55 protein-coding genes, 1 tRNA gene and 3 pseudogenes (1 of these 59 only partly in view) are annotated in these 56,739 nt (G+C 60.0%); 35 read left to right on the forward strand and 24 right to left on the reverse strand.

The window, feature by feature from the left end; translation table 11 throughout:
• Window positions 1-695: 695 nt before the first annotated feature.
• From ABIE62_RS13135 to ABIE62_RS13155, 5 genes are read right to left on the reverse strand one after another with little or no spacing between them, the layout of a single operon-like run.
• Entirely contained in the window at window positions 696-1,373 is a 678-nt protein-coding gene (locus ABIE62_RS13135; protein WP_354326709.1) for a FadR/GntR family transcriptional regulator, read from the reverse strand.
• 43 nt (window positions 1,374-1,416) lie between these two features.
• A complete protein-coding gene (locus ABIE62_RS13140; protein ID WP_354326712.1) occupies window positions 1,417-2,307 on the reverse strand; it encodes an SMP-30/gluconolactonase/LRE family protein in 891 nt (296 codons plus the stop codon).
• On the reverse strand, window positions 2,304-2,927 hold the full coding sequence (locus ABIE62_RS13145; RefSeq protein WP_354326713.1) for a 2-dehydro-3-deoxy-6-phosphogalactonate aldolase: 624 nt from the start codon (window positions 2,925-2,927) through the stop codon (window positions 2,304-2,306). Before ABIE62_RS13145 ends, ABIE62_RS13140 begins: the two co-directional genes overlap by 4 nt.
• Window positions 2,927-3,883 (reverse strand): 2-dehydro-3-deoxygalactonokinase, encoded by a 957-nt coding sequence (locus ABIE62_RS13150; protein ID WP_354326715.1) that lies wholly within the window; start codon window positions 3,881-3,883, stop codon window positions 2,927-2,929. Before ABIE62_RS13150 ends, ABIE62_RS13145 begins: the two co-directional genes overlap by 1 nt.
• Window positions 3,883-5,619 carry an IlvD/Edd family dehydratase gene (locus ABIE62_RS13155; protein ID WP_354326717.1) on the reverse strand — a complete coding sequence of 579 codons (1,737 nt, stop codon included), beginning with the start codon at window positions 5,617-5,619 and terminating at the stop codon, window positions 3,883-3,885. Before ABIE62_RS13155 ends, ABIE62_RS13150 begins: the two co-directional genes overlap by 1 nt.
• Before the next feature lie 141 nt (window positions 5,620-5,760).
• Between ABIE62_RS13155 and ABIE62_RS13160 the strand changes: the two genes are divergently transcribed.
• On the forward strand, window positions 5,761-6,579 hold the full coding sequence (locus tag ABIE62_RS13160; protein ID WP_354326718.1) for an SDR family NAD(P)-dependent oxidoreductase: 819 nt from the start codon (window positions 5,761-5,763) through the stop codon (window positions 6,577-6,579).
• 136 nt (window positions 6,580-6,715) lie between these two features.
• Here ABIE62_RS13160 and ABIE62_RS13165 read toward each other — a convergent pair whose 3' ends face one another.
• The 5 genes from ABIE62_RS13165 to ABIE62_RS13185 all read right to left on the reverse strand — a co-directional run bounded on the left by ABIE62_RS13165 (window position 6,716) and on the right by ABIE62_RS13185 (window position 13,890).
• Window positions 6,716-8,188, reverse strand: coding sequence for an SLC5 family protein (locus ABIE62_RS13165; protein ID WP_354326719.1), 1,473 nt, complete (start codon window positions 8,186-8,188; stop codon window positions 6,716-6,718).
• On the reverse strand, window positions 8,188-9,519 hold the full coding sequence (locus tag ABIE62_RS13170; protein ID WP_354326721.1) for an alpha/beta hydrolase family protein: 1,332 nt from the start codon (window positions 9,517-9,519) through the stop codon (window positions 8,188-8,190). Before ABIE62_RS13170 ends, ABIE62_RS13165 begins: the two co-directional genes overlap by 1 nt.
• Window positions 9,516-11,474, reverse strand: coding sequence for a beta-galactosidase (locus ABIE62_RS13175; RefSeq protein ID WP_354326722.1), 1,959 nt, complete (start codon window positions 11,472-11,474; stop codon window positions 9,516-9,518). The genes ABIE62_RS13170 and ABIE62_RS13175 overlap by 4 nt, the downstream gene beginning before the upstream one ends.
• A 129-nt stretch (window positions 11,475-11,603) precedes the next feature.
• A complete protein-coding gene (locus ABIE62_RS13180; protein ID WP_354326724.1) occupies window positions 11,604-12,323 on the reverse strand; it encodes a SapC family protein in 720 nt (239 codons plus the stop codon).
• 10 nt (window positions 12,324-12,333) lie between these two features.
• A complete protein-coding gene (locus ABIE62_RS13185) occupies window positions 12,334-13,890 on the reverse strand; it encodes a tryptophan halogenase family protein (RefSeq protein ID WP_354326725.1) in 1,557 nt (518 codons plus the stop codon).
• Window positions 13,891-14,204: 314 nt separating this feature from the next.
• Between ABIE62_RS13185 and ABIE62_RS13190 the strand changes: the two genes are divergently transcribed.
• Entirely contained in the window at window positions 14,205-16,934 is a 2,730-nt protein-coding gene (locus tag ABIE62_RS13190; protein ID WP_354326726.1) for a TonB-dependent receptor, read from the forward strand.
• 112 nt (window positions 16,935-17,046) lie between these two features.
• On the opposite strand, the gene ABIE62_RS13195 is transcribed toward ABIE62_RS13190, so the two are convergent.
• Complete coding sequence (locus ABIE62_RS13195) at window positions 17,047-17,985, reverse strand: aldose epimerase family protein (RefSeq protein WP_354326787.1); 939 nt, start codon at window positions 17,983-17,985, stop codon at window positions 17,047-17,049.
• Window positions 17,986-18,210: 225 nt separating this feature from the next.
• On the opposite strand from ABIE62_RS13195, the gene ABIE62_RS13200 reads away from it, so the two are divergent.
• Window positions 18,211-20,331: an alpha-galactosidase gene (locus tag ABIE62_RS13200; protein WP_354326727.1), complete on the forward strand. Its 2,121-nt coding sequence runs from the start codon at window positions 18,211-18,213 to the stop codon at window positions 20,329-20,331.
• Window positions 20,332-20,407: 76 nt separating this feature from the next.
• Here the strand turns inward: ABIE62_RS13200 and ABIE62_RS13205 are convergent, their stop codons facing one another.
• Window positions 20,408-21,304 carry a hydrogen peroxide-inducible genes activator gene (locus ABIE62_RS13205; RefSeq protein WP_354326729.1) on the reverse strand — a complete coding sequence of 299 codons (897 nt, stop codon included), beginning with the start codon at window positions 21,302-21,304 and terminating at the stop codon, window positions 20,408-20,410.
• A 10-nt stretch (window positions 21,305-21,314) separates the two neighbouring features.
• Complete coding sequence (rnd, locus tag ABIE62_RS13210; protein WP_354326730.1) at window positions 21,315-22,526, reverse strand: ribonuclease D; 1,212 nt, start codon at window positions 22,524-22,526, stop codon at window positions 21,315-21,317.
• Window positions 22,527-22,719: 193 nt separating this feature from the next.
• On the opposite strand from rnd, the gene aspS reads away from it, so the two are divergent.
• The 6 genes from aspS (at window position 22,720) to ABIE62_RS13240 (ending at window position 28,085) form a co-directional block, all read left to right on the forward strand.
• The gene (gene aspS / locus ABIE62_RS13215; RefSeq protein ID WP_354326732.1) at window positions 22,720-24,510 is read left to right on the forward strand and encodes an aspartate--tRNA ligase; all 1,791 of its coding nucleotides are present in this window, start codon (window positions 22,720-22,722) and stop codon (window positions 24,508-24,510) included.
• 89 nt (window positions 24,511-24,599) lie between these two features.
• Window positions 24,600-24,836: an acyl carrier protein gene (locus ABIE62_RS13220; protein ID WP_068351714.1), complete on the forward strand. Its 237-nt coding sequence runs from the start codon at window positions 24,600-24,602 to the stop codon at window positions 24,834-24,836.
• Window positions 24,837-24,974: 138 nt separating this feature from the next.
• Entirely contained in the window at window positions 24,975-26,234 is a 1,260-nt protein-coding gene (gene fabF, locus ABIE62_RS13225) for a beta-ketoacyl-ACP synthase II (protein ID WP_354326734.1), read from the forward strand.
• Window positions 26,235-26,238: 4 nt separating this feature from the next.
• Window positions 26,239-27,204, forward strand: a complete 966-nt coding sequence (gene mltG, locus ABIE62_RS13230; RefSeq protein WP_354326735.1) for an endolytic transglycosylase MltG — start codon at window positions 26,239-26,241, stop codon at window positions 27,202-27,204.
• 148 nt (window positions 27,205-27,352) lie between these two features.
• The gene (locus tag ABIE62_RS13235; protein ID WP_354326736.1) at window positions 27,353-27,883 is read left to right on the forward strand and encodes a 2'-5' RNA ligase family protein; all 531 of its coding nucleotides are present in this window, start codon (window positions 27,353-27,355) and stop codon (window positions 27,881-27,883) included.
• 125 nt (window positions 27,884-28,008) lie between these two features.
• A tRNA-Met gene (locus tag ABIE62_RS13240) sits at window positions 28,009-28,085 on the forward strand.
• A 550-nt stretch (window positions 28,086-28,635) separates the two neighbouring features.
• Here ABIE62_RS13240 and ABIE62_RS13245 read toward each other — a convergent pair.
• A complete protein-coding gene (locus ABIE62_RS13245) occupies window positions 28,636-28,974 on the reverse strand; it encodes an ArsR/SmtB family transcription factor (RefSeq protein WP_170004108.1) in 339 nt (112 codons plus the stop codon).
• Window positions 28,971-29,639 (reverse strand): peroxiredoxin, encoded by a 669-nt coding sequence (locus tag ABIE62_RS13250; protein WP_265557477.1) that lies wholly within the window; start codon window positions 29,637-29,639, stop codon window positions 28,971-28,973. The genes ABIE62_RS13245 and ABIE62_RS13250 overlap by 4 nt, the downstream gene beginning before the upstream one ends.
• 74 nt (window positions 29,640-29,713) lie before the next feature.
• Between ABIE62_RS13250 and ABIE62_RS13255 the strand changes: the two genes are divergently transcribed.
• From ABIE62_RS13255 to ABIE62_RS13320, 14 genes and pseudogenes are all read left to right on the forward strand, one after another.
• Entirely contained in the window at window positions 29,714-30,643 is a 930-nt protein-coding gene (locus ABIE62_RS13255; protein WP_222828210.1) for an MBL fold metallo-hydrolase, read from the forward strand.
• A complete protein-coding gene (locus ABIE62_RS13260) occupies window positions 30,640-31,086 on the forward strand; it encodes a YeeE/YedE family protein (RefSeq protein ID WP_222828211.1) in 447 nt (148 codons plus the stop codon). The genes ABIE62_RS13255 and ABIE62_RS13260 overlap by 4 nt, the downstream gene beginning before the upstream one ends.
• A complete protein-coding gene (locus ABIE62_RS13265) occupies window positions 31,086-31,502 on the forward strand; it encodes a DUF6691 family protein (protein WP_170004114.1) in 417 nt (138 codons plus the stop codon). Before ABIE62_RS13260 ends, ABIE62_RS13265 begins: the two co-directional genes overlap by 1 nt.
• Entirely contained in the window at window positions 31,499-31,915 is a 417-nt protein-coding gene (locus ABIE62_RS13270) for a protein tyrosine phosphatase family protein (RefSeq protein ID WP_170004117.1), read from the forward strand. Before ABIE62_RS13265 ends, ABIE62_RS13270 begins: the two co-directional genes overlap by 4 nt.
• 24 nt (window positions 31,916-31,939) lie before the next feature.
• The gene (locus tag ABIE62_RS13275; protein WP_119083562.1) at window positions 31,940-33,172 is read left to right on the forward strand and encodes an NAD(P)/FAD-dependent oxidoreductase; all 1,233 of its coding nucleotides are present in this window, start codon (window positions 31,940-31,942) and stop codon (window positions 33,170-33,172) included.
• 2 nt (window positions 33,173-33,174) lie between these two features.
• Entirely contained in the window at window positions 33,175-34,995 is a 1,821-nt protein-coding gene (locus ABIE62_RS13280) for a SulP family inorganic anion transporter (RefSeq protein ID WP_231958710.1), read from the forward strand.
• Window positions 34,995-35,150 carry a helix-turn-helix domain-containing protein gene (locus ABIE62_RS13285; protein ID WP_119083560.1) on the forward strand — a complete coding sequence of 52 codons (156 nt, stop codon included), beginning with the start codon at window positions 34,995-34,997 and terminating at the stop codon, window positions 35,148-35,150. The genes ABIE62_RS13280 and ABIE62_RS13285 overlap by 1 nt, the downstream gene beginning before the upstream one ends.
• 4 nt (window positions 35,151-35,154) lie before the next feature.
• Window positions 35,155-36,609 carry a cytochrome ubiquinol oxidase subunit I gene (locus ABIE62_RS13290; protein ID WP_170004121.1) on the forward strand — a complete coding sequence of 485 codons (1,455 nt, stop codon included), beginning with the start codon at window positions 35,155-35,157 and terminating at the stop codon, window positions 36,607-36,609.
• Window positions 36,599-37,606 carry a cytochrome d ubiquinol oxidase subunit II gene (gene cydB, locus ABIE62_RS13295; RefSeq protein WP_119083558.1) on the forward strand — a complete coding sequence of 336 codons (1,008 nt, stop codon included), beginning with the start codon at window positions 36,599-36,601 and terminating at the stop codon, window positions 37,604-37,606. The genes ABIE62_RS13290 and cydB overlap by 11 nt, the downstream gene beginning before the upstream one ends.
• Window positions 37,606-37,728: a DUF2474 domain-containing protein gene (locus tag ABIE62_RS13300; protein WP_354326740.1), complete on the forward strand. Its 123-nt coding sequence runs from the start codon at window positions 37,606-37,608 to the stop codon at window positions 37,726-37,728. The genes cydB and ABIE62_RS13300 overlap by 1 nt, the downstream gene beginning before the upstream one ends.
• Window positions 37,729-37,925: 197 nt before the next feature.
• Window positions 37,926-38,555, forward strand: coding sequence for a peroxiredoxin (locus tag ABIE62_RS13305; RefSeq protein WP_119083556.1), 630 nt, complete (start codon window positions 37,926-37,928; stop codon window positions 38,553-38,555).
• Window positions 38,556-38,632: 77 nt separating this feature from the next.
• Entirely contained in the window at window positions 38,633-39,985 is a 1,353-nt protein-coding gene (locus tag ABIE62_RS13310; protein WP_119083555.1) for an MBL fold metallo-hydrolase, read from the forward strand.
• Window positions 39,986-40,323: 338 nt separating this feature from the next.
• Window positions 40,324-41,103 (forward strand): annotated as a pseudogene (gene istA / locus ABIE62_RS13315) (IS21 family transposase); the annotation flags it as partial.
• A 10-nt stretch (window positions 41,104-41,113) separates the two neighbouring features.
• On the forward strand, window positions 41,114-41,491 hold the full coding sequence (locus ABIE62_RS13320; RefSeq protein ID WP_502930319.1) for an ATP-binding cassette domain-containing protein: 378 nt from the start codon (window positions 41,114-41,116) through the stop codon (window positions 41,489-41,491).
• Between the two features lie 2 nt (window positions 41,492-41,493).
• On the opposite strand, the gene ABIE62_RS13325 is transcribed toward ABIE62_RS13320, so the two are convergent.
• Both ABIE62_RS13325 and ABIE62_RS13330 read right to left on the reverse strand, forming a co-directional pair.
• Complete coding sequence (locus ABIE62_RS13325) at window positions 41,494-44,307, reverse strand: cation-translocating P-type ATPase (RefSeq protein ID WP_119083553.1); 2,814 nt, start codon at window positions 44,305-44,307, stop codon at window positions 41,494-41,496.
• A gap of 31 nt (window positions 44,308-44,338) precedes the next feature.
• Window positions 44,339-44,542: pseudogene (locus ABIE62_RS13330) on the reverse strand (acetyl-CoA hydrolase/transferase C-terminal domain-containing protein); the annotation flags it as partial.
• A gap of 64 nt (window positions 44,543-44,606) precedes the next feature.
• Here ABIE62_RS13330 and ABIE62_RS13335 point away from each other — a divergent pair.
• The 3 genes and pseudogenes from ABIE62_RS13335 to ABIE62_RS13345 all read left to right on the forward strand — a co-directional run bounded on the left by ABIE62_RS13335 (window position 44,607) and on the right by ABIE62_RS13345 (window position 45,617).
• Window positions 44,607-44,873 (forward strand): hypothetical protein, encoded by a 267-nt coding sequence (locus tag ABIE62_RS13335; RefSeq protein WP_172593098.1) that lies wholly within the window; start codon window positions 44,607-44,609, stop codon window positions 44,871-44,873.
• Window positions 44,874-44,908: 35 nt separating this feature from the next.
• A pseudogene (locus ABIE62_RS13340) lies at window positions 44,909-45,073 on the forward strand (peroxidase family protein); the annotation flags it as partial.
• Window positions 45,074-45,215: 142 nt separating this feature from the next.
• Window positions 45,216-45,617, forward strand: a complete 402-nt coding sequence (locus ABIE62_RS13345) for a c-type cytochrome (RefSeq protein WP_172593097.1) — start codon at window positions 45,216-45,218, stop codon at window positions 45,615-45,617.
• A 135-nt stretch (window positions 45,618-45,752) separates the two neighbouring features.
• On the opposite strand, the gene ABIE62_RS13350 is transcribed toward ABIE62_RS13345, so the two are convergent.
• Window positions 45,753-45,995 carry an HP1242/YdcH family protein gene (locus tag ABIE62_RS13350; protein ID WP_088473117.1) on the reverse strand — a complete coding sequence of 81 codons (243 nt, stop codon included), beginning with the start codon at window positions 45,993-45,995 and terminating at the stop codon, window positions 45,753-45,755.
• A gap of 260 nt (window positions 45,996-46,255) precedes the next feature.
• On the opposite strand from ABIE62_RS13350, the gene ABIE62_RS13355 reads away from it, so the two are divergent.
• The 7 genes from ABIE62_RS13355 (at window position 46,256) to ABIE62_RS13385 (ending at window position 50,579) form a co-directional block, all read left to right on the forward strand.
• Complete coding sequence (locus ABIE62_RS13355) at window positions 46,256-46,582, forward strand: TraR/DksA family transcriptional regulator (RefSeq protein WP_119083551.1); 327 nt, start codon at window positions 46,256-46,258, stop codon at window positions 46,580-46,582.
• 20 nt (window positions 46,583-46,602) lie between these two features.
• On the forward strand, window positions 46,603-47,259 hold the full coding sequence (locus ABIE62_RS13360) for a DUF924 family protein (RefSeq protein WP_119083550.1): 657 nt from the start codon (window positions 46,603-46,605) through the stop codon (window positions 47,257-47,259).
• A gap of 124 nt (window positions 47,260-47,383) precedes the next feature.
• Entirely contained in the window at window positions 47,384-47,809 is a 426-nt protein-coding gene (locus tag ABIE62_RS13365; protein WP_119083549.1) for an OsmC family protein, read from the forward strand.
• A 121-nt stretch (window positions 47,810-47,930) separates the two neighbouring features.
• Complete coding sequence (locus ABIE62_RS13370) at window positions 47,931-48,242, forward strand: DUF302 domain-containing protein (protein ID WP_231958709.1); 312 nt, start codon at window positions 47,931-47,933, stop codon at window positions 48,240-48,242.
• A 27-nt stretch (window positions 48,243-48,269) separates the two neighbouring features.
• Window positions 48,270-48,509 (forward strand): hypothetical protein, encoded by a 240-nt coding sequence (locus tag ABIE62_RS13375; RefSeq protein ID WP_230281466.1) that lies wholly within the window; start codon window positions 48,270-48,272, stop codon window positions 48,507-48,509.
• 88 nt (window positions 48,510-48,597) lie between these two features.
• Window positions 48,598-50,103 (forward strand): succinyl-CoA:acetate CoA-transferase ScpC, encoded by a 1,506-nt coding sequence (scpC, locus tag ABIE62_RS13380; RefSeq protein ID WP_119083547.1) that lies wholly within the window; start codon window positions 48,598-48,600, stop codon window positions 50,101-50,103.
• Between the two features lie 17 nt (window positions 50,104-50,120).
• Entirely contained in the window at window positions 50,121-50,579 is a 459-nt protein-coding gene (locus ABIE62_RS13385) for a hypothetical protein (RefSeq protein ID WP_145985309.1), read from the forward strand.
• Between the two features lie 191 nt (window positions 50,580-50,770).
• Here ABIE62_RS13385 and ABIE62_RS13390 read toward each other — a convergent pair whose 3' ends face one another.
• The 3 genes from ABIE62_RS13390 to ABIE62_RS13400 all read right to left on the reverse strand — a co-directional run bounded on the left by ABIE62_RS13390 (window position 50,771) and on the right by ABIE62_RS13400 (window position 52,825).
• Window positions 50,771-51,400: a hypothetical protein gene (locus tag ABIE62_RS13390; protein WP_354326743.1), complete on the reverse strand. Its 630-nt coding sequence runs from the start codon at window positions 51,398-51,400 to the stop codon at window positions 50,771-50,773.
• Between the two features lie 44 nt (window positions 51,401-51,444).
• Window positions 51,445-52,147, reverse strand: a protein-coding gene (locus ABIE62_RS13395) for an IS5 family transposase (RefSeq protein ID WP_354326744.1) whose coding sequence is annotated in 2 segments (ribosomal slippage) — window positions 51,445-51,814 and window positions 51,813-52,147 — 705 coding nt in all. Because the reading frame shifts where the segments join, the coding sequence is not laid out codon by codon here.
• A gap of 129 nt (window positions 52,148-52,276) precedes the next feature.
• Entirely contained in the window at window positions 52,277-52,825 is a 549-nt protein-coding gene (locus tag ABIE62_RS13400) for an HdeD family acid-resistance protein (RefSeq protein WP_046902788.1), read from the reverse strand.
• 267 nt (window positions 52,826-53,092) lie between these two features.
• Between ABIE62_RS13400 and ABIE62_RS13405 the strand changes: the two genes are divergently transcribed.
• Both ABIE62_RS13405 and ABIE62_RS13410 read left to right on the forward strand, forming a co-directional pair.
• Window positions 53,093-53,248, forward strand: coding sequence for a hypothetical protein (locus tag ABIE62_RS13405; RefSeq protein WP_354326748.1), 156 nt, complete (start codon window positions 53,093-53,095; stop codon window positions 53,246-53,248).
• 248 nt (window positions 53,249-53,496) lie between these two features.
• Window positions 53,497-53,919 carry a DUF2147 domain-containing protein gene (locus ABIE62_RS13410; RefSeq protein WP_235980313.1) on the forward strand — a complete coding sequence of 141 codons (423 nt, stop codon included), beginning with the start codon at window positions 53,497-53,499 and terminating at the stop codon, window positions 53,917-53,919.
• A 98-nt stretch (window positions 53,920-54,017) separates the two neighbouring features.
• Here ABIE62_RS13410 and ABIE62_RS13415 read toward each other — a convergent pair whose 3' ends face one another.
• The 3 genes in view from ABIE62_RS13415 to ABIE62_RS13425 are tightly spaced (each overlapping or abutting the next) and all read right to left on the reverse strand, a layout consistent with a single transcriptional unit that may run on beyond the window.
• A complete protein-coding gene (locus ABIE62_RS13415) occupies window positions 54,018-55,226 on the reverse strand; it encodes a phospholipase A (protein WP_046902785.1) in 1,209 nt (402 codons plus the stop codon).
• Window positions 55,223-55,996, reverse strand: a complete 774-nt coding sequence (gene fabI, locus ABIE62_RS13420) for an enoyl-ACP reductase FabI (RefSeq protein ID WP_046902784.1) — start codon at window positions 55,994-55,996, stop codon at window positions 55,223-55,225. Before fabI ends, ABIE62_RS13415 begins: the two co-directional genes overlap by 4 nt.
• Window positions 55,993-56,739: the 3' portion of an acetate/propionate family kinase gene (locus tag ABIE62_RS13425; RefSeq protein WP_046902783.1), read on the reverse strand. It continues 444 nt past the right edge of the window; only the last 747 of its 1,191 coding nucleotides appear in the window; its start codon lies off the right edge, out of view — the gene reads right to left on this strand; it ends in the stop codon at window positions 55,993-55,995. Before ABIE62_RS13425 ends, fabI begins: the two co-directional genes overlap by 4 nt.

Below are 56,739 nucleotides of genomic sequence, written 5' to 3' on the forward strand. Positions count from 1 at the left end.
AGAAAGTGATACCATCGCGCATCCTCCCTGAATCGCACGTCGGCAAGCCTCTGGGAATCCCTAAATGGACTCTTTCGTTCCGGTCAATCCACTAGGTCATCGAGCGCCTCGCCGAAGTAATCTGTGACCCATCCTGCTTTACTGAGTTTGATCATGGATTTCCACCTCGCCGCATACTGAACTTCGGGGATGCACTACCACACGAGCAAGGCCCGATACATGCCTGCGAGGAAGTCAAATGCGCTCTTGCGCCCAAAGCACCTCAAGTGAGGTCTTGACGTTCTCATAATAAGCAGTGTGTGGCCGCCTATCGAACCGTAGTTCTAATCCTTGTCCAACAATCGAACCGGCCTTGCGGAAACCGACAAAACTGCTACACAACGGCCCACATTCGAAGAGAATAAACCGCAATAATTCAGAATATTAGGGGCAGCTTCCGGCAGTCCAGCCCTGCCACCACTTTCCAATAGTTGATATTTTTCCGGCACGACCGAAAAGCGTGGGTTCCTAAGGATAAATGGTCTGTGCGCACGCACTCGTTCATTGCTGGTCGCCACAATTCGCGGTAAAGTGCGGGTGAAAAATGTAAGGGCAGGAGGTTTTAACGGCCTTTTGCTGAGGGTGGATAATGCACCATCAAAAGCCGGGTCCAAACACCTAAGTGGTATCGACCCAATTTTGACCCCAACCAAGTTCTACAATTCGGGCGATCTCGCGGCAAATTTCCGCACCAGAACAAGAGCCTCGCTGATAAGGCTGTGCATTGCGGCGGCGGCGCCATCGGGATCACGGGCGGCAATTGCTTCCAGCACGTGCCTGTGTTCGGCAATGCTTGCCAGCCGAACGCCTTTTAGTTGGTTTGTCACTTTGATCGACGTATGCAGAGCCGCCACGATCAAATCTCTAAGGCGCGCGTAAAAACGGTTTCCCGAAGCCTCAAGCACAGCGACATGAAATGCGATATCCGATAGCAAAGGATCGTCATCGCCTTCCTCGGCTGCCTGCATTCGGTTTAACGCAGCCTCTATTTGCGCGATAGCTTCGGCAGACGCTGTTTCGGCTGCCAAGCGTGCGGCAACAGGTTCGATAGCCAGCCGCACCTGCAAAAATTCGATCAGCAATTCCGGTTCGAACTTGCGCGCCATGATCCAGCCAAGGACTTCGGCATCAAGAATGTTCCAGTTTGATTGTGGCTGGACCCATGTACCTTGGCGTGGACGCGATGCAATCAGCCCCTTGGCCGATAGCATCTTGATCGCTTCACGCAGGACACTGCGGCTTACCCCATATAATTTGCATAATTCGCTCTCGATTGGGAACGGATTGGCCGGGCCGTATGTCCCGGTCACTATGTCCTTGCCGAGCTGATGCATGATCTGATTGGTAAGATTGTGTCCCTGCCGTTGCACGCTATTATCAACCCCCTGAGCGATCTCGCCGGACAGTCTCCTGCGCCAATCCGGTCGCTCCAACCTGATAAACAAGAACATCTCCTGCCAAGGGTTCCAAGGCAAGCTGCTCTAGCGTCAACCCTACACGCGCGGTGGTGACAAACAACAGGTCAAGCGCATCACCGCCGAATGCGACGCAGCTTGGCTGGCTGACAGGTAATGCAATTTCGCTATCTATCGTGCCATCAGGCCGATAGCGAACCACGCGCGAAGCGCCCCAATGCGCGCTCCAAAGGCACCCTTCAGCATCAACTGTCGCCCCATCGGGATAAGCGCCGGGCGGCGTTTCGGCAAACAGGCGCGGGTTGCTGATTTCGCCGTTGAAGGGTTCAAAGTCGAACGCCAGAATCCGGCGTGCAGGACTGTCGGCGAAATACATGGTCAGGCCATCGGGGCTCCAGGCCAGTCCGTTGGCAATGGTGACACCTTCGTGGCAGCGCCGCGCTTGCGTGCCATCCAGACGATACAGCACGGCGCTGCGGGGCGGGGCGAGCGTTTCGTCCTCGATCATTGTGCCTGCCCAGAAGCGGCCCTGCCGATCCACCCGCCCATCATTGAAACGGCGACCACCGCCGCGCGGTTCCGGACGATCAATCCATTGAACTTCCCCGGTTGTCAGATCGAACCATCCAAACCCGGTTTCGAATGCGCACAGCAACGTGTCCGCTTCGCCTTCGACCAATGCGAATGATCCCACCCGTTCGGGCGCTGCTATCCGTTCGACAGTATCGGTGTCGATCGGCTGGTGCAGGATCAGCGATGCTTCGATATCGGTCCACCACAACCCGCTATCGCGGTGCCACTGGATGCCTTCGCCCAGTATGTTGCCCGCAGAAATTACATGATGCGGGGTCATGTGTGCAGCGCCGAATCATAGGCGGCCACAATCTGCGACGCACGTTCTGAAACGTCCGCCGCTGTCATGCCCGGCCGGTAAAGTTCAGTTCCGATGCCAAACCCGTCAGTTCCGGCGGCGAGCCATTGGCCCATGCTGCCTGACTGGATACCGCCCACCGCAAAAATCTGCACCTGCGGCGGCAAGACCGCCTTGAGCGCCGCAACATGGGCTGGCCCATAGGTCGATGCGGGGAACAGCTTGAGCGCCTGCGCCCCGGCATCCACTGCCGCAAAGGCATCGGTCGGGGTGGCTATGCCCGGCATGGAGGTAAGCCCCAGTTCCACCGAACGCGCGATCACTGCGGCATTTGTGCAAGGCGAGATCACCAATTGGCCGCCGCATTCATGAACCGCGTCGACCTGTGCAACGGACAGCACCGTACCCGCACCGCAGAGGCATTGATCGGCCAGCGCATCGGCCAGTTTCGCGATACTTTTGAACGGTTCAGGCGAATTCAGCGGCACCTCGATCATGGTGATGCCAGCATTATGTATCGCCTGCGCGATATCGACCACTTGATCGTGCGTAACCCCGCGCAAGATCGCCACGAGCGGCCTGCTTGTCGGTGCCTCAGCCATTATCTCGCCTCCGATGCGGCGCGGCGCACGGCCAACAGGCCGGCCAGTGCCGCTGCCCCCCCATCGATCGCGCGCGAGCGGCCATCGGCCAAGGCAAAGGCCCGCATGTAACGCTCGGTCATTCCGGGGTCTCCGATGAAAACGACTTCCCGATTGCGGGCATCACCGCCTAGGATGATGCCCTTCACCGCCTTGATTTCGGCACCAACCAGCACACCCGAAAGAAATTCGCGCGCGGCGGCTTTGGTCATTCCCTCGCGCAAGGTGCGGCTGCGCGCCTCGAACAACACAAATGGCATGGATGCGGGGTGGGAATGCAGGCTGCGTCGGGCACCGTGATCAAACGCCACTGGATCCACCGCAGTCTCGCTGGCTGCATGGGCCATAACGCTGCGTTCACCCAGCACGGCAAAAAACTCGCCCGTCGGGCTGGTCGAAAATTGCCGCACCACCCCATCTTGCAGATCAACCCATTTGCTATGGGTTCCGGGCAGGCACAATAGATGGCTTCCCTTTCGCAGCGACGGTTCAAGCTCAATCGCGCCGCGTATCTGTGTTTCCTCGCCGCGCATCACGTCGGGCGCACCCAGATGATTTTCACAGGTCATGCCGGGGATGATGGCAATGTTTGCCGACGGGGTTTCAAACCTCACACAGGCCGCCGTCAACCGGGACAGATCGGCGGGGCATTCGAGATAGGGCGCCTCGACCCAGCCGATGTTCGAACCCGCCATCCCGCACAGGGTCACGCCATTGCGGCCGAACTGATCGAGCCAATGGCCTGCCACATCGGCAAAGATGTCCCCGGGCTTCTGATTGGCGGCGGCGACCGCCGCGATCCCCGGCCCATCGCGCTGCGCGATCAGGCGCTCATCATTACACAGCATGATCCGCAGCCGGCTGGTTCCCCAGTCAGCTACAATCACGGTGTTTGCCGGGTTATCCACGTGCAACATCAATGCGATTCGCGATTGACCACATGGCCGCTCTTGCCAAGTAGAAAATCAAAGTCGCAGCCCTGATCTGCCTGCAGCACGTGATCGACATAGAGCTTGGCATAGCCGCGCGCAGCGCCATGATCGCATTTGGTGCGTCGCAACTGCTCCAGCCGTCTTTCGATTTCTTCCTGCGGCACCAGCAGATCAAGCGTGCGCGCATGGGCATCCACCGCGATTTCATCGCCATCTTCGACGATGGCGATCGGGCCATCGGCTGCGGATTCGGGCGCAACGTGCAGGATGACGGTGCCATAGGCCGTGCCGCTCATCCGTGCATCGGAAATGCGCACCATATCACGCACGCCCCGTGCCAGCAGCTTGGCCGGCAAGGGCATATTGCCGACCTCCGGCATCCCCGGATAGCCCTTGGGCCCGCAACCGCGCAAAACCATAATCGAATCTGGCTCGATATCGAGATCAGGATCATCAATGCGGGCTTTGAAATCCTCGATCGAATGGAACACCACAGCGCGCCCGCGGTGGCGAAGTAGGTGCGGCGATGCGGCCTGCGGCTTGATCGCCGCGCCTTTGGGGGCAAGGTTGCCGTGCAACGCCCATATCCCCGAAATCGGCTGCACCGGATTGTCGGCTTCGCGGATGACTTCGTTGTCGAAAACTTCGGTGCTGATCGCTTCGGACAGCGGAGCCCCGGTGACGGTTAGCGCATCGAGGTGCAGGCGATCGCGGATGCGTCCCATTACCGCCGGAATACCGCCCGCGTAATGGAACTCTTCCATCAGGAACCGGCCTGCGGGCATCAGGTCAACCAGCAAGGGAATATCTTGACCCAGCCTGTCGAAGTCGCTGGCCGTCAGTTCGATGCCAAGCCGGCCGGCAATTGCCAGCACATGCAGAACTGCATTGGTCGATCCGCCAATAACAGAATTGACCTTGATTGCATTTTCAAAAGCTTGCCGTGTGGCAATGCGCGAAAGGGGCGTGCCCTCACGCACCATTTCCACGATCCGCCTGCCGGTGCGATGGGCCAGCGTGCGGCGGCGGGAATCGACCGCCGGGATGGTGCCATTATATGGCAACGACAGTCCCATGGCTTCGACCAGGCAGGCCATCGTGGATGCGGTGCCCATTGTCATGCAAGTGCCCGGCGAACGCGACATGCCGCTTTCGGCCTGCATGAATTCATCAAGCGAAAGCTGGCCTGCGCGCACCTCTTCGGAAAAACGCCAGACGTCGGTTCCCGATCCGATATCTTTGCCCTTGAACTTGCCATTGAGCATCGGCCCGGACGATATCACCATGGTCGGCAGATCGACGCTCGCCGCGCCCATCAACTGGCCCGGTGTGGTCTTGTCGCACCCGCCGAGCAGCACCACCCCATCAATCGGATTGCCACGGATCGATTCTTCGACCTCCATCGCCAGCAGATTGCGGAACAGCATCGCCGTGGGACGCATCTGCGTTTCGCCCAGCGACATCGCCGGGAACTCGAGCGGCAAGCCCCCGGCTTCCCACACCCCGCGGCTGACGTGTTCAGCCAGATCGCGCAAGCCCATGTTGCACGGCGTCAGCTGCGACCAAGTGTTGCAGATGCCGATCACCGGTCGCCCGTCGAATACATCATCGGGCAGGCCTTCGCTTTTCATCCAGCTGCGATGAATGAAACCGTCACGATCAAGCTTGCCATAGCTCGCCTTGCTGCGCAGCTGGCGCTTGCCCTCGGGCGTGTCGGTCATTCCCAATTGCCTTTCCTGATGGCGACGCGCAACCCACGGCACCACTTGCATCTTGCTTGCATTTTATATGATAAATAGGCCAAGTGTAAAGAAAGACTGCCGCCTTCGTGGCAGAATAAATTGCGAAAGGTGCCACGGACAATGACCCCCGACCCAGATCAGCCTGCTACCGTATCCGCCGAAGGCGTTACCGATCACACCTATGTCGGCTATGATGACATCGCCGGGAAATCGGTATTTATCACCGGGGGCGGATCGGGGATCGGGGCCTATTTTGTCAATGCCTTTGCCGCGCAAGGGGCCAATGTGGGGTTTGTCTCGCTTGATGCGGGCACCGGTGAGCGGCTGGCCGATGCAGTCCATGCGCGCCATGGCAAGCGGCCCTTTTTCAGCCCGGTCGATATCCGTGACATTGCGGCGTTGCAATCGGCGCTGACCCGGTTTGCTTCAGAGGCAGGCGATCCCGGCGTCCTTATCAACAATGCGGCACGCGATACGCGCCATTCGCTGGGCGAATTGACTGTTGAAGCATGGGACGATTCGTTCGCCACCAACCTGCGCCCGTTCTTTTTCGCCGCTCAGGCTGTTGCCGAACGGATGGTGCCGGGCAGCACGATCATCAATATTGGCTCCAACTCGGCAATTCTGGGGCTGACTGGCTACCCGGCCTATGTCACCGCCAAAGCGGCGATTACCGGGTTCACCCGCGCGTTGGCCCGCGAACTCGGGGTGCGCGGCATCCGTGTTAATGGTCTGGTGCCGGGCTGGGTGATGACGGAGCGCCAGAAAGCACTGTGGGTGACGCCCGAAGCCTTGCAGGAATGCCTTGATCAGCAATCGCTCAAGGACACCATTACCGGCGAGGACATTGCCGAAGCGGCACTGTTCCTTGCCAGCCGCGCCGCGCGGATGATCACCGGGCAATCGCTGATCGTCGACGGCGGCAGGGTCATGCAATAATAGCAGCGCGCTGAGATGCTGACGCATCACGCGCTGGAAATGCTTAAGCGCCGCACGGGCTTAACCAAAGCCTGATGAGGCCGCACCCATCGCGCTTTGGTTTCATCGCCCTGACCCCGCCGTTTGTTCCCGCGCCTTACGCCTGAGCAGGCGCACCTTTTCGGCCAAATCCGGTGAACACGGCCGTTTGTTTGAAGATCACGCGGTTGATCGCCAAGGCGAATGCAATCGTGGTGATCAGGGTTACAAACATCAGATGGATGTAATGCAGCCCAAACGGCGCATGGACGAATGTGAAAAAGGCGTAGAGCGCGATCCCGAAACATACGCCCGCAATTGCCGCGCGGGCATCCACCCCGCGAAACAGCAGTCCGACGATGAACGCTGACAGGATCGGCATGCTCAACAGGCCGTTCAGTTCCTGCAACAGATTGATGATGCTCTCCGCGCCAGAATAGACCGGGATCATCGCGATCGCGACACCGATGAACACCGCCGAAACGGCCAGATTGAGATGTTTTACCGATACGTTCGGATTGACGTATTTCTGGTGGATATCGCAGACATAGAGTGCAGCCGCCGAATTGAGGATGGCGACAAAATGGGTGGCCACGCTGGTGATCAGAATCGCGGCAAAGGCACCTGACAGCCACGGTGGCAGAACCCCGCCGACAATCGTGCCAAACGCGGCATCGCCGATATCGCCATACAGTTTGAAGGCGATGATCCCCGGTAGCACCACGATCGTCGGCACGATCAAAAGCCGGATGATGGCAGCGGCGATCACGCCCTTTTGTGCTTCGCGAACCGTGGGAGAGGCCATCGCGCGCTGGGTGATCGCCTGATTGGTGGACCAGTAGAAAATCTGGATAAACACCATCCCGGTCAGCAGCGTGTGCCACGGGATCGGGGATTCGTCATCACCGATCAGGGTCAGCCGTTCGGCTGGGATGCCGCTGAAATCAAATCCGATGGCCTGCAGCGCGAGCCAGACGATGACCAGGCAGATGACCAGCAGGCTGGCACCGCTGAAAGTTTCGGAAATGGCCACCGCCCGCAGCCCGCCCATCACACCGTATATCGCGCCCAGAGCGGCAATCCCTACGCCCAAGGTTATATACCCCAGTTCGATCCCAAACACCGTGCGCATGAACAGCGCCCCGGTGTAAAGCGAAGATGGCATCGCGATGAACAGGTATCCGAACATGAACAGGGTGGAGATCATCGTGCGGATACGATCATCGCCATAGCGTCGTTCAAGCAGTTCGGTCGTGGTGGTGCAATTGTGGCGATAATAAATTGGCACGAACACGAAAGCGAGGATCAGCAGGCCGACCACCGCTGACAATTCCCACAGTGATAACAGCAACATCTGGTTGCCGTTCATCCCCACCAATTGTTCGGTGCCGAGGTTCGTGATGGTGATCGATCCGGCAACATAGACCCAGGTCAGACTGCCCCCGGCCAAGAAATATTCGCGGCTATCCTTGCTGCTGTGCTTATGCGGCGCGCGCGTTCGCCATAGGGTCAACAGGCCGACCGTGACGATGATTACCGCGAACACGAGCAATTGCCCGAAACCGGTGATCGCAATGTTCGATTCCAGCATTATTTGCCGCCTTGTTCTGGTTGAGTGCTTGAGGGCGTGCCCGGTCTGCCGGTACGCTGAGACATGCCGACGGCCCAGCGGCGCTGGAAACCGGGCCAGTAATCAGGCTGTTGCGCGGTGGCTCGGGTATCGCCAGCGACACTCCCCGGTTCGAGCGGCCAGCGGCCATCCTCTGCCCGCGCGCTTGGCAGGCGCAGATACGCGCCCGCCGCCGCATCGCCTTTCAGCCGGCTGTCGAGCAAAGCGGTGATGAAATGGGCGTTGATGGCGTTGAGCCGATCCTTGCGCCACACGGGTTCATCCAGCCGTTCGCGGTAATCGAAGGATGATGCCAGCGCATGGGGGACGGCGTTGGCGGCAATATTGTGGCGCGCGGCATCATAGACAATCATCAGCCGCTGCGCGCCCGTCATTGCATCGAAGATCCAGTCGACCCCGCCGGCATATGTTACGATGTCATCCTCTCGCCCGACCAGCACCAGGCTTGGCACCGTGATCCGCGCAAGGTCATCGGCTGACCATGCGCGCAACGGTGCCGCGCCGCCCCACGGGGCGAACAACACCAGCGCCTTCAGCCCTGCCGGTGCTGCGCCGGTCGCCGGAACATTGCCCTGCAAGGCTGCGTTGAGCGCGCCAGACCGATCGTAGGGTGCTCCCGCCGTCGCCAGCGCACCGAAACCGCCCATCGAATAGGCAATCAGTGCGATGTTTTGGGGGTCTGACAGATCGTTAAGCCATTGCGGCATCGCCCGCGCCGCCAGCGTTTCGATCACAAAGCGCTGATCGTCGCTGCGCGTCATGACGGTCGTGGCAAATGACAGCGCCTGCTGCGCGGGGGTGTTTGCTGGCAGATCACGATGATCGATCGCGATCACGACATAGCCCTTCGAAGCAAGGTTCTCTGCCAACCAGCTGAACCCCGTGGCCCATCCGCCATAGCCGTGAGAAATCACCACCACCGGATGGCCCGCGCCAACCGGCGGGGCTGCCGCCAGCGCAGTGCCGCATTCGCTGACCTGATCGGGCAGTGCTGCTGCCTGATTGGGGATCGGCGGCGGGCTGAAACTGTAACACGCCGGTTGGCTGCCTGCCGCGCCTTGCGCAGGATACCAGACCGCCAGCGGCAGGCTGCGCTCGCCAATGACGCCGCCGGGCAAGGATTGGCTGGGATTGGTCAGGGCGATCTCACGGAAGCCGACGATCTGCTCGCCATAGTCGGCCAGCGCAGGCGCGTCTGATGGAACATCACCCGCCGCCCACAACGCCGATCCGGCAGGAATCGCCAGCAGGGCAAGCGTTGCGGCCAGCACTACTGGGGCGCAGCGCTTCATAGGTTGATCCATACGCTTACTCCGTGGGCTTCGATGATCGGGCCGCCCAAGGAGAACCGCGCGCCGGGCGCAGCAGGCGCAGGGCGCGGTTCGGCGGCAAAATTGAACGCGAAGGTCAGGTTCCCGCGGCGTTGCAGCCGCACCATCGGATCGAGCGCCACCGTGGGAATCGCAGCCGCGTCGCACAGATCGGTGAACAGTGCGCGCAGGAAGGCATCATCGGTCAGGCTGGCGAGATACAGAAACTGCCCATGGCGCACCGCAGCCGCCGTGCCATCATCATAGGTGGCGACAACGTCGCCCTCGCGCACATCGATCATTTCGCGCCAGCTATGGCTGTCAAAACTGCGTCCGTTCCAATGCAGCGGTTCAGGGCAATCAGGCCGCAAAGTCTCCACGCTCAACACGCGCAGGGGCAGCAATCGCTGCAGCAGCCCCGGCGGCAGACTGTCGGGCAGGGTAAATTCGCGGGTCTTGGCACCCGAACGCGGGCCGATCACCACGGGGCCGCCTGCTACCGCCAGCGCGGCGATGGCGGCATCGTCGGGCATGGCAAGGCAGGGTGCCAGCACCAAGCGATAGGCCGTGAGATCGGCCCCCGGCATGACGAAATCGGTGTCCACCCCGATCTGCCGCAGAGCGCGATACCACTGGAACAGCACGGCTTCGTATTCGTAGCCTGCGCCCTGAGGTTCGATCTCGCTCAGCCACAGCGCCTCGACATCAACGATGATCGCCACTGGCGCGGGGCTGCGCGGGTGATCGGCCAGCCCCAGTCCGGCCAGTTCCGCCTGCACTTGTTCGATCTCGGCCCAGGCATCGGCCTTGCTGCGATCAGGCCGCAGCAGCCCCGCGTGCATCTGCTCCTGCGCGAACGGAGCCTGACGCCAGCGGAAATAGCTGACGCAATCAGCCCCGTGGGCGAATGCCTGAATCGTCCACAACCGCACCATCCCCGGCGCTGGGCGCGGATTGTGCGGTGCCCAGTTCACTGGACCGGGCTGCTGTTCCATGATCCAGAATGGCCCGCGCGACAGGCCGCGAATCTGATCGAGATGAAAGGTCGTTAGGTCAGGGTGGCCGGTACGCATGAAAGGCCGCGCCGCGTCTACCCCTTCTGACTGCATTATCCGATCGGTAAAGCCCAGCGGGTAACTGTCATAACTCGCAAAATCCAGCGACCGGGCCAGCGCATCATTATCGATCCCGGACGATTGCGGGGGAATGAAATTATGCGTCACAAACTGGCCGGGGGCGTGGCGGCGGATGACATCGGCCTGCAGCCGGTTGTATCGCACCACCTGATCGGACGTGAACCGCCGAAATGCCAATCGATGCGCTGGATTGGTCTCACACACCGTGCCAAACGGCAGTTCGATGTCATCGAAGCTGCCATATTCCATCGACCAGAACACATTGCCCCATGCGTGGTTGAGCGCATCGATCGATTGATAGGCCTGCGCGCACCATTCGCGAAAAGCATCACGCGCGGTGGCCGATCCGCTTAACGCTGTATCATGGCAGCAATATTCATTGTCGGTTTGCCAGCCCACCACATGCGGGTTGCTGCCGTATCGGATTGCCAATTGTTCGGTGATCCGCAAGGATTCACGCAAATAGGTTTCGCTCGAAAAGTCGTAATGCCGACGCGATCCAAATCCGCGCACCCGCCCGCTCGCTGGATCCACCGGAAGGATTTCAGGATAGAGATCAACCAGCCATTTGGGCGGCGTGGCCGTGGGGGTGCCAAGCACGACCTTGAGCCCATTTTCTCCGAGCACGGCAATCGCCCGGTCAAGCCAGTCGAAGGCATATTCGTCCGGTCGCGGCTCAAGCCTCGACCAGGCAAATTCCCCGATCCTGACGCAGGTCAGCCCGAGCGCGCGCATCTGCGCAGCGTCATCCGCCCAGACCGCTTCCGGCCAGTGTTCCGGATAGTAGCAAACGCCAAGCATTAAGGTTCTCCATCAAGGAGCCGGACAGTGGGCCGGGCATCGCTCAATCAGCTGTTGAAACGTGATCCTAGACCAATAATCATATAATTCAATCAGCCATTCTGCGCGTCGCAAATTTGATGGGTAGCGCTATTGGCAAACCACCTGCGCAAGCGGGCGATCGGTCTGGGCGTTGTGCAATTGTTCGAGCCGGTTAAGCTGATTGAGCGACGCGATCATCACGGACATTGGCGCAAGATGCCCGCGCTGATTGAGCTGCGCCAAAGCATCACCATCCAGCGCCGCCAGTGCAAAGGGATCAATGCCGTAAAGCCCGCCAATTTCGGATGATCCGCCATCCTGATAGACCAAATCGATCCGCAACGCCCGCACCAGCTGCCGCGCAACAATATCATCGACAAACGCCGTCATCGCCGTGCGATCACGCATCATTTTATCGATGCGCTCTGCCATAGCGAGAGTAACCGCTGCGGGCATCTGCTGGATGTTGAATAATGGCTCACCATGATTGCCCAGCAGCGCGCTGTCATCATCGATGGCCAGACCCAGCGGGGCGGCCTCGTCCCGAAAGAACGGATAACGCAGCACCGTTTCCGGCAGATAGGTTGCGTGCCAAAGCCCGTTCATTACGAACAGGTTGCGGCCCGCGCCAAGCCCCAGTAGCGCCGCAAGGTGGAACCGCCCGGTCTGTCCGTCCTTTATCAGAACCAGCGGATAATCGGCCGCCGCCAAACCGGCCTCGGCTAGTCCGATGACAGCATGACCCAACCGCGCAGCATGGGCCATATCTGGCGCTGGCGCGATGCGAAGCTGGGCATGGCGCGCAGGATCAAGAGCAATAATCGTCATCGCGGTTCCCTTAAACTGGTTGCAGTCCGAATTCGCGCACCCGGTTCAACAGATCGCGGTGTTTGGGTAATTCGGAAAGCGTCCTGTCACGCAGGTTGGCGGCGACGGCAAACCACCGCCGGGCCGTTTCTGAATCGGCCATCAGCGCGCTTTGAGTATATTCGGTTTCAAACCGCATCCCGTGCAGCACATACTGATAGCTGGGCCAGGAAAACACTTCGGGCTGATGGGGGAAATCCTGCGGGCTGGGTGGCTGATAACGCCAGAGCTTAAGGCATTCCTGCAAATCATCCGGGATCGAAGCCGGATCACAATTGTCGCGCCAGAATTGCGTGTCGGTGCGTTTGGTCAGCACATAGTGCAGCTTCAGGAATTCGATGATCCGATCCCAATGGTGCGTGAACGCCCGATTGAACTGGGCTGCCGCGGTGTCCATCACCGCACGATTGGCTGGCATTCTTTCGGCAATGAAATCGGTCGCGGCTTCGATCAGCATGAGGGCCGACGCTTCAAGCGGTTCCAGGAAACCTGCCGAAAGCCCGATTGCCACGCAGTTGTTGCGCCAGAATGTTTCGCGATGTCCAGCGCGAATTTTAATCCGCCGCGCCTCAAGCTGATCTGCCGCCGGGCCAATATAGCGCCTCAGCGCCAATTCGGCGGCATCATCGGTTGTATGCCTGCTGGAATAGACATGGCCGACCCCGCGCCGCGATTGCAATCCGATGTCCCACACCCAGCCGCTGTCCTGCGCCGTCACAATTGTGTGGCAGGCGATCGGGGCATCGGGAGCAGGGTAGGGAACCTGCATGGCCAAGGCCCGGTCAGCGAACAGGATATCGCTACAATCGCGGAACGGAACGTTCAGTGTTCGGCCAATAAGAATGGCGGCAAATCCGGTGCAATCAACGAAGAAATCGCCGACGACTTCGCCTTGCTGCTTGAGCTGTAAGGCGGCGATATCGCCATTATCTGCGCGGCGCACGTCAACGACATCATCGATTACGTGCTCCACGCCAAGCCGCGTTACAGCGTGTTCCTGCAGCAATTGCGCAAATTTGCCTGCATCAAGGTGATAGGCGTAATTGGCGACGGCGGCATATTCGGGCGTGGTGATCGCCTTGGGGGCAAGCCCGGCTTCGCACAGCGCCGCTTGAAAATCGACCGCATCGGCAAATTCGCTTCCGCCATCCGCGTGCATCTGTGCCCAATGGCCGGACAGGTTGATCTGCGGGGCACCCTGCGGCGCATTGAGCGGGTGGTAATAGGCATCGGCTGAGGTGCCGTCGGTCCAGCCGACGAACTTCCCGCCTTGCTTGAAGGCCGCATCGCAACGGCGCAAAAAATCGGTTTCGGACAGGCCGATCTTGCGCAGTGTCGCGCGCATGGTCGGCCAGGTGCCTTCGCCAACGCCAATTGTGGGCACGTTGGAGGATTCGATCAGCACGACCTTCAGGCCATCGGGGCTGTTGGCTGCGTTCTGGGCCGCGATCCGCGCCGCGCATATCCAGCCAGCGCTGCCGCCGCCAACGATGATGACCCTGCGTATCGGTCGCGAGCTATCAAACATGCTGGACTTCGTTCCTTTTTTCAGAGCCATCCGCGCTCGATCTCCCCGATGAAATCAGCCTACCAGACAGCCGGAATGTACAATTGACGCAGCGCAGAGAATAGGGACTTTTAATTATCTTATAAATCATATAATATGGCTTTTGCGCCATTTGCAATCTCCGTTTGCGGCCAGCCGCGCAATTTTTGTGCTGCAAGCCGGAGCTCAGTGGTCAAAAAAATACGAGGGAGAGGATAAGCATGTCTGTAAAACAACACAGCCGAATTGCGAAAAAAATACAGCGCATTGGCCTAGGGGGAACAAGCGTTCTTGCATTGTGTGCAATCGCCCATGCTGCTCCGGCAGCGGCGCAGGATTCCATCTCGTCGGGCAATACGGCCGATGAAATCATCGTCACCGGTATTCGCAGCAGTCTTAGCGCCTCGGCTGACCGCAAGCGTGAAGCAATGGTTATTCTCGATTCGATCACGTCGGAGGATCTCGGTAAATTCCCCGATTCGAACGTGGCTGAATCGCTTCAGCGCATTCCTGGCGTTTCGATCGACCGCAACGGCGGCGAAGGCCAGTTCGTCACCGTTCGCGGGTTCGGCCCGCAATTCAATACAGTGCTGGTCAATGGGCGGACTTTTGCCAGCGACAACACTGGCCGCGAATTCAGTTTCGATCTGCTCGCGGCAGAACTGATCAGTGGCGCAGACGTTTACAAAAGCTCGCAGGCATCGCTGCAAGACGGCGGGATTGGGGCGACGATCAATATCCGTACGCCGCGTCCACTCGACATCGGCGGTTTCAAAGCGGTGGCTTCTGCCAAAGGCAATTATGAAGACAACAGTGATGATGTTTCGCCGCAGCTTTTCGGCCTTGTCAGCACTACCTTTGGCGGCGACACCTTCGGCGTTCTGGCTTCGGTCTCCTATCAGGAACGCGATGCCCTGATCAACTTCACTCAGAACCGCGGTTATATTCCCGGTTCAACCATCGGGCCGGTCAATGCTCCGCTGTTCACCAATGTTTTCACGCCGCGCAATCAGGATGTTGGCAGCGACGAACAGAATCGCGAACGGTTTGGCGCCAATGTCACCGCGCAGTATCGCCCCGACGCCAACCTAACCTTCACACTGGATGGGCTGTACAACCAGTTTGATGTCAATTCGCAAGTCCGCTCATTGGGCAACTGGTTTGAACCGTCAGCCTTTGTCGCGGCAGAAATCGACGAAAACCGCACCGTCACATCGCTGACCACCAACGGATTTGCCGATTTCATCTCCACCTCGAACAACCGCTTCACCAAGACCCGAGCGGTTGGTTTCAACACCGAATGGATGGCAACCGATCAACTCAAGGTCATGGCCGATGTGTCGTGGTCTCGCGCCACGGATTCTGCGGGTGGGCGCAACCATTTCGCGGTTATCGGGGCAGCGAGCCAATACAGCTTTGAACAGGCTGTGGGCGGCGGCTTCCCATCAGTATTCGGCCATACCGCCGATCTGACCGACCCTACGATCGGGCGCACTCATATTGCTTTACGGCAAGGCAACAGCGAAGCCGAACGCGTTCTCGAGTACAAGCTTGATACCGAGTGGGAATCAGATGGCGGGGCGCTAGACAAGGTGCGCTTTGGCGGGGTGCATACCCGCCGCAAGAAAAACAGCCAGACGATCGCCACCGATCCCAACACCGTCTGCGTTTTCTGCGGATATAATACGTCGGTGACCGACCCCTTGTTGCAACCTTTCGGTCTGGGTACTTTCCTGGGCAGTTCGGGCACTGTGCCGACCAATTTCCAGACCTTCGATTCCGAAGCCTACTTCGCCTTCCTTGAAAGCGCAGGTGCTGCCGCTGCGCTGGATACTGCTCTCGGACTTACCCCAGGGACGACCGCGGCGCGGCTCGCATCAACCAACGGGTTCGATGCAGTAGTGCAGCCTAACTCTTTCCGGATAAACGAGAACGTCTATGCGGGCTATATTGATGCCGATTTCCGCGCCACGCTGGGCGGCTTGCCGTGGTTTATCAATATTGGCGCGCGTTATGTGCACACTGAACTGACCGCTTCGGGACAGCAGCTCGACCTGATTGATCTGCTCCCTGTAACCGGCGACGTAACGATTTTTCAGGGCGTATTCGCCAATGGGGGGCAACCCTTGGCACGCACCGAGAGTTCGAGCTATGACTTCTTCCTGCCTAACCTCAATGCAAGGGTTGATCTGGGCGCGGACGTGGTCGCACGGCTGTCCGCTTCGCGCACGTTGACGCGGCCGCAGGTTCAGGATCTGGCACCCCGGACCAACTTCGATGTCTTGCGACCAGCCAGCCTGAATGCCAGCGGCGGAAACCCGGCGTTGCGGCCTTATACGTCAAACAATTTCGACCTTTCGCTGGAATGGTATCCCAGCCGGACGACCACGATTGCCGCCGCAGCGTTCTACAAGAATGTTCGCGACTTCATCGTTCAGACACGCGAAAATGAAGTCATAACCATTGCCAATGCGGGCAACCTTCCGGTGGGCGGATTTATCACCGGCCCTAACGAGGCAACCTTCAGCGTTCGCCGGCCGCGCAATGCGGATACTGCCAACGTTCGCGGGATCGAATTGAATGTGGTGCATACGTTCGATTGGTTGCCGGGCCTGCTGAGTGGCTTTGGCGCGCAGGTGAACGCAACGTTTGTTGGCAGTAATGCGACTTTCGATCAGGACTCGGATGACATCTCCTTTGCACTTGAGGGTTTGGGAGATTCGCAGAACGCATCGGTGTTCTATGAAAAGGGAGGCATTTCAGCGCGGGTCGCCTATAACCGTCGCGAACGCTTCCTTGAAAGTCTCGTGACCCCGGGCGAAGGTGGTGATCCAGTGTTCCGGCGCACGTTTGATCAATGGGACGTGCGGGCCAGTTACGATGTGAACCAATATGCGCAGGTGTTTGTTGAAGGGATCAACATCACCAGCGAGAAAAACATCACCACCGGCCGTTTCGACAATCAGGTGCTCGATTTCATCGACACTGGTGCGCGATGGGCCGTTGGTGTTCGCGGCACATTCTGAACCTGAAGCCAACCGGGGCAAGGCAGCGCTTTGCCCCGGTTGTTCTTTCGAATTACGATCAGGCCCGGCCAAACCTGCCTTCGAGGCTTGCAACCGATCGGCGCGGGAAATGTCATTCGCTGAGCTGCGGATCTTTGCCGCTGCCACTGTTCCGGGACAATCCTTCTTCACTGATACTGATGCCCCATCGCCAACGCTTGGTTGCGCCCGGCGCGATGATGTCCGCCGCGCCATATTTACCCCGCCCAAAGGCGTTCGGTGCATGGCTGACCGGCTCGACGCAGAAATAATCCTGGCCGCGTGGCACATAGATGTGGACGCCAGCCATGCCATCACCCCCGACCATGATCGGACGATCCCCGCCCAGAACCGTCACCGGACCGGCGCAGGGGAAATAATTGTCCAATCCTTCGATCTGCGTGACCGGGACACCTTGCCCGGAGCTGAAAATATCCGACCGAACCTGTTCGATCGCCAGTCCATCCGCGCGACTGGCCCACATCGTGGTCGCGGCTGCCTGGATCGCGCTATCCGGGCGGCGGGCGAAATAGGGATGGATGCCAGTGCCGCACGGCATGTTCGCAACCGGGTCGCGGTTGGTGACTGCCAGCGCGATGCTGAGACCGCCAGGGCCAATTGTGATGCGCTGTTCCGCATGATACGCCCACGGCCACCCGCGGTTGCTGCGCGCGTCACGGCCGGCATGGTCAATTGCCAGGACGGCCTCGCTAGGGGACTCTCGCTTGACTGCCCAGACCACGCGCCAGCCATGGCCATGCAGGGCGTGCGGCAGGGCCGCCGGGTCAGGCACCAACGGCAACACCTGATCCCCGAAACGCAAATCTGCATTGCCAATGCGGTTGGCGAACGGGATCATCGAAAAGCTGGCGCAATCCAGAACATCGTCCACGTCGGGGCCGGCGCTGCGCAACACCGGCTGTCCCTCATGGCAAAGCGATGCAATCGCACCCCCCGTTTCAGGAAGGATATCGGCGCTCCACCCAGCGGCATTCAGCCGGATCACTTCGCCAGCAACCACAAATATCTCCATGCCCGGTTCAATGCGCTTGCCTGCGATGCTGCACAGTTTCACGCAGGTTGCCAACCTGATCGTCAGGCTTATCGTCAAGAACACCGCGAACCGGCCAGCCTTTACTGTGCATTGTGCCAACAGCCCAAGCTTACGCCCTTTTCTTGCTCATGTCGGGCTGACAAGGTTAGATCAAGCGCAGGCCTGTTAGGCCATGTGCTCCTCCTTCAAGAGTAACTCAGACCGATGCCTAGTCTCCCTCCCTTTGTGCGCCTTGATGCCCATAGCGTGGGCCTGATTTTTGATCTGCGCGCAGCGGCGGCTGAGCTGGTCTATATTGGGGAATCGCTGCCGCACGGCGAAGATATTGCCGCGTTGTGCGACGCGATGCAGCGCGGGCGCCACGCTTCGCAGCCAGATCGGCCAGCCCCGAGATCGCTGCTACCCTATGCTGGAGATGGGCACCTTGCTGCCCCTGCCATCGTCCTCCAGCGCGCGGGCCACCCGCTATCGCTTGAAATGGCGCTTGCGGAAATTAGTCAGACTGCGAACCGGCTGTGCCTGATCCACCGCGATGATGCACTTGGCGTGTCCGTGGAGATCGAACTTGCAATCCAGCCAAGCGGGATCATCGCGGTTTCGACCCGGCTTGCCAACCTCTCGACCGAATCGCTGGGACTGGTGGCTATCGCGTCGCTGTCGCTGCCACTGCCCGGATGGGCGGCGCATGTTGTGCGGTTTGCGGGCCGGTGGTCGGCTGAAATGCAACAGCAGCGCGTGGCGCTGGATCAGGGGATGATCGCAAGCGCTTCCTATGGTGGGCGGCCCGGCTTTGGCGGCGGGAACTGGATTAGGATCGAATCGGATGATGCTGGCGAACAGCATGGCGATGCCATCGCTGCGCATCTGGCGTGGATCGGCGATCACACGCTGAGCGTTGAGCGCAACGCCGATGGCGACGCGACGCTGACGATGGCGGCGCGGCTGGAGCCCGGCGAGATCATGTTGGCGCCGGACGAGGTCTTTACCGCCCCATGCGCGTTGGTCGCGGTCAGCAGCACCGGGGTCGCCGCACTACGTCAGGCGTTTCATGCCCATGCGCTGAACGCGGTGGTGCCCGCACAGGTGGTGTCTCGGCCGCGCAAGGTTCACCTCAACAGCTGGGAAGCGCTGGCGTTCGACCAGAGCCTGCCGAAGTTGAAGGCACTCGCAGACAACGCGGCCGCCTTGGGGGTCGAACGCTTCGTGCTCGACGATGGCTGGTTTGCCGGGCGGCGTGACGATACCACCAGTCTTGGTGATTGGGTCGCTGATGCCGGGATATTTCCCGATGGGCTTGGGCCGTTGATCAGCCATGTCCACGCTCTGGGCATGGATTTTGGCCTGTGGGTCGAACCTGAAATGATTAGCCCGGACAGTGATTTATATCGCGCCCATCCCGACTGGTGTCTGCATCTGCCCGGCCACCCGCGCGCAACCCAGCGCGGCCAGCTTGTGCTCGATCTCACCCTGTCGCCGGTAACCGATCACCTGTTCGCGCAATTGAGCAGGCTGTTGACCGACCACGCCATCGCCTATCTCAAATGGGATCACAATCGCGACCTGTTCCCGCTGGCCGGGAAGGGCCATGCGCATGTTATCGCGCTCTACGCCTTGCTTGATCGGCTGCGCGCCGCGCATCCCGATGTCGAGATTGAAACCTGCGCGAGCGGCGGCGGTCGGGTGGATTTCGAGATTCTGCGCCGTTGCAGCCGTTATTGGGCGAGCGACAATAATGATCCGATCGAACGGCTGCGGATCAATGCCGGCTGGTTTGATTTTCTGCCTTTGCGCATTGCCGGAAACCATGTCGGCCCCAGTCCCAACCCGATTACCGGCAGGCAGGTGTCGATGGATTTCCGCGCCAAGGTGGCGATGTTCGGCCACATGGGGGTGGAGGCTGACCCCGGAGCGATGTCGGCGGCGGACCGGGATTGTCTGGCCGCGCACATCGCGGTTTACAAGCAGTGGCGCGACGTTCTGCATCAGGGGCAATTGTGGCAACTCGCGCCGTCCGGCGGCGGCGTCCATGCCATGCTGGCGATGCAGCAGGGCAGGGGCCTGGCGCTGATCGCCCAGACACGTCAGGCAGACACATATGACATGCCGCGCATCCGCTTTGCCGGTTTGGAGGATGATGCCCTCTACCGGGTGGGGCTGGTTGCGCCATGGCGCAAACGGGCGCTCGCGGAACTATCGGTTCCCCAGCGTTATACTGATGGTTTCACCCTTTCCGGACGCGCGCTGCGTCTGGCGGGCATTAGCTTGCCGCTGCAATTTCCTGAAACAGCCTGGCTGGTCTCGGTGGAACGCTGCGCGGACGGCTGACACCACTTTGGGACTAGCAACGGAATCGCGCAGAAGAAATCCAGCGGTTCGGCACCTCAGCCAAGTTTTCTGCCGCTCAACCCGCCCGCAGTTCTTCGGCGAGCAGTTCAAAATCGCCTTCACGCGGGCTGTTTTTGCGCCATACTAGAACAATCTCGCGCTTGGCGGTGGGGCTGTCCACGGGCCGCGCGACCACTTGCGTGCCGTTCAAGATGCCTGCTTTCAGCGCCATTTCGGGCAACATCGTCACGCCCAGATCATTGTCGACCAGTTGCACCAGCGTGTGCAGCGACGTGCCGATCATCGCCGCGCTCGCCCGCAATTCGCTGCGCGAACACGCCGCGAGCGCGTGATCGCGCAGGCAGTGGCCATCCTCCAGCAACATCAGCCGTCCCTGATCGATCATTTCGGGCTTCACGCTTGCCGGGGGATCGCGCGGGTCGTCTTTGGGGAAGGCAATGAACAGCCGGTCATCGGCAATATGTGCGCACGCCGCGTCGCCAATATCAAACGGCAGCGCCAGCAGCACGCAATCGACCCGTCCGTGATGCAGCGATTCAAGCGCATCGTGGCTGGTTTCTTCGCGCAGCAGCAGCTTCAATTCGGGCCGTTCGCGGCGCAGGCGCGGCAGCACGCGCGGCAGCATGAAAGGGGCGATGGTGGGGATCACGCTCATGCGCAATTCGCCCACAAGTGGCTTGCCCGATGCCTGCACCAGGTCTGAAAGCTCCTCGGCCTCACGCAGAAGGCGGTTGGCCTTGGCCACCACCTGTTCGCCCAGTGCAGTAAACCGCACCACCCGGCGCGAACGTTCGACCAGCGTTACGCCCAGCAGCGATTCCAGTTCGCGAATGCCGGCCGATAGCGTGGATTGCGACACGAAGCTCGCCTCTGCCGCTTTGCCGAAATGGCCGTGTTCATGCAGCGCGACGAGGTATTGCAACTGCTTGATGGTGGGGAGGTAGGTGGACATCCGCTTACTGTTATTCCGCCGCCAATGTGTCCGGCACGTCTGCCTCTGCAATCACCACGTCATCAATATGGGTCATCTTGAGCTTGCCGCGCTCCACCGCAAACGCCAACTTGCCTTCGACCAGATCAAGCGCATCCTTGCCGAACACCTCGAACCGCCAGCCTTGCAGCACCGGCAGATCGCGCACCCCGGCAGCCAGCGATTCCATCTCGTCCGCGCGGGTCAGCAGGCGCGGGGCGACGTCGATTTCGCGCGCTCGGATTTTCAGCAACAGTTTCAATAGATCGGCCACCAGCGCGCCTTCCTTGCCCAGCGGCGCGCCGTGATTGATCTTTTCGGGCATTTCATCCTTGGGCAGCGGCTCGGCCTCAGCCAGCACCTTCATCAACCGCTTGCCGATGTCATTGTCTTTCCATGCCGGTGACAGCCCGCGCACCTTGGCGAGATCGCTCTGCGATTTGGGCGGGTGCCCGGCGATATCGGCCAGCGTTTCATCGCGCATGATCCGCCCGCGTGGGATATTTTTATGCTGCGCTTCGGCCTCACGCCATCCGGCCAGCGCCTTCATCCGGCCCAGCACTTGCGGATTGCGGCCCGCCTGGCGGATGCGTTTCCACGCCACGGCGGGATCGGTGATGTAATTGGACGGATCGGCCAGCTTTTCCATCTCGGCATTCAGCCACAATCCGCGCCCGGTCTTGATCAGTTTTTTCAGGATGCGCGGGAAGATGGTGGCAAGGTGGGTAACATCGCCGATTGCATATTCGATCTGCCGTTCGGTCAACGGGCGGCGGCTCCAATCGGTGAAGCGCGCGCCCTTGTCGATGGTCAGTCCCATCCATGTTTCGACCAGGTTGGCATAGCCGATCTGTTCCGACTGGCTGATCGCCATCATCGCGATTTGGGTGTCGAAAATCGGGTGCGGGGTCTTTCCGGTCAGGTTGACGATGATTTCAACGTCCTGCCCGCCCGCGTGAAACACTTTCAGCACATCTTCATTGTCGCACATCAGATCGAGCAGGGGTTTCAGATCTATCCCCGGTGCCATCGGATCGACCGCGGCGGCTTCTTCGTTATTGCCGATCTGCACCAAGCACAGTTCGGGCCAATAGGTGTTTTCGCGCATGAATTCGGTGTCGACCGCGACAAATTCGGATTTGGCGAGGCGTTCGCACAGTTCGGTCAGCGCGTCGGTGGTGGTAATCAGTGGATGTATTTTCATCGTCTCTTTGCTCATTGGGGCGGAGTGCCGCCCTCGGGATTAATCCCACATAACCCTCGCGCCGCTTGACAAAGCGCAAGGGTTCCCCTGTTAGCGCGCCGGTAATGGCCCGGATGCGGCCCCGGATACGGCAGGCCAGTTCCGGTTGCCCCGGCGCCCTAGCGTCATAGCCTCGGACAGGACAAGAGTTTAGATGCATCTTTACCGCACGCATACTTGCGCACAGCTTTCTTCCGCTCACGTCGGTGAAACCGTCCGCCTTTCGGGCTGGGTTCACCGCAAGCGCGATTTTGGCGGGTTGTTGTTCGTCGATCTGCGCGATCATTACGGTATCACGCAGATCGTTGCCGATGCGGATTCGCCCGCGCTGGCGGTGCTTGATCGGTTGCGGGTGGAATCGGTCATCACCATCGAAGGCGAGGTCAAAGCGCGATCGGCTGAGACAGTAAATCCGCGCCTCGCTACCGGCGAAGTCGAAGTTTATGCGCGCAGCATCACGGTGCAGAGCGCGGCGGAGGAACTGCCGCTGCCGGTTGCCGATGAACAGCCTTACCCTGAAGACGTGCGGCTGAAATACCGTTTCCTCGATCTGCGGCGCGAAACGCTGCACAACAACATCATGACCCGCGTGGCGGTGGTTTCCGATATCCGCGCGCGGATGACGGCGGCGGGGTTCAACGAGTTTTCCACTCCGATCCTGACCGCTTCCTCGCCCGAAGGCGCGCGCGATTTCCTCGTGCCGAGCCGTATTCATGCGGGCAAGTTCTACGCGCTTCCCCAGGCGCCGCAGCAATATAAGCAATTGCTGATGGTCGCGGGGTTTGATCGCTATTTCCAGATCGCGCCGTGTTTCCGCGACGAAGACCCGCGCGCTGACCGCTTGCCGGGCGAGTTTTACCAGCTCGATCTGGAAATGAGCTTCGTCACCCAGGAAGAAGTGTGGGAGACGATGGAGCCGGTGATCGCAGGCACCTTCGAAGCGTTTGCGAACGGCAAAGCAGTGACGCCCGCAGGCCAGTTCCCGCGCATTGCCTATGATGAGGCGATGCTGAAATATGGCAGCGACAAGCCCGATCTGCGCAACCCGCTGATCATCAGTGATGTCTCAAGCCATTTCACCCAAAGCGGTTTCGGCCTGTTCGAGAAAATCATCGACGGGGGCGGGGTGGTGCGGGTGATCCCGGCACCTGGCACCCACGAAAAGAGCCGCAAGTTCTTTGACGACATGAATGAATGGGCGCGGCGAGAAGGCTTCGCGGGCCTTGGATATGTCACCAGAAAAGCGGGCGAATTTGGTGGGCCGATTGCCAAGAACCACGGCGCGGATCGCATGGCTGATCTTTATGCCGAACTCGGCCTTGGCGATAATGACGGTCTGTTTTTCGCTGCGGGCAAGGAAGCCGACGCAGCCAAGCTGGCTGGTGCGGCGCGCATCCGCGTGGGCGAGGAATTGGGCCTGATCGACGAAAACGCCTTCGCCTTTGCCTGGATCGTCGATTTCCCATTTTACGAATGGAACGAAGACGAGAAAAAGGTCGACTTTTCGCACAACCCGTTCTCGATGCCGCGGGGCGGGCTTGACGCGCTGAACGGGCAAGACCCGCTGACGTTGAAGGCGTTTCAATATGATCTGGTCTGCAACGGCTATGAAATCGCCTCAGGCTCGATCCGCAATCACATGCCTGAAACAATGGTCAAGGCGTTTGAAATCGTCGGGCTTTCCAAGGCGGATGTGGAAGAACGGTTTGGCGGGATGTACCGCGCATTCCAATATGGTGCGCCGCCGCATGGTGGGATGGCTGCGGGCGTTGACCGCATCGTGATGCTGCTATGCGGGGTCAAGAACCTGCGCGAAATCTCGCTGTTCCCGATGAACCAGCGCGCCGAAGACCTGCTGATGGGCGCGCCGACGCCTGCCGAGCCGCGATCCTTGCGCGAACTGCACCTGCGCGTGGTTGAACCACCCAAGAAGGACGGCGCCTGACAGCGATCTGTCATGCCCACTTGCGCTTGCCCGCGCCGTTGATTAGGGCAGAACCGAGTTTTTCTAACCCCAGTTCAAGAGGGAATAACATGAGCGATACTGCCGATCGGGTGGCCAAGATTGTCGTCGAACATCTCGGCGTGGAAGCTGAGAAGGTAACTCAGGACGCCAGCTTCATTGATGATCTGGGCGCTGACAGCCTCGACATCGTCGAACTGGTGATGGCCTTCGAAGAGGAATTCGGTGTCGAAATCCCCGACGATGCGGCTGAGAAGATCACCACTGTTGGTGATGCGACCAAATACATCGAAGAACACAAGGGCTAAGGCTCTTTTGATAGCCCGTTTGCCCTGAGCTTGTCGAAGGGCCGGTCTTTGACCGGGCAGTTTGCCCGTTGAAGTCGCAGGGATCAGACAGGCTCAGCCCTTCACGGGTTGGGCCTGTTGTTTTTTCGGAGAATGCAAATGCGCCGTGTGGTTGTAACCGGGCTTGGCCTCGTCACCCCGCTGGGGGCCGATGTCGAAACGACTTGGGCAAATCTGATCGCAGGGGAAAGCGGGGCGGGGCAAATCACCCGTTTCGATGCCTCCAACCAGAAATGCACCATCGCCTGCGAAGTGAAGGGCAAGGATCATCCGTGGGGCTTTGACCCCGATTTGCGGGTCGATCACAAGGTTCAGCGCCAGGTCGATCCGTTCATTATCTACGGCATTGATGCCGCCGGGCAGGCGTTGGAAGATGCCGGCCTGACCGACATGACGCAGGCCGAAAAGGAACGCACCGGCTGTTCGATCGGTTCGGGTATCGGTGGCCTTCCTGGGATCGAGATCGAAAGCGTCAACCTGCACGAACGCGGCCCTTCGCGCGTATCGCCGCACTTTGTGCACGGCCGCCTGATCAACCTCATTACCGGGCAGGTTCAAATCAAATACGGCTTTATGGGGCCAAACCACGCGGTGGTGACAGCCTGTTCCACCGGCGCGCATTCGATTGGCGATGCGGCACGGATGATTGCTGCCGATGATGCCGATGTGATGCTGGCTGGCGGCGCGGAAGGCACCATCAACCCGCTCGGGATCGCCGGGTTTGCGCAGGCGCGCGCGCTCAACATGAGCATGAATGACCGCCCGACCGAAGCCAGCCGCCCCTATGACAAGGCCCGCGATGGATTCGTGATGGGCGAAGGCGCGGGCGTTGTGGTGCTGGAAGAATATGAACGCGCCAAGGCCCGCGGTGCGAAAATCTATGCCGAAGTCACCGGATACGGCCTGTCAGGCGATGCCTATCACGTCACCGCCCCGCATCCCGAAGGCCGCGGTGCGGAACTCGCAATGCGGATGGCGTTGAAGAAAGCGGGCCTTGGGCCGGGCGATATTGATTACGTCAACGCCCACGGCACCTCGACCATGGCCGATACGATCGAACTCGCCGCGGTTAAACGCGTGCTCGGTGACGATCTCGGCGGCGCATCGATGAGCTCTACCAAGAGCGCAATCGGCCACCTGCTCGGCGGCGCGGGCGCGGTTGAGGCGATTTTCTGCATCCTCGCGATGCGCGATCAGATCGTGCCGCCGACGCTGAACCTGCACGATCCCGATGATGGCACCGAAGGCATCGACCTCGTCCCGCTGGTAGCGCGCAAGCGTGAAGTGCGCGCCGTGCTCAACAACAGCTTCGGGTTCGGCGGCACCAACGCCTCGATCATCATGCAAAAGGTCGGTTGACCCGGTGAAGCGCGGGCGGCTGGTATTGCTGGGCCTGCTGGCGCTGGTCGCGGCGGGTTTGGTTTTTGCGTGGAGTTTGATGGGGTCAGCGACGGTGTCGCAGGAAACCAGCTTCACCATCCCCGCAGGCAGCTCGGTTTCGGCGGTCGCAAACAAGCTAGAAGCCGAAGGGCTGATTTCGTCCGCATCGGGCTTCATGTTGCAGGCGCGCATCTTTGGTTCGGACAGGCCGATTCAGGCTGGCGAATTCCTGCTTAAGCCGGGGATGAGCCAGGGTGCCATTCTCTCCGCGTTTCAATCGGGCGACGTGATCCGGCGGTTCGTGACCATCCCAGAAGGCATGCCGTCGATCCTCGTGTGGGAACGGCTGATGGCCGAGGAACTGCTAACCGGCGAAATCGCCGTGCCGCCCGAAGGATCGATCCTGCCCGATACCTATGCGTTTGAACGCTGGCAATCGCGCCAGAGCCTCGTCGAACAGATGCAGGCGGCGATGGACAAGGCGCTGGCCGAAGAATGGGCCAATCGCGCACCCAATGTTGCGGTGGATACGATGCGCGACGCGCTGATCCTCGCCGCGATTGTTGAAAAGGAAACTGGCAAGCCCGACGAACGCCGGATGATCGCCGGGCTCTATTCCAACCGGGTGCGCACGGGGATGCTGTTGCAGGCCGACCCCACGATCATCTATCCGATCACCAAGGGCAAGCCGCTGGGCCGCCGCATCCGCCAGTCCGAAATCGCGGCGGTCAATGGCTACAACACCTATACCCGCGTCGGCCTGCCCGAAGGCCCGATCACCAATCCGGGGCGCGAAAGCATCGCCGCAGTGCTCAACCCGGAAAAGACCAGCGCGTTGTTCATGGTCGCGGACGGCACCGGCGGGCACTGGTTCGCAGACACTTTGGCCGAGCACAACGCCAACGTCGCTAAATGGTATGCCATCCGCCGCGAGCGGGGCGAGATGTGATGAGCGCTGCATTTGTGGAGTCGCGCGATGCTCTCGGATGTGAGGGGCGGTCCTCGGCGGATCAACAAAAACGCCGCGAGCGGGGCGAGATGTGATGAACACTAGGCCCGCAGAGCTGCGCGACATGCAGCCCAAAAACAACTGACGCTTGGCTGACCCTTTCATCCTCACCGCCGCGCTGCCGACCGACCTTGGCGCGTGGGCCGAAGGCCTCAGGCGCGCGCATTTCCCGGTCGAGCGAAATCACCTCCACGCGCACGTCACCTTGTTTCACGCCTTTGCGCCTTCGTTGCTGGATGAATTATGCGCCTTTCTGCCCAAGGTGGCCGCAGAGTTTGCCGCACCACAAGGCGCAGTCACCGGAGCGATGGATTTAGGCAAGGGCACCGCCATCGCGCTTGCTGCGCCGCAATTGCTGGCGCTGCGGGCGCTGATTGCCGAACATTTCCACGGTAGCCTGACGGTGCAGGATCTCCACCAACCGCGCCTGCACATCACCATTCAGAACAAGGTGGCCAAGGACGAAGCGCGTGCGTTGCAGGCGAGCCTCGGGCCGGTGCTTGCTCCGTGGATCGCCAAGGGGCGGTTTACCTTCCCCGCGCTGGAACTGCATCGCTATCGCGGCGGGCCGTGGGAACGGGTCAAAACGTGCAGATTTCGCGGGCGGGTGCGGCTGTAATTGAGTGGGCTGCAACAATGGCTGCAACAATACTTGACCACGCGCGGCCCGCGCCTTAAGTGCCCGCCTCGCCCGAGGCTGCTGCCCCGCGCGAATCCGGCTGCCAGTCAGCCGTTGGCCCATGGGGCGGAGTAGCTCAGCTGGTTAGAGCAGCGGAATCATAATCCGCGTGTCGGGGGTTCGAGTCCCTCCTCCGCTACCAGGAAATAGCGTCCGCATAGGTTCGCTCGTGTTCGCATGGGTCCGGATTTCCGACTCGAATTGCTGTTTTCAATAGCAGTTGTGCTACCACGCCAATCCGCTTGGAGCCGTATACGTCCGCATGTGTTCGCTTGAAGCCGGAGCCTTTATGGGGGTATTTTGGGGGTATCCTCGGGCAGTGCGAAATCAGGCGATGCCCCCAGCTGCGATCGGTGGCTCACAGCCGGATTCTCACGCTAGTGCAACGGCGTGCTCCAGCCCTTCCGTAACGGGATTGGTCGGAAAGATCCCAATTATTTAAGGTGAGTTCGAGTCCCGCCTGAGGATTCGAACAGAGGTGGCCGACTTTAGGGCAGGGGAGGACACAACCTTTTCACTCCTGAGATGACCGCTTTGCGCCCTCATTTCGGTCGTTCGGTCTCGCATTGGAGCTACCGGAAAGCGGTCGTTCCAAGTTTGTCGCTGATCGCGATAATGCTTTGAGCAAGTGGCCCGAGTCTAAGGCATCGGGCTTGATGCCAGGATAGGCCTTTACCAAGCCACGAAAAAGCTCATCCTAATCTCGCAAAATTGGCCACTCCGGGTGCTGGCTGGCGCGAATGCCGGATGGGCCTAGCGGATATCCCGCCAAGTTTGCCCGCGGCATCGACAACCTTCGCAAGCCTGACATCATCAATCCGGTAATAGACGAGCTTGGCGTCCTTTCGGGTCTTCACAAGGCCCGCGTTGCGCAGGACCGCCAACTGCTGCGATAGCGTCGGCTGACCGATCTCGGCCGCATCGTCGATCTCACCGACGTTCCGCTCCGTGCCCGTTAGAGCCTGCATGATGCGAAGACGCACGGGATGAGCGAGGGCCTTCAAGGCGTCGACAAGCTCTTCGTCGGTCATTTGCGAGACCCTCGCTTCGTTTCCTTCATGAACCAGTCGGTCTGACCCTCGGCGGAGAAAACCGTATCCAGCGATGCGTCGGGCTGGGCCAGTAGCGCTTGCCCAGGTGCCCAGTTAGCGGGGGCGAGTACGGGTCCATCGTCGACCGCCTGAAGCGCATCTAGGGTCCGCAGCATTTCGGGTGTCGAGCGTCCAACGTTAGCGGGATAACAGGTCATCGCGCGGATGACGCCGTGCGGGTCGATGAAGAATGTCGTCCGCACCGTCGCACTATCGTTGTCGTTCGGTGCCACCATGCCGTAGGCGCGCCCGATCACGAGCGTCGGATCCTCCACGATCGGAAAGCGCACCTCGATGTCGTAGCGATCGCGAATTAGCCGCAACCAGGCGAAATGCGAGAACAGGCTATCGACAGAGAGCGCCATAAGCGCACAGTCGCGCTGTTCGAACTCGCTGGCCGATTGGGCCAGTGCCACGAACTCGGTGGTGCACACGGGTGTGAAGTCGGCTGGATGCGAAAACAAGATCAGCCACCGCCCTCGGTAATCCGAAAGGCGAATATCTCCCGTTGTGCTGCGTGCGGAAAAGTCCGGGGCGACGTCGCCGATACGCAGTCCGGCGCAAGGCGCCTCTCGCTCGACATTCGCTTCGATCATCTGGGTCATCGAGCCTTCATACCACTTGACAGCCGAATAGCAACACATATAAACGATTTATGTAAATGTATGGAGATCAGGTCATGGCTGACGATCAAAAACTGGATAATGCCGCCTCCCAGATCGAGCGCGCACAAGCCGACAAGTGCCTCCGCCCTTCAATCGCGGGTTTTTTCGACGAGGCAACGAATACGGTCTCTTACGTGGTGCACGACCCAAAGACCGATGAGGCAGCTATAATCGACTCGGTCCTGGACTTTGAGGCGGCGTCCGGTCGGACCTCGAATGGCTCAGCCGATCGCATTATCGAGTATATCACTTCTAATAATTTGAAGGTGACTTGGCTGATTGAGACTCACGCGCATGCGGATCACATCTCAGCGGCCCCCTATCTGCAGGAGCGGCTTGGCGGTAAGTTAGCCATCGGACGCGATATCATCCGCGTGCAGGAGGTATTCGGCAAGCTCTTCAATGCAGGCACCGATTTCGAACGCGACGGATCGCAGTTCGATAAGCTGTTCGAGGACGGCGAGACTTTCAAGATCGGCGAGCTGGAAGGCATCGCATTGCACGTGCCGGGTCATACGCCGGCTGATATGGCTTTCATCATCGGCGATGCGGCATTCGTTGGCGACACGATCTTCATGCCCGATTTCGGCACCGCTCGCGCCGATTTCCCCGGTGGTGACGCAAGGCAACTGTTTCAGTCGATCCGCCGGCTGCTCTCGCTTCCGGACGAAACGCGCCTGTTCTTGTGCCACGACTACAAGGCGCCGGGGCGTGACGAATACGCGTGGGAAACCACCGTCAAGCAGCAGCGCGAAGAGAACGTGCATGTGAAGGATGGAGTGAGCGAAGCCGAATTCGTCGAGATGCGGACCGGCCGGGACAAGACGCTCGCAATGCCGAAGCTCATCATGCCCTCCGTGCAGGTTAACATCCGTGGTGGGCGCTTGCCCGACCCCGAAGATAACGGCGTCAGCTACATCAAGATTCCGGTGAATGCGGTATGATGCTCCCGAGTTTTCCTGAAGCTGCGCCGCTTGCTGGCCTGGCGGGCGGCGTCCTGATCGGTCTGGCGGCCGCCGTTATGCTGCTAGGCCTTGGCCGGATCGCCGGCGTCTCCGGTCTTGCCGCGAAGGCAGTCGGGCTTGGCGGCAGCGGCATTGCCAGAAGCGGGGCATGGATGTTCGTGATCGGCCTGCCGCTAGGAGCGCTGATCGTAATGCTGGCATCGGGCGGGCTCGAGGCCAGCTTCGCCAGCCCCGTAACGCTTGCGATCGCCGGATTGGCTGTCGGTGTGGGCACGCGCCTGGGAAGTGGATGCACCAGCGGACATGGGGTTTGTGGTGTTAGCCGTCTGTCTGGCCGCTCGATCGTCGCAACGCTTACTTTCATGGCGACCGGCATTGCGACAGTCGCGATCATGAATGCGCTCGGGCTGGAGGTGTTGTAATGCGAACCGCTCTCACCTCGATCGTATCCGGCGTTCTTTTCGGCGCTGGGCTTGCCCTTGGCGGAATGACCGACCCTGCGCGGGTGCGCGGCTTTCTCGACATCTTCGGCGATTGGGACCCAACCCTCGCCTTCGTGATGGGCGGAGCCGTCATCGTCATGGCCATCGCGTGGCGGATCGTCCCGCGCCTAGCCGAACCGATCTTCGCGGGCGAATTTCACCTGCCGACCAAATCCGATCTCACCCCCCGCCTTGTCGGCGGAGCAGCTCTGTTCGGTATCGGCTGGGGGATCGCGGGACTCTGTCCGGGACCTGGCATAGCTGCTCTGGTCATCGAACCCGCTGCAGCCGCGATATTCGTCGTCTCCATGCTCGCCGGCATGGTTTTTGTCCGGCTTTTCGAAGGAGCATCATGACGAAGCTTGCCAATGTGAGCGAAACCTTCGCCGTCTCTCCTCAACTTGAACCGAGCGACATGCGCGGGCTTGCCGACGCCGGATTTCGCACGGTGATCTGCAACAGGCCGGATAGCGAAGAGCCGAGCCAGCCCACCGTCGCTGCGATACGGGAAGCTGCCGAAGCGGCTGGGTTGGCCTTTCATCATATCCCGGTTTCGGGAGGCGAGTTTCCGCCGGTTGCGATCAAGGCCTTCGCCAAGGTCCGCGAAGAAGCGGACGGCAAGGTGCTTGCCTTCTGCCGGACCGGCACGCGCTCCATTACGCTCGATGCTCTCGCCAACGTCGAGAATGAAACTGCCGACGCGCGCATCGAACGTGCGCAGTGCGTCGGCTACGATCTGTCGGGCTTGCGCGACCGGCTTGGCGAATAACGAAAAGACATTGGAGAGTTTGTCATGGCCCGAAGCCTGAAACACGAAGTAGTCATCATCGGCGGAGGTTCAGCAGGAATTGCGACTGCATCGTCCATGCTGAAGCGGCGCCCGTCACTCAATATCGCAATCGTCGAGCCTAGCGAAGATCACTATTATCAGCCCGGGTGGACGATGGTCGGTGGCGGTGTCTTCGAAGCGTCAACGACCAAGCGCACCACAGCGAGCGTAATGCCGAAACAGGCGACCTGGTTGAAAACGGCCGCCGCGTCTTTCCAGCCCGAAAACAATCAGGTCACGCTCAGCGACGGCACGACGATCACCTACGGTATTTTGATTGTCGCTCCGGGCATCCGGCTCGCCTGGGAGAAGATCGACGGGCTGGAAGAGACACTCGGCAAGAACGGCGTCACATCCAATTATCGCTACGATCTGGCACCCTACACCTGGGAGCTTGTGCGCAACCTGAAATCGGGGCGTGCGATCTTCAGCCAACCGCAGATGCCTATCAAATGCGCAGGTGCACCGCAGAAGGCCATGTATCTGTCATGCGATGCTTGGATGGAGCGCGGCGTTCTCGGCAACATCGATGTCGAATTCCGCAACGCTGGCGGCGTCCTTTTCGGTGTGAAGGAATACGTCCCGGCGCTGATGGAATATGTCGAAAAATACGGGATCGATTTGCAGCTCAACCAGACACTCGTTGCGGTCGAGGGCTCCGGCAAGCAAGCCGTTTTCAAAACCGAGGCCGGTGAAGAGACGGTCGAGTTCGACATGCTCCATGCGGTTCCGCCGCAGGTAGCCCCGCAGTTCGTCGCCGACAGTCCTCTCGCGAATGCCGAAAGCGGCTTTGTCGACGTCGACAAGTTCACGCTACAGCATGTTCGCTATCCCAACGTGTTTGGTCTCGGCGATGCGGGATCTACGCCCAACGCCAAGACAATGGCGGCTGCGCGCAAACAGGCACCAATCGTCGCGGTCAATGCGCTCGCCCAGCTCGATGCAAAGCAGGCTGTGGCCGATTACGATGGCTACGGCTCCTGCCCGCTGACCGTGGAACGCGGAAAGATTGTGCTCGCCGAATTTGGTTATGATGGAAAACTTCTTCCGAGCTTCCCGAAGTGGGTAATCGACGGCACAAAGCCGCGGAAGCTCAGCTGGCTTCTGAAGTCAGAGGCGCTGCCGTGGATTTACTGGAACGGTATGCTGAAGGGCCATGAATGGATGGCCAAGCCGCACCTGAAGAAGGCTGCCTAATCGTGAGCGACAGCAATCCAGGGCCGATTGGCGAGCCGTCCGGTTTGCCTCGCAGGCAAAAGCCCGGGCTGTTGGCGCAATACCTCCCGATCCTCGAGTGGGGCCGGACCTACAACGGATCGGTCCTGACGAACGATCTCGTCGCGGCGATCATCGTAACAATTATGCTGATCCCGCAAAGCCTCGCTTATGCGCTGCTGGCGGGGTTGCCGCCGGTCGTGGGCCTTTACGCCTCGATCTTGCCGCTGGTCGCCTACGCGATCTTCGGCACCAGCCGGACGCTTGCGGTGGGGCCCGTGGCGGTTGTGTCGCTGATGACGGCGAGCGCTGCCGGAGCCGTAGCGGCGCAGGGGACTGAACTTTATCTCGAGGCGGCAATCACCCTTGCAGCCTTGTCCGGTGTGATGCTGGCCGTGCTCGGATTCCTGCGGATGGGCTTCTTGGCCAACCTCCTCTCGCACCCCGTCATCAGCGGCTTCATCACCGCCAGCGGCATCCTGATCGCGACGAGCCAGTTGAAGCACATTCTCGGCGTATCGGCAGGCGGCGACAACTGGCCCGAGATGCTCGGCGGGCTCGCGGCGGCAATCGACACGGTCAATCCGTGGACGCTCGCCATTGGGATTCCAGCGACGTTGTTCCTCTTCTGGGTCCGAAAGGGCTTGAAGCCGGCCTTGGTCGCGATGGGTCTATCTTCACGAGCCGCCGACATCGCGGCCAAGGCAGGTCCGGTCGTAGCAGTTGTTGCGACGATCCTTGCCGCCATCGGCCTCAATCTCGAGGATCGCGGTGTGAACCTCGTCGGTGCAATTCCGCAGGGTCTTCCGCCTTTCGCCCTGCCATCGACCGATCTGGGTCTAATCGGGCAACTGTGGGTCCCCGCGCTGCTCATTTCGATCATCGGCTTCGTCGAAAGCGTATCGGTTGCGCAGACGCTTGCGGCTAAACGCCGTCAACGGATTGCACCGAACCAGGAGCTTATCGGCCTTGGCGCATCGAACATCGCCAGTGCCTTTTCCGGGGGCTACCCCGTCACCGGCGGATTTGCGCGCTCGGTCGTCAACTTCGACGCCGGGGCCGAGACGCCCGCAGCCGGAGCTTACACCGCTGTCGGTATTGCGCTGGCGGGACTGTTCCTGACCCCGCTGCTCTACAGCCTGCCCATCGCCACATTGGCTGCAACGATCATCGTCGCGGTTCTCAGCCTCGTCGATCTCAAGACTCCCGGCCAGCTCTGGAACTACTCCAAGGCCGACTTCGCCGCGCACATGGCGACGATCGCTATCACGCTGCTTGCGGGCGTCGAGCTGGGTGTGATCGCGGGCGTTGGCGTCGGCCTCCTTCTCTATCTCTGGCGCGCCAGCCGCCCCCATGCCGCCATCGTCGGCCGCGTCCCCGAGACCGAGCACTTCCGTAATGTCGACCGCCACAAGGTCTTTACCGTGCCGCACGTCCTCTCGGTCCGGATCGACGAGAGCCTGACCTACCTCAATGCGCGATGGCTCGAGGAATACGTGTTGGAAGAGGTCGCCGACCGCCCAGAGGTGCGCCACGTCATCCTGATGTGCAGCGCGGTCAACGAAATCGACGCTTCCGGCCTAGAAAGCCTTGAGGCGATCAATCACCGCATGACCGACGCCGGGATCGGGCTGCATCTTTCCGAAGTGAAGGGCCCCGTCATGGACCGGCTGAAGCGGACCCACTTCGTTGACGAACTCAACGGGCAGGTCTTCCTGTCGCAGAACCGCGCATTCCGGGAATTGGCAACGAACGGCGGACCGCCAGCTGAACCAATCCCCGATGCTGCGAGAGGTATGATCTGATGCCCACCATTCCTGACAAAGATGCCCGTTGCAGGGAGATCGCAGCTTTGATCGCGTCGGGAAAAGGCGTTTGCGAGAGCTGCCGCGAAATCGGAATTTCCGAAAAGACCTACTATCGCTGGCGCAAGGCACGCGCCGAAAAGCAACACGGATAAAGACATGTTCGAACAGCTCGATGCCCTGCTGCTGGCCCGCATCCAGTTCGCCTTCACGGTAAGCTTTCACTTCATCTTCCCGGCCTTTTCCATCGGTCTCGCAAGCTATCTGGCAGTGCTCGAGGGTCTGTGGCTCAAGACAGGCAAGGCGATCTATCTCGATCTCTTCAAATATTGGCTGAAGATCTTCGCCATCGCCTTCGCAATGGGCGTCGTTTCGGGCATCGTGATGTCCTACCAGTTCGGCACGAATTGGTCGGTTTTCTCTGATATTGCGGGGCCGGTTATCGGCCCGCTGATGGCCTACGAGGTGCTGACCGCGTTCTTCCTCGAAGCTGGCTTCCTTGGCGTCATGCTCTTCGGCATGAACAAGGTCGGCAAGAAGCTGCACTTCGCCGCCACGCTCATGGTCGCTGTTGGCACCTTCATCAGCGCCTTCTGGATCCTGTCGGTTAACAGCTGGATGCAGACCCCCGTAGGATATGAAATCGGGGCGAACGGGCAATACCTGCCGGGTGAAAGCTGGTGGGACATCGTCTTCAACCCCAGCTTCCCCTATCGCCTGGTCCATACCGTCATCGCAGCTTACCTCACGACCGCCTTCGTGGTCGGCGGGGTCGGGGCCTGGCACCTTCTCAAGGACCGGACAAACCTGCACGCGCGCAAGATGTTCTCGATGGCGATGTGGATGGCGGCCATCGTTGCGCCGATCCAGATCTTCGCAGGCGACATGCACGGGCTCAACACCCTCGAACATCAGCCGCAGAAGGTCATGGCGATGGAAGGCCACTTCGAGAGCCATCCGGATGGTGCACCGCTGATCCTGTTCGGCATTCCGAACAGCGAGGAAAAGCGGGTCGACTACGCAATTGAGATACCCAAGGCATCTTCGCTGATCCTAAAGCATGATCTCGACGCGCCGCTCGCCGGTCTGGACACGATCCCGGACGACGAGGAACCGCCGGTCGGCATCGTTTTTTGGTCATTCCGGATCATGGTCGGGATCGGCTTTGCCATGCTCGGTATCGGAGCGTGGAGCCTGTTCGCTCGCTTCCGCAAGAGGCTCTACGAATGGCCCATGCTCCATCGCGCAGCCTTGGTCATGGCTCCCAGCGGTTTCGTGGCGGTCATCGCTGGCTGGATCACGACGGAGGTCGGCCGGCAACCGTATGTGATCTACAATCTCTTGCGCACGGCAGATGCTGCGAGTCCGCTGGATGCCCCCGCCGTCGCCGCGTCATTGCTTGCATTCGTCGTGGTCTATTTCGCAGTTTTCGGCGCGGGTGTCTGGTATATCCTGCACCTGATGCACAAGCCACCGCACGCAGGCGAACATGGCGTCAAGCGCGGGGACACCGGGCCGATCCGGACTGCTGGCATTACGCCTGGCCCATCCCAGAATCCGGGCGATCCCGACACACTTCCGCGCGATCACGAGGAGGCGACCGATGGACGTTAACTTGGACCTGACGACGATCTGGGCTTTCATCATCGCCTTCGCCGTCTTCGCCTATGTGGTGATGGACGGGTTCGACCTCGGCATCGGCATTCTTTTCCCTACCTTCGAGGTCGGGCCGGAGCGCGATCGTGCGATGAATTCGATAGCGCCGGTCTGGGATGGCAACGAGACTTGGCTGGTCTTGGGCGGCGGCGGATTGTTCGCAGCCTTCCCATTGGCTTACGCGGTGATCCTGCCCGCCACTTACCCGCTCATCATCGCCATGCTGTTGGGACTGGTGTTCCGCGGTGTCGCGTTCGAGTATCGCTGGCGCGACCCCGGGCACCGCCGATACTGGGACGCGGCCTTCACTGGCGGCTCGCTGGTCGCGGCGATGGCGCAGGGCATGACATTGGGTGCGCTTCTCCAGGGGATCGAGGTCGTGGATCGATCCTATGCGGGCAGCTGGTTCGACTGGCTCACGCCCTACACGCTGTTGACCGGCCTAGGCACAGTCGCCGGCTACGCTCTGCTTGGCGCGACCTGGCTGGTGTGGAAACTGGATGGGGAGAGTCAGCATCATGCCCGAAAGTTGGGCAAGCGGGCGGCATGGGCAACGTTGGTTTTGATGGGAGGCGTCAGCCTCTACAATGTGTTCCTGAACGCCGAATATGCCGAGCGCTGGTTGACTGCGCCGGAGATCTACTTCGCCGCGCCGGTCCCGATCCTCACAGCGGTGATTGCCGTCATGCTGCTGAGGGCTCTTTCAGTGGACCGGCACAGCAAGCCGTTCTGGCTGAGCCTTGCGCTGTTCTTCTTCGGCATGGCCGGTCTGGGCGTCACGATGTGGCCCTATGTCGTTCCACCGGGCCTCACGATATGGGACGCCGCCGCGCCCGAACGCAGCCAGATCTTCATGCTGGTTGGCGTCGCGATCACCATGCCGCTCATCATCGCATACACCGCTTGGGCTTACTGGGTGTTCCGCGGCAAGGTGGCGGATGAGGGATATCACTGATGGACGAGCCTCAGGATCGCCCACTTTGGCGGCGGCTCGGCTGGATGTTCGTGATCTGGCTCGCCAGCATAACCGTGCTGGGTCTCGTAGCCTCGGTCATCAGGTTCTGGCTGAAAGCGTAATTGACGTTATCAATGCTCAACACAGTTATAGGTATTGGTTAAGTTATGAGGTCATCATCTAAAGGAAAAGGTGTGCCTCTCCGGCCTCTCTACCCTTCTGTTTGGTTTATCACTTATCGCAATCGATAATTTGAATTGGGCAGCGTGCCTGGGTCTCTCTACAAAGGATGCATCGACACGGAACAAGGAAAATTGAAATGAGCCTTCACATCGGTGACACCGCCCCCGACTTTACCGTCGACACCCAGAATGGCGAAATCAGCCTGCACGATTGGGCTGGCGATAGCTGGGTATTCTTCTTCAGCCACCCGGCCGACTTCACCCCCGTCTGCACTACGGAGATGGGCCGCACTGCGCAGCTCGCCAGCGAGTTCGACAAGCGCAATGTAAAGCCACTCGGCCTCTCGACCGACACTGCCGAAGAACACGCCAAGTGGATCGAAGACGTGAACGACACCCAGAACACGAATCTCGTGTTCCCGATCGTCGCTGATGCCGATCTCAAGATCGCCAAGCTCTATGACATGATCCATCCGGATCAGAGCGAAACGGCGGCTGTGCGGTCGGTATTCATCATCGATCCGGACAAGAAGATTCGGCTCACCATGACCTATCCCATGAGCGTAGGACGGAACTTCGACGAGATCCTGCGCGCGATCGATGCGCTCCAGTTCAGCGACAAGCATGGCGTGGCCACTCCCGCCGATTGGCGCGAAGGCAAGGATGCGATCATTCCACCATCGGTTTCCGACGAGGATGCAAAAGCCCGCTTCCCGCAGGGCTTCACCACGCTGCGCCCCTATCTGCGCACGGTAAAAATCGATTGAGCGTGACGCGCCATCGAATCTTTTGAAAGCGGGATCGGTTCGCGCCGGTCCCGCTTTTTCCTTATGAAGGAGGCACCATGCTGCTCGAGAAAATTAAGACATCCGGACTGTCCCACCTATCCTACCTGATTGGTTCGGGCGGGAAGGCGGCCATCATCGATCCGCGCCGCGACTGCGAATGCTATGTCGAAATGGCGCGCGCCGAGGGGCTGGAGATCACTCATATCTTCGAAACCCATCGCAACGAGGATCTGGTTTCGGGGGCGCCCATCCTGAGAGATTTGACCGGCGCGCGCGTCCTGCACGGTCCCAATTCTGTGGGCACGGTCGAATATGCCGAGACGGCTCACCAAGGTGATGAGTTTGAGATCGGACAGCTGAAAATTCGGGTGCTGGAGACACCGGGGCACACGGACGATCATCTTGCTTTCGTTCTTCACGACACTGCCTATCCCGATGGGCCAGTTGGAGTGTTCACGGGAGACGCGCTGTTCGTTGGCGATGTCGGACGGACGGACTTCTATCCCGAACGCAAACGCGAGGTCGCAGGTCTTCTCTACGATTCCCTCCACAAGATTCTCGATCTTGGCGACCAGGTCATTCTATATCCTGCGCATGGAGCGGGTTCCGTCTGCGGGTCGGGAATGGCGGAACGCGAGTTCTCGACACTCGGCCATGAACGCGCGAACAATCCGCGCCTTCAATTCGAAAGCCGGGATGCGTTCATCGACTTTAAGGTGGAAGAGAACCACTACCAGCCGCCGTATTTCCGGTTGATGGAGCGCCTTAATCTGGAAGGCGGCGAAGCTGCGCCTCGTGTGATGCGACCCAAGCGCCTGTCGCTGTCCGAATTGGAAAAGCTTGACGTCGACCACTTGGTCGATGTGCGCGAGCCGCTCGCGTTTGCCTCAGGCCATCTTCGCGGTTCCATGAACCTGCCAGTCGGGATGATCTCGGCATTCGCCGGATGGTTCATCCGTGAAGGCGACAATGTCGCTCTTGTCGCTTCCGATGAAGACCAGCTCGAAGCTGCTATGACGCATCTCGTGCGGATCGCACTCGACAATATCGAAGGCGGTTATGTCGGCGTCGTGCCTGCCGCTGCCCAAGGCAAGGCGATGCGGACTATCCCGATGATCGGGACCGACGAAGTTGAACGGCGACTGGAGAGCGACGAACGTGACTGGACGCTGCTTGATGTGAGGGATGCGGACGAACGCGCGCAAAACGCGATCGAGGGTTCCGAGCATATCTACGTGGGTGAACTCAACGAGCAGTATCACGATCTCGATCTGTCACAGCATTACACCCTGATGTGTGCAAGCGGGATGCGGGCCACGGTTGCTGCAGGATGGCTTGCGAGCCGCGGCTTCGAAAAGCTGGATGTCTATCTCGGCTCCATGGGTGCATGGAAAGCGGCCCATGACTGAACCGAGCTAGGCGGAGTTCTGGAACGAGCGTTACGCAGCGGACGAGTATCTGTTCGGGACCGCGCCCAACGCTTTTCTGGCGCGCGAGGCGCACCGCCTGACTCCCGGATCGAAAGTCTTGGCTGTCGCCGATGGCGAGGGGCGCAACAGCGTATTTCTGGCCCAGCATGGCCATCGCGTCGTCGCTACCGACGTTTCAGAAAGGGCGCTCGACAAAGCGAGAGCTTGTGGATCGGCGTGCAAAAGGGACCCTGTTAGCGGGGTGATCGGCGTCTAAAAGGGACCCCTCATTCTGATGGTGTAGTTGACCGCCTGGTTTTCCAGGTGGTGAGATCGGGATGTTGGTGGTGGAGACGGTCGTTCGGATTAGGCGGGAACACGCGAGCGGGAAGGCGATCAAGGCGATTGCGCGCGATCTGCGGTTATCCCGCAAGGTGGTGCGCAAGGCGATCCGGGCACCAGAAGGCGCATTCGATTATCGCCGCACGGTTCAACCGCTGCCTCGGCTTGGGCCGTTCCAGGAGCGGCTCGATACGCTGCTGACGGAGAATGAGGCCCGGCACCGGCGCGATCGGCTGCGGATGACGCGGATCCATGATCTGCTGTGCCGTGAGGGGTTCGAGGGCTCCTATGATGCGGTCCGGCGCTATGCCCAGCGCTGGAGGGAAGCGCGTCGCAAGGATGCGTGCGACGGCGCGCCAGCCTTCATCCCGCTAATGTTCAAGCCTGGCGAGGCATACCAGTTTGACTGGAGCCACGAGGATGTGGAGATCGCGGGTAAGCCGATGCGAGTGAAGGTGGCGCATATGCGGCTGTGCGCGTCACGGGCAGTCTACGTCCGGGCCTATCCGCGCGAGACGCAGGAGATGGTGTTTGATGCCCATGCTCGCGGGTTTGCGTTCTTTGGCGGCGTTCCCCTGCGCGGCATCTACGATAACATGAAGACCGCGGTCACCGCCGTGTTCGCTGGCAAGGAGCGCGTGTTCAACCGCCGGTTCCTGGTTATGGCCGATCATTATATGGTGGAGCCGACCGCCTGCTCTCCGGCGGCGGGATGGGAGAAAGGGCAGGTCGAGAACCAGGTCCAGACCATCCGGGGACGCTTCTTCCAATGTCGCGCTGCTCCCCATGCTGGCGGGCAAGCCAAATGCTCTGGCCCGCAAGGAGGCGCACGACCTGCTGGAGGCGCTCGATGTCGCGCACCGCGCAGCGGCCATGCCTTCGCAGTTGTCGGGCGGCGAGCAGCAGCGGGTTTCCATTGCACGGGCATTGGTCAACCGACCGCCGGTAATACTCGCCGACGAGCCGACTGCGCCGCTCGACAGCGTTCGCGCACTGGCTGTGGTTGATCTGCTCAACACCATGGCCAAACAGTTCGAAACCGCGATCATTGTCGTTACACATGACGAGAAGATCATCCCGACCTTCCGCCGCCTCTACAATATCCGCGATGGCGTGACGATCGAGGAGCTGCAGCTCGAGGCTTCCCCCGCGCGCCGGACCTGATATCACAGGGACATGGTCGATCGTCGGCGAAGCAGCTTGCGCCCTTCACTGAACCACAGGACCGCACTACCCATGGCCAGGCAGATCAGCCAGTCATCCAACGCCAGCGGAACCGTGCCGAAAGCCGCATTCAGTGGCGAAAGATGGATTACCGCTACCTGCAGCAAGGCTGACAGGAGAACCGCAGCCCATAGCCAGCGGTTTGCGAACCAATGGGTAAATGCGCTGATCACGTCGGATCGTGCGCAGAACGCATTGAAGAGCTGCGCAAACACCAAAGTAGTGAAGCCGGCGGTGCGGGCGTGGTCTATATCATGGCTGCCCTCAACCAGACCGCCTGGCAGATAGATGTCGATTGTCCCAAGGGCGGCTAGCGCCATCACCAGCCCGAGACTCAACACATCGCGCCACATCCGCGCATCAATGGTGGGCGAGCTGCGCCGGCGGGGCGGGCGCTCCATCACGTCGCCGATCTCCGGGTCGACCCCCATGGCAAGGGCAGGCCCGGAATCGGTAATAAGGTTTATCCACAGGATCTGCGTCGCCAGCAATGGCAAGACCAGACCAGCACCATTGCTCGCATCGTCGAGGCCGATGACCCCTGCGCCGACAACGCCCAGGAATACCGTCAGCACTTCGCCCATGTTGGAGGAAAGAAGGTAGCGCAGGAACTTGCGTATATTGTCGAAGATGGCCCGGCCTTCGCGCACGGCCGCAACGATCGTGGCGAAATTGTCGTCGGCCAGGATCATCTTCGCGGCCTCTTTCGTCACTTCGGTGCCGGTCTGGCCCATCGCGATCCCGATGTCCGCAGACTTGAGTGCCGGGGCATCGTTCACCCCATCGCCGGTCATTGCGACGATCTCGCCATCTGTCTGCAAGGCATCGACGATCCGCAGCTTGTGAACCGGCGCAACCCGCGCATAGACTTGCGTCTCGCGAACCGCGCGGGCCAACTGCATGTCATCCAGCGCATCGAGGTCGGTCCCGGTCAGTACCCTTGCATCATTCGATGTTATTCCAAGTTGCGCCGCGATCCGGGCAGCAGTGCGGGGATGATCGCCGGTGATCATGACGACACGAATGCCCGCGCGCTGCGCCTCGGCGATCGCGATGGCGGCCTCTTCGCGCGGAGGATCGATGATGCCCACCGTGCCGACGAAGATCAGGTCGCGTTCAAGCGATCCATCCAGCTTTGCCTCTTCGCCGGGAACAAGCGGACGATAGGCAACCGCGAGCGTTCGAAGCGCGTCATTCGAAAGCCGCTCGACATCGGCGCGAGCTTTTGCCCGGACAATGTCGTCGAAGGGCCGGATGTCCATGCCGACGCGGATGCCCGTGCATCGATCCATCAGCACATCGGGGGCACCCTTTGCGATCAGCACGAGTTCGCCGCCGTGCTCCCGGTCGCGCTCGATCGTCGACATCATCTTGCGTTCAGACGTGAAGGGCAATTCGGCAGTGCGTTCGAACCGTGCCTGTCGTCGGGTGTCGGCGCCCAACTTCTTTTCGGCAACCAGGAAGGCCGCCTCGGTCGGATCGCCATCGATGGCCCAGGTCCCGTCGGCTAGCATGCGAAGACCGGCGTTGCCGGCAAGGCTGCCGCCGCTCAGCACGACGATATGCTCCGCCCTCAGCGCGTCATCGAGCGATGCACTGCCTTGCGCCTCGAAAGTGCCGTGCGGCGAGTAGCCCGTGCCCGTCACCCGGCTTTCGCCCGAAGCCGTGATGACGCGCTGGATGGTCATCTGCGAGCGGGTAAGCGTACCTGTCTTGTCGGAACAGATGACCGTCGCCGAACCCAGGGTTTCGACCGAGGAAAGCTTCTTCACCACGGCGTTGTGCGCCGCCATTCGCTGAACCCCGAGAGCTAGGACGAGCGACAAGATCGCCGGCAGTCCCTCCGGCACGGCGGCGACCGCAAGCGAGACGCCCAGGAGCAGGACAGTTGCGATGTCGTTCGGCGTCTCGACCGGTTGGACGATAATCAGCGTCGCCATGACAACTGCCGCGATGATCACCACGCTTGTGCCGAGGATCCGCCCCAGCCGAGCCACTTCGCGCTGTAGCGGCGTAGCCTCTTCGCGTGTCTCGTCGAGCATGGTGGCGATGCGGCCCATCTCGGTTCGCATACCGATGGCGGTGACGATTGCGCGGCCGGTGCCCTGTGCGACCGCGGTGCCTTTGAAGACCATCGAAGTCCGGTCGGCGAGGGCCGCCGGAGCGGGCAGGGTGGCCGCATCCTTTGCGACCGCTTCGCTTTCGCCGGTGAGCGATGCCTCCTGAACGCGCAGCGAGGCCGCCAGGATCAACCTCGCATCCGCACCGACTGCGTCGCCCTCCTCGAGCAGCAGCACGTCGCCAGGCACCAGTTCTCTAGCGGGTATCCGCTGCCTGCGACCGTCACGCATTACCGACGAGGTCACCGCTGTCATCTTCGCAAGTGCCGCTACCGCGCTTGCTGCCTTGCTCTCTTCGACGAAGCCCAAAACCGCGTTAAGCAGGATGACAATCGCGATGACCAAGGCGTCGACAGGCCACTCCCGCTCCCCCTCGATGAGCCAGATCGCAAGCGTCACCGCAATCGCTGCGAGGAGGAGGTAGACCAGCGGATCCCGGAACTGCGCAAGAATACGGCGCCACAGCGGCGGCCCCTTTACCGTCCGTAGTTCGTTGGAGCCAAAGCGGGCCAGTCGCTCGCTCGCATCATGCGCGGACAATCCCTTTGCAGGATCGACGCCCAGCGCGGAAGCGGCTTCCTCCGGCGATCCGGTGGATGGATCGTCGAGGTCGATCAACTCGGTCGGATCGGCCATGCGCTCTCTCGTCTCTGGTTACGCAAGCGCGCTAAGCCAGAATCGTGCTCGTCGCGATGAAGCGCTGGTGCCAAGACAGTGCCTCCTTGAGCAGCCTGGGCGATTGCTGGCCATAGGAATCCTTGCGTGCTCGCGCGAGATAGTCGGCCAACGCCGGCCGGTAGTCCGGATGGGCGCAGTTCGCGATGATGACCGGTGCGCGCTGCCTGGGACTCAAGCCGCGAAGGTCGGCAAGGTTTAGTCGGTTGTAGCAGGGAAGGTTGGTTGACCGAGACCACATTGGCAGCATTCAAGAATGCTTGCCACCGCCGCTGCCTCTCATCCATGCCTTCGGCATCCTCCGAGCATATGTGCGTGATTTCCAGCCCCTCCGCGCGCGCCAGTTCAAGGTAGCATTCGCAGTCGCGACGTGGATCGATCACCGCGGCCTTGCCGCCAGAGCCGATGAGGTAGGACAAGTGGGACAGACCGGGCGTCTTGATTTTTTCGAGCAGCATATTGTCTCCCTACATAGCAAAAAGCGGGACCGGCGCGAACCGATCCCGCTGTTAAAAAAATTCAAATGAGGTTCGCGCTCAATCGATTTTGACCGTGCGCAGGTACGGGCGCTGCCAAGTGGACAGCAACGCCGGTTGATCTCGTTTTCGGTTCCAATTCAGAGTTGCGGGCTGTCGCCGAGGTCTATGCTTCGGATGACGCAAAGCAGATGTTCGCGGATCATTTCGTGAGGGTCTGGACGAAAGTGATGGAGAGCGATCGCCGCTAAGCGATCGCTACCCGAGTCATCGGGCGACCGCTCGAGCCTGATCCCCGACTGCTCGCTTGCGGAATATCCGCGGGCGAGTGGTCGGGGGACTTTCACGCATTCGAAGTTGGACCCCGCATGGTGATCGGGGTAGGTCGCGACCATGTGTAAATTTCCAGGTCTCACCATTCTTTTGCTGTTCACAACGGCGTGCACGCCCGAGATGATACCCAAGGCAGGGGCACCAAACCCCGCCACGACTGCGGAAGGTGCCGGCTCAATCCGAGAATCTGCTGAGGCCAGGGGGCTGGCATTTGCGCAACAGCATTGTTCCGGTTGCCATGCTGTGAGCGCCGGACGACGATACTCCCCGAACGTTGATGCCCCGACCTTTGAATCTGTCGTCAACACGCCAGGCCTGACCGGCGCGACGATCAAGCCCTGGCTGCAGAAATCACACAATTTTCCCGATGTGATGAACTTTGCCATCGATCCCGACCAGATCGATAACCTTGCTGCCTACATGATATCATTGCAGCGAAGCGATTACGTACCACCGATCTGACATGGGATAGACCGCAGTGGTTACGGGCAGGAACCATGTCCAATTGGTTGCCGGCACGGTACTGCTATGCTCTGATCGGTATTGCCTCCCACAACGCTGAATTAGAGGGAGCAGGAGGCAAACACGCGATCCCGGTCAGGCGTTTTCGGTAAGAGCCTGGGCAATCTGGTCCTTGAGCGCGAGGCGCTGTTTGCGCAGTTCGGTTTCGCGATCCTGCGACACCGGCGCGATGTTGGTTTCCGCGCGATGGATCTCGTCGTTAACTGCGTCATAGTCCACCAGGAGCTTGGCGAACCGGGTGTTCGACACCTTCAGAGCGTGGATCTGGTCCATCTGGTCAGGAAATTCATCGCCCAGAGTGTGGGGGGTATTCGACATTCACATTCTCCAATCGCAATCACGGCCCAGTCTCAAATGCGGCTGGAAGATTCCCTCGCGCCGCGCCGGAACTGGCCGTTCTTTAACCCTAGGGATGGCGAGCACAACTGTCGACGTCGCTTGAAGGCCGGAAGAAATCCTGCAGGCCGGCATAAAACAACCAATCTTTGCCTGCCGGCTTTGCGCCGAAGGACTTCTCGTTGTCAGGCAGCGGCGGCACTTGCTACCAAAGGGCTGGAGACTTGAAAGGATTATTGTCCATGCCGAATGCCGACGCCGCCCGAGCACGCCTTTCGCAACAACTCACCGAACTCGCAGGCCGGCAGCAGCGCCTCGCTCAGGATCTGGCGGAACCCTTGAACCCCGACTCGTCCGAACAGGCGGTCGAGATGGAGGATGACGCCTCTCTCGAAGCGCAGGCCGCGCTGGTCGCGCGCGAAATCGCGTCGGTCAACCGCGCCTTGTTACGCATCGAAAATGGCACCTACGGCGAATGTGTTCGCTGCGGCGATGCCATCGCTCCCAAGCGTCTTGAGGCGCGCCCGGAAGCCGCACTCTGCATTTCCTGCGCAAGCAGCGAGCAATGATATCGTCCGATTGAAAGCGCATGATCGAAACCCCTGCTCAGCCGTGGCACGACGTTCTGGACTTCTGGTTTCCGGAAGGGCGCAGCAAGGATGTGGACGCAGAGACTCATCGCAAGCATTGGTTCTGGCGCATGCAGGGAGGCGCCGACGAGTCGATCGTCGCCCGGTTTCCAGAACTGACGACCCGTGGGGCGAAAGGCGGGCTCGATCACTGGGCAGGCGATCCGGAGGGACGACTTTCGCTCATTATCCTGCTGGATCAGTTTTCACGGTCACTCTGGCGGGGCACGACGCGGGCATTCGCGCAGGATGCCGCCGCCCTGAAACTGGCGCTGACGGGGTTGGCAACTGACCACTATGAAGCTCTCGATACGCCGTGGTTCAAGATCGCCTTCACCCAGCCACTCGGTCACTGCGAAGGCCACGACCACCTCGAGCGGATCGACCTTCTGATCCGCCTGCGGGTAGAAATTGCGTCAAGCGCCCCGGATCATTTGCAGCCGATTTATCGTTCCCTGGTGAAACAGGCAGAAGACGTGCGCCAGGTGATTGCTGCGTTTGGCCGCCACCCGCACCGCAATCAAATCCTCGATAGGCAATCGACGCCTGCGGAAAAGGCATACCTGCAAAAGGGGGATTTTCCGCACCTGCGCGCATTTCAACCAGAACGCCTGTGACGGCAGGCCCGCACTGTTCTCGACCCCGGCAACCCTCACGCCAAGCAAGTGGCATTTTGTCAGACAGGTCGAGAAATGACCTGTTATGGTCCCAGCATGGCCACGGCATGAGGGGAGACGTTCTTTGAGTACAGGCACGACAACAGCGCACATCGTCGAGACCGGTGAAAGTGCTTTTGCCGTCAGCATCGACGTGTCCGGCCATCACCTCATCGGCGATGAGCCCGTCGAACAGGGTGGCGGGGACCTGGGACCGGCGCCCTACGACCTGTTGCTGGCAGCACTGGGCGAATGCACGGCCATGACGGTGCGTTGGTATGCCCGTCAGCAGAACTGGCCGCTCGAACGCGTGGAAGTCACCCTTACGCATGCCAAGGGCACGGTCGAGGGGAAGTCGGCGAAGACGGACCATTTCGCCAAGACGATCCGTGTCATTGGCGAGGACCTGTCCGATGAGCAGCGGGAAAAGTTGATCTCGGTGGCGTCCCGCTGCCCGGTGCAGCGCACGCTGGAGGGCACGCCGGTGATCACTACGGTTGCGGCAAGCTGACGAAACCCGCACCCCGACAGGAGAAGGCAGGCGATGAGCTACTATATTTCCGCCAGGTTGAAGGTCCCCTTCGATGACGCCAGCGCGCGCAGAGGCTGCGCTGAAGACGGAGGGGTTCGGCGTGATCAGCTGGATCGATATCCAGCAGACCCTCAAATCCAAGATCGACGTCGACTTCCGCCCCTATACGATCCTTGGCGCCTGCAATCCGACATTGGCACACGAGGCGCTGCAGCTGGAAGACAAGGTCGGCCTGATGCTGCCCTGCAATGTCATCGTGCAGCAGTCAGGTTCGGACGAAGTTGAAGTCGCGGCAATTGACCCGGTGGCGTCGATGCAGGCGATCAGCAATCCTGAACTGGTCAAAGCCGCCAGCACGGTTCGGGAAAAGCTCGCGCGCGCGATCGACCGGCTGCGGCAATCTGAAATTTAGACCAGCGAAAATCAGCACAGGAGGAAGATGATGAGCGCATTGGAAAATCTGAAGCCGGAACTCGCCACGTTGCGCGATGAGGCCAAGGTGCAGGCCCATCTGGGCAGCATGGAAGCCCAGCAGGAATGGCAGGAAGCCGAAACCAAATGGAACCATTTCGTGGCCGAAGCGCGCCTTCATGACAGCGGGCAGAACATCAAGTCGGCGATCGAGGTGCTGGCCGAGGAACTGCGCGCCTCCTATGAGCGATTGAAGAGCGCGCTCTGAGCTCCAATTCAAGGTCTACACAGATCCATGCCAAGTTGGCCCTATTGGCACCCTTAAATCCGACAGGCCCGATGGAGACCCAAGATTGATGACCTCACGAATTGCCCATCCATTGCTCCAGTCCCGGGTGATGGACGCCGAGGCGGCCGCGGCGCTGATCGCGCCGGGCACGACCGTGGGAATGAGCGGTTTTACCGGCGCGGGCTATCCCAAGGCGGTGCCGCAGGCGCTGGCGCGGCGGATCGAGGCGGCACACGCGGCCGGCGATCCGTTCGCGATCAGCGTGTGGACCGGCGCCTCGACCGGGCCTGAACTGGACGGCGCACTCGCCAAGGCCAAGGGCATCGATTTTCGTTTGCCCTACAATTCCGATCCGATTGCTCGCGAGCAGATCAATCGCGGCGAGATGAACTATTTCGACATGCATCTGAGCCAGGTGGCGCCAATGGCCTGGCAGGGATTCTTCGGTCCGCTGGACACGGCGCTTGTCGAAGTGACGGCGATCCTGCCTGATGGCTCGCTGGTCCCCGCCTCGTCGGTAGGGAACAACAAGACCTGGCTGGACCGGGCGGGGCAGGTCATCCTCGAGGTCAATCGCTGGCAGAACCCGGCGCTGGAGGGGATGCACGACATCTATTACGGTACGGCCCTGCCGCCGCACCGCATGCCGATCCCTCTGGTTCGCGCCGATGACCGGATCGGCCAGCCCACCTTCCGCTGCGATCCGGCCAGGGTTGTCGCTATTGTCGAAACCGACACGCCCGATCGCAACCTGCCGTTCAAGCCAGCCGACGATTGCGCCCAGCGGATCGCTGGCCACCTGATGGAATTCTTCGCGCATGAAGTCGCGCAGGGGCGGCTGCCGGAAAATCTGCTACCGCTACAATCGGGCGTCGGCAATATCGCCAACGCCGTGCTGACCGGCCTGATCGACAGTCCGTTCGAGAACATGACCGCCTATACAGAGGTCTTACAGGACGGAATGCTGGACCTGCTCACCTCGGGTAAGCTGCGCATGGCATCCTCGACGGCATTCTCGCTGAGCCCCGAGGCGGCGCATGCGCTGAATGCCGACATGGACCGCTACCGCGAGCGGATTATCCTGCGCCCCCAGGAAATCAGCAATCACCCCGAACTGATCCGCCGTCTGGGCTGCATCGCGATGAACGGGATGATCGAGGCGGACATCTACGGCAACGTCAATTCCACCCACGTCATGGGCTCGGCGATCCAGAACGGCATCGGCGGTTCGGGCGACTTTGCCCGCAATGCCTATATCTCGATCTTCATGGCTCCTTCGACGGCCAAGGGAGGGGCGATATCGACGATCGTGCCGCAGGTCAGCCACGTCGATCACATCAACCAGGACGTGCAGGTGATCGTGACCGAACAGGGGCTTGCCGATCTGCGCGGACTGGCGCCCAGGCAGCGCGCCTGCCTGATCATCGAGACCTGTGTCCACCCGCGCTATCGCGACAGGCTGGCCGACTATTACGAGCGCGCACTGCGCGATTCCTTCGGCAAGCATTCCCCTTCGTTGCTAAGCGAGGCGCTGGCTTGGCATCAGAACTTTATCGCCACCGGCCACATGTGATTGCAGGGCATCAGTCTGTGACCGCAAGCCGAAATGCGCTACCGGCGGGGTTTCGAACGCCTGAAACCAGGCTCGTGCGGGCTATCATCCTGACCAGTGGGCGTCTCATTCAGGATGACAATGCAACCGTTGATCCATGGCAGGATCAGGTTTGGGTCCTCAAGGACATCGACGTGCGGTTCCACACGGTCGGTGCTGTGCTGCTCGGCGTGCCGATTTATGTGCGCGCGCTGATGGAACACGTCGAACGCTACGGTGCGCATCTGAACTTTCGATCCAAACTGGTCGCGATCGACGGTGAGGCAAGGCTCGCGACGTTCGAACAGAAACGCGGCGACGAGTTCTCGCACGACGAAGAGCGATCCGACATAATCCATGACGTGCCGCCCCAAACCGCGCCAGGTTTCGTGCGATCCAGTCCTTTGGCGGCTCTATCCATTCAGGTGCTCCGCGAATTGTCCGATGAGAGACTGTAGGCTTTTCGCCGATTCGTCGTGCAATCGTAACGGTTCATCGCATCGCTTCTGCGGGGGTATCGGTGGGGGTATTTTTCTCGAAAAGTAAAAAATGATATATCTATATCAACATTATAAGAGAAATTTATGCGTCCCTCCTCCGCTACCAAGTTTTTCTTTTAAAATCAACGGCTTAGATCAAAACGCGGTGATTATTTGTCTCGTGTGTTACGCATTTTTTCTATGATATCGAAATCATATGGCTGAAAATAATTGCATCCAGGATTATAAAAATTCTTGAATGCGCTTTTTTGTTTTCCATTTTCCCACCCGTCCAGCGGTTTATACTGTTTTGATACAAGTACAACATATCGATTTTGTTCATTGTACAAATCTGCACAGCGGGTGTCATATTGAAAGCTTACGTTCAAATGATCTGTTGATTCTCCTTCAAGCGAGCCTGAGACAAGAGAAACATCTTTAAAGACAATTGCTGTATTTTTCCTATCCTCAGGTTTAATGATCTTGTCAACAGTGCCTACAAAGACTGTATATTTTTTCGTGTCACTCCATCCTTCCCAACGCCCCTTGGCATCTTGGATGTGTTTGACAAAATATTGGGGTGGATATTGTGTACGCGATCTCTCCGAAGCACGTATGACTTTGTTCTTTTCATCATATCCGGCAAAAATAATGAGCACTTCATCTTTATGTGCACCAAGGTAGTATTCCCCCGTCGACATCACGTGCTCAATCAGAACATGTTTCTTGCCTTCTAGCCTGTTCTTTGGATCTTTGAATATTTCAAGAACTTCAACGTCGTATGGATGCTTCTCGCTCATAATTCGCCCTAAAAAGATTAAGCTTGAATGTTCATAGGCCCATTCTAGGCCGTAGACTCATTAGTTGCGATCCATAACCGTGCTGAGAAGAGCTTAATGGCAGCGAGGAAGTTATCGGCGCGTTTGTCGTAGCGTGTCGCCAAGCCTCTGGTGTGTTTGAGTTTTCCGAAGAAGCGCTCGATCAGGTTGCGATAGCGGTAGAGGAAGGCGCTGAAGGCGAAGCCCTTTCGTCGATTACGCTTTGCCGGGATGTTGGCGAAGCCGCCGTTGCTTTCGATCCGTGCGCGGATAGCCTTGCGGCAATCGCTGGCTTGTCCTTCCGACAGATGCAGGCCGACCGGTAAACCCCGGCCATCAACCAGCGCATGGATCTTGGTAGTCAGGCCGCCCCGGGAACGTCCCATGCAGCGATTGGGGCCCCCTTTTTAGGGTCGCACCATGCTGGTGGACCCGGATCGAGGAACTGTCGATCATGACCAGTTCGCCATCGAAAGCGGCGCTGACGGAGGACAGAAGCCGGTCCCATACGCCAGCTTTGCGCCAACGCACGAAACGGTTGTAGCACGTCGTGTATGGCCCATAGCGCTCCGGGATATCCGCCCAGGGGCTGCCTGTGCGAAACCGCCACAATATCCCATTGATCACCCGACGATCATCAACACGCGGAACACCGCGCACCTTGTTCGGCAACAACGGCTCGATCACCGACCACTCGAAATCCGTAAGCTCAAATCTGCGACGGCTCATCCAAGGCTCCTTCAAATGCCTTGAATCAATCCAATCTACATCTCGCAAGCCAGTTTATGAGTTTACCACCTAGCCCGCAAAGCCCTTGGAAGACCAGCAGCATATATTTGTGGAGACGGGGTATCGAGCTCAAATGCGCGCAAGTCGCCGCAATCCCAAAGCCAGGATAAAGAGAAAGACGCCCCGGATCAGAAAGCTGATTCCGACGCAAAAGGCGAGGAAGATCAGGCCAGTCGCAGGGCCGCTGAACAGAATCAGTCCGCCCAGCACAAGATCCAAAATGCCGAGCAGCAGCCGCCAGCCCCAGTCATGCTCGCTCCGGAATGCACTGATGGCCTCAAGGATTCCGCTGATGAGCAGCCAGGCGCCTATCAGCATCACCAGTGAGAGAGCGCCGGCAAACGGGTTGAAGATTGTGACTGCCCCGGCCAGAAGGCCCATAATGCCCAAAATGAGTTCGATCCAGCGCGCGCGGCCGGACAAATACGATAGGCTGGCAAATGTTGCGAAAGCGCCGTAAACAATCAGCAGTGTGCCGATCAGAAAACCGGTCGCCACGCCAGTGGCGAGCGGATTGGAAAGGGCCAGAAGCCCGACCAGAATGACAACTATGCCATAAGCTAGAACCCAGCCCCAGCCTGTCGTGGGACGAACGGCGCCGTTGTCATTCTCGGTCATGCAATCGGTCCTATCTGTCTGCCTATCCAACGCATGTATCTATCGCTTTGGGCAAGCAGGTGCAATGAGGTGGATTGGTCCTTATTAGTCTGCCGATGCGAGATTGTCTTGCCGTGCTTGTCAATGAGGCTTGCCTATTCTAGCCTGCAATGGAACGGGAAACAGACGAAATTGCATGGGGACTTGGCTGAGCGTTCGGTTGATGGCGGGCATTCAGGAAGCGAATGTAACCTTCCAACCCCCGAGGCGTTGTTCGCGTCATTTGTCGTGGACGCCGACGCTGCGACTTTCGCGGTGATCCGGTTCGCACTACAAAACACGCAGATCGCGGCGATTGACTGCCGAAACTCCGGGGGCTTTGCTGCGGTGATGCAGTTTGCGATGGTGGATGGGGTTCTGGTGGCGGATACGGTGCGACGATGACCGCAGGCCCACGACCAAGTACATGCGGTAGAGACGCGGGTACCGGATCAGGTCAGTACCCGGTAGTCTCAGCGCGAATTATACCGACAATCCCGATCGCCATTTCGAAGCAGTCGATCGGGCGCAGGTAAAACTCGAGGGAAGCCATGTTCAGCGTATTACGCCTTATCTGTGGACTAGCATCTTGCGCTATTAAGTCCCCCGGGCCGCCAACTGAACACGCTATAGTCGGTCTGCGGATGAACCGTATGTGGCTCAAGGTTTTCGCTATCGCGGTCGTGATGGCGGGGTCCGGGCATGTGGCAGCCACGGCCCAGGAATCGTCATTCGATGTGTGGAGAAATCCAAAGAACAGCGTACATATCCGTGCAGAACGTTGTGGGGACCGAATGTGCGGCGTTGTTGTCTGGGCCAGTGAGAAGGCGAAAGCAGATGCACGCAAAGGCAGTCAGAATCCGCTGGTGGGATCGCAGTTGTTTCGTGATTTTGTAGAGGAGCGGCCAGGTGTCTGGCGCGGCCAAGTCTTTGTACCGGACATTGGCCGGACTTTTACCGGTACTATTCGTGTCGTCGATGCCAACCGGTTGGAAGCCAAGGGATGCCTGCTCGGCAAGTTGGGCTGTCGGTCCCAGCAGTGGTACCGGGTTGCCGAATCTCACTCTTCGCGCTGACGTGCCCTGGCCACCCGTCTCACCTGCAGGTCGCTTCCGAGATAATGGGATTTTAATTCGAGGACGACTTCGGCATCCAGAGGGCTAAATCACGTTTTTTATCGAACAAGGGCCACACCGATGCGTAGGCGCGTGGCGCGTTTGTTATAATCGAGAAGATTTTCGCCATAGCCGTGGAAGCTTTGGCCAAAGAGATAAAAGTCGGGGCCGTCGCCCAGAATGCGGCGCAATGGATAGGAAATATCGGCTGACACTGCTCCCTTGCCACTCCCGAAGTTGAACCGGGTGGAGGTGGAGAGGCGCAGTCCATTAACTTCCGCAACTTCCATAAAGAAGCCGCTATTGCCCCGATATCGGCGGATATCGCGATTATCGGAGCGGTCGCCGACATAGAGCCAGAAACGTGGTGCGGCAGTCAGCCGCCAATCACCGCCTAGCGAAAATGCCGCCATGGGCGTCACATAGACCATGTTGATGCTGCGCGATGCATCGCCATCTCGGCCATTGGATTCATGACGCAGGCCCACCTGCCCACTGAGAGTCGCTGTATCGGATAGGGCCTTGGGCTGTGCAAGGTAGAAGATTTCGGGCTGGAAATCGATATTGCGAAAGGGTGAGGAGTCCGCGCCCAGATCCCAGAACATACGCTGGGTATAAGCGAAATAGAGGCCATCCTTGAGGGAGGCAGGCTGGTCTTCCCGCAGCCGGCTGCCGAAAAGCTGATACTTGAAACTCAGCTGGATACGGGCCTCGCTGTTGGTTCCAGGGCCATAGACGGCATAGATCGGCTCATAAGGCGAGAGATTGTCTATAAAGGCATTGCCGACTGAACGATCGGCGGCGGATGGCGTAGGGGGCGGCACCGGCACGGTTGCTTGCGCCTGTTCGCCGGGCTGGTCTGGCATAAGCCCATGACGTGCGGAAAGAGCGATCTGCTGGCGACCCCATGCCGGAACAGAGAGCAACGCGCCCTGGTTTACCGATGCATCGGAAACTCGGTACTGCGCGCAGGCAAAGCCATGGGCGGCCACGATCACTTGTGCGGGAACGGTCGGCCCACGGTCGAGCCAGACGCTGTGTGTGCCGCCAGGCAGCGTCACTCGCGCCTCGATCCGGTCGGGCAGGGGGACCGTTTGCGCTGCATCATCGGAATTCAGAAGGCGGATATCAACAAGGGCAAAGCCATTGGCATCACGCTCATCAACATTCCTGATCAATATTTCGACATCTTCCCTGGCCTGCGCCTGAAAGGGCAGGAGGACGGATGCAGCCAGCAGGGCGGCGGGAAAGTTGGGCAGGTGTTTCATGCGTGGAGATGCAGTCCATTGTCGACGGGAATGACGGTGCCGGTTATGCGTCTGGCCGCATCGCTGACAAGGAAGGCGGCAAGGGAACCCACGTCGCCAATATCCACCAGTTGCCCTTGCGAAGCCTGCGCGGCTGCCCGATCGAGCAGTTCGTCGAACCGATCGATCCCGCTGGCCGCGCGTGTGGCGATCGGGCCGGGCGAGATCGCATGGGCGCGGATGCCCTTGGGACCGAGTTCAGCCGCCACATAGCGGGTCGCACTTTCCAACGCTGCCTTGACCGGCCCCATCAGGTTGTAATGTTCGATTACCCGCTCCGAGCCATAGAAGGTGACGCACAGCAGGCAGCCGCCCTCATTCATCAACGGCTCGGCCAGTTTTGCCATGCGCAGGAAGCTGTGGCAGGACACGTCCATCGCCATGGCAAAACCTTCTGCCGAGCTGTCGACTACGCGGCCGTGCAGGTCTTCCTTTGGCGCGAAGGCGATGGAGTGAAGCAGAAAGTCGAGCCCGCCCCAGCGCTCCCGCACCTCTTCGAACAGGGCTTCCAGTTGCCCCGGTTCACGCACGTCGCAAGGCGCGCTCCACTCGGCGCCAAGCTTTTCGGCAACAGGCGCGACCCAGCTCCTAGCCTTCTCGTTCACATAGGTCACGGCCAGGCGCGCGCCGCATTGGGCGAAGGCGTCGGCGCAGCCAGTAGCGATGCTATGTTCGTTTGCGACGCCGATGACGAGGCCGCGCTTGCCGCGCAGGTCTACCAGAGGGTTCATTGCGCTACTCCAAATAGAACCGAGAGGGTGTGAAGGGCAATCATGCGCTCTTCATCGGTCGGAATGACCAATGCCTTTACCTTGCTGTCGGGATGGCTAATGATGGTGTCATTGGACATATTGCCATGCGCCTGCAGCCTGATGCCCAGCCATTCGAGTCTGCGGCAGATGCGCGATCGCACATCGGCATGGTTTTCGCCAATCCCGGCCGTGAAGACGATTCCATCCACCCCGCCGAGGATGCTGACGAGAGCGCCTGCCTCCCGCGCTACCCGCCAGGTAAACAGGTCGATCGCATCCTGCGCTTCGGGTGCGCCACTCTCGGACAGGGCGCGCATATCGCTCGAAATGCCCGATACGCCCAGCAGGCCCGACTTGTTGTACAGAAGAGTTTCAACTTCCTGCGGGCTCATTCGCATCTGTGTTTGAAGGTGCAGTACCACGCCTGGATCGATCGTGCCGCAGCGTGTGCCCATCATCAGGCCGTCCAGCGCGGTAAAGCCCATGCTGGTGTCCACGCTCCTGCCATCGGCCATGGCGCACAGCGATGCGCCGTTGCCCAGATGCGCGACGATCACGCGACCGGCCGCAAGCGCCGGATCGATCGTTGCGAGGCGACGGGAAATATATTCATAGGACAGGCCATGGAAGCCATAGCGTCTGATCCCCTGATCGTGGAATGCGCGCGGGATGGCGAAGCGCGTGGCGAGTTCTGGCCGGTCATGGTGAAAGGCCGTGTCGAA

This window comes from Porphyrobacter sp. MBR-155 (assembly GCF_040547625.1).
In the GTDB taxonomy this organism is placed as follows: Bacteria; Pseudomonadota; Alphaproteobacteria; order Sphingomonadales; family Sphingomonadaceae; genus Erythrobacter.

Coding starts and splice junctions, on each gene's coding strand:
- ABIE62_RS13345 (WP_172593097.1), top strand. CDS start 45,216: ATGTGTAAATTTCCAGGTCTCACCATTCTTTTGCTGTTCACAACGGCG.
- ABIE62_RS13275 (WP_119083562.1), top strand. CDS start 31,940: ATGGCCCGAAGCCTGAAACACGAAGTAGTCATCATCGGCGGAGGTTCA.
- ABIE62_RS13375 (WP_230281466.1), top strand. CDS start 48,270: ATGATGAGCGCATTGGAAAATCTGAAGCCGGAACTCGCCACGTTGCGC.
- ABIE62_RS13265 (WP_170004114.1), top strand. CDS start 31,086: ATGCGAACCGCTCTCACCTCGATCGTATCCGGCGTTCTTTTCGGCGCT.
- ABIE62_RS13270 (WP_170004117.1), top strand. CDS start 31,499: ATGACGAAGCTTGCCAATGTGAGCGAAACCTTCGCCGTCTCTCCTCAA.
- ABIE62_RS13310 (WP_119083555.1), top strand. CDS start 38,633: ATGCTGCTCGAGAAAATTAAGACATCCGGACTGTCCCACCTATCCTAC.
- ABIE62_RS13285 (WP_119083560.1), top strand. CDS start 34,995: ATGCCCACCATTCCTGACAAAGATGCCCGTTGCAGGGAGATCGCAGCT.
- ABIE62_RS13260 (WP_222828211.1), top strand. CDS start 30,640: ATGATGCTCCCGAGTTTTCCTGAAGCTGCGCCGCTTGCTGGCCTGGCG.
- ABIE62_RS13145 (WP_354326713.1), bottom strand. CDS start 2,927: ATGGCTGAGGCACCGACAAGCAGGCCGCTCGTGGCGATCTTGCGCGGG.
- ABIE62_RS13305 (WP_119083556.1), top strand. CDS start 37,926: ATGAGCCTTCACATCGGTGACACCGCCCCCGACTTTACCGTCGACACC.
- ABIE62_RS13400 (WP_046902788.1), bottom strand. CDS start 52,825: ATGACCGAGAATGACAACGGCGCCGTTCGTCCCACGACAGGCTGGGGC.
- ABIE62_RS13160 (WP_354326718.1), top strand. CDS start 5,761: ATGACCCCCGACCCAGATCAGCCTGCTACCGTATCCGCCGAAGGCGTT.
- ABIE62_RS13355 (WP_119083551.1), top strand. CDS start 46,256: ATGCCGAATGCCGACGCCGCCCGAGCACGCCTTTCGCAACAACTCACC.
- ABIE62_RS13175 (WP_354326722.1), bottom strand. CDS start 11,474: ATGCTTGGCGTTTGCTACTATCCGGAACACTGGCCGGAAGCGGTCTGG.
- ABIE62_RS13135 (WP_354326709.1), bottom strand. CDS start 1,373: ATGCATCAGCTCGGCAAGGACATAGTGACCGGGACATACGGCCCGGCC.
- ABIE62_RS13290 (WP_170004121.1), top strand. CDS start 35,155: ATGTTCGAACAGCTCGATGCCCTGCTGCTGGCCCGCATCCAGTTCGCC.
- ABIE62_RS13155 (WP_354326717.1), bottom strand. CDS start 5,619: ATGACCGACACGCCCGAGGGCAAGCGCCAGCTGCGCAGCAAGGCGAGC.
- ABIE62_RS13150 (WP_354326715.1), bottom strand. CDS start 3,883: ATGTTGCACGTGGATAACCCGGCAAACACCGTGATTGTAGCTGACTGG.
- ABIE62_RS13205 (WP_354326729.1), bottom strand. CDS start 21,304: ATGTCCACCTACCTCCCCACCATCAAGCAGTTGCAATACCTCGTCGCG.
- ABIE62_RS13180 (WP_354326724.1), bottom strand. CDS start 12,323: ATGACGATTATTGCTCTTGATCCTGCGCGCCATGCCCAGCTTCGCATC.
- ABIE62_RS13165 (WP_354326719.1), bottom strand. CDS start 8,188: ATGCTGGAATCGAACATTGCGATCACCGGTTTCGGGCAATTGCTCGTG.
- scpC (WP_119083547.1), top strand. CDS start 48,598: ATGACCTCACGAATTGCCCATCCATTGCTCCAGTCCCGGGTGATGGAC.
- cydB (WP_119083558.1), top strand. CDS start 36,599: ATGGACGTTAACTTGGACCTGACGACGATCTGGGCTTTCATCATCGCC.
- ABIE62_RS13320 (WP_502930319.1), top strand. CDS start 41,114: ATGCTGGCGGGCAAGCCAAATGCTCTGGCCCGCAAGGAGGCGCACGAC.
- aspS (WP_354326732.1), top strand. CDS start 22,720: ATGCATCTTTACCGCACGCATACTTGCGCACAGCTTTCTTCCGCTCAC.
- ABIE62_RS13140 (WP_354326712.1), bottom strand. CDS start 2,307: ATGACCCCGCATCATGTAATTTCTGCGGGCAACATACTGGGCGAAGGC.
- rnd (WP_354326730.1), bottom strand. CDS start 22,526: ATGAAAATACATCCACTGATTACCACCACCGACGCGCTGACCGAACTG.
- ABIE62_RS13360 (WP_119083550.1), top strand. CDS start 46,603: ATGATCGAAACCCCTGCTCAGCCGTGGCACGACGTTCTGGACTTCTGG.
- ABIE62_RS13170 (WP_354326721.1), bottom strand. CDS start 9,519: ATGAAGCGCTGCGCCCCAGTAGTGCTGGCCGCAACGCTTGCCCTGCTG.
- ABIE62_RS13195 (WP_354326787.1), bottom strand. CDS start 17,985: ATGGAGATATTTGTGGTTGCTGGCGAAGTGATCCGGCTGAATGCCGCT.
- ABIE62_RS13200 (WP_354326727.1), top strand. CDS start 18,211: ATGCCTAGTCTCCCTCCCTTTGTGCGCCTTGATGCCCATAGCGTGGGC.
- ABIE62_RS13350 (WP_088473117.1), bottom strand. CDS start 45,995: ATGTCGAATACCCCCCACACTCTGGGCGATGAATTTCCTGACCAGATG.
- ABIE62_RS13245 (WP_170004108.1), bottom strand. CDS start 28,974: ATGACCGACGAAGAGCTTGTCGACGCCTTGAAGGCCCTCGCTCATCCC.
- ABIE62_RS13300 (WP_354326740.1), top strand. CDS start 37,606: ATGGACGAGCCTCAGGATCGCCCACTTTGGCGGCGGCTCGGCTGGATG.
- ABIE62_RS13185 (WP_354326725.1), bottom strand. CDS start 13,890: ATGTTTGATAGCTCGCGACCGATACGCAGGGTCATCATCGTTGGCGGC.
- fabI (WP_046902784.1), bottom strand. CDS start 55,996: ATGAACCCTCTGGTAGACCTGCGCGGCAAGCGCGGCCTCGTCATCGGC.
- ABIE62_RS13220 (WP_068351714.1), top strand. CDS start 24,600: ATGAGCGATACTGCCGATCGGGTGGCCAAGATTGTCGTCGAACATCTC.
- ABIE62_RS13390 (WP_354326743.1), bottom strand. CDS start 51,400: ATGAGCGAGAAGCATCCATACGACGTTGAAGTTCTTGAAATATTCAAA.
- fabF (WP_354326734.1), top strand. CDS start 24,975: ATGCGCCGTGTGGTTGTAACCGGGCTTGGCCTCGTCACCCCGCTGGGG.
- ABIE62_RS13325 (WP_119083553.1), bottom strand. CDS start 44,307: ATGGCCGATCCGACCGAGTTGATCGACCTCGACGATCCATCCACCGGA.
- ABIE62_RS13410 (WP_235980313.1), top strand. CDS start 53,497: ATGTGGCTCAAGGTTTTCGCTATCGCGGTCGTGATGGCGGGGTCCGGG.
- ABIE62_RS13250 (WP_265557477.1), bottom strand. CDS start 29,639: ATGACCCAGATGATCGAAGCGAATGTCGAGCGAGAGGCGCCTTGCGCC.
- ABIE62_RS13415 (WP_046902785.1), bottom strand. CDS start 55,226: ATGAAACACCTGCCCAACTTTCCCGCCGCCCTGCTGGCTGCATCCGTC.
- ABIE62_RS13255 (WP_222828210.1), top strand. CDS start 29,714: ATGGCTGACGATCAAAAACTGGATAATGCCGCCTCCCAGATCGAGCGC.